The 57,671-nt window shown below is 37.7% G+C and carries 48 protein-coding genes, 1 tRNA gene, 1 pseudogene and 1 riboswitch; of the genes and pseudogenes, 16 read left to right on the top strand and 34 right to left on the bottom strand.

What is annotated here, in order from left to right; genetic code table 11:
- Window positions 1–321: 321 nt before the first annotated feature.
- Window positions 322–1,233 (bottom strand): DMT family transporter, encoded by a 912-nt coding sequence (locus J2Z40_RS15060; protein WP_066397087.1) that lies wholly within the window; start codon window positions 1,231–1,233, stop codon window positions 322–324.
- Between the two features lie 115 nt (window positions 1,234–1,348).
- Between J2Z40_RS15060 and J2Z40_RS15055 the strand changes: the two genes are divergently transcribed.
- Window positions 1,349–2,044 (top strand): MgtC/SapB family protein, encoded by a 696-nt coding sequence (locus tag J2Z40_RS15055; RefSeq protein WP_066397088.1) that lies wholly within the window; start codon window positions 1,349–1,351, stop codon window positions 2,042–2,044.
- 91 nt (window positions 2,045–2,135) lie between these two features.
- A tRNA-Ala gene (locus tag J2Z40_RS15050) sits at window positions 2,136–2,208 on the top strand.
- 169 nt (window positions 2,209–2,377) lie between these two features.
- On the opposite strand, the gene J2Z40_RS15045 is transcribed toward J2Z40_RS15050, so the two are convergent.
- The 11 genes from J2Z40_RS15045 to J2Z40_RS14995 form a co-directional block, all read right to left on the bottom strand.
- Window positions 2,378–4,054 carry a peptide ABC transporter substrate-binding protein gene (locus J2Z40_RS15045; protein WP_066397091.1) on the bottom strand — a complete coding sequence of 559 codons (1,677 nt, stop codon included), beginning with the start codon at window positions 4,052–4,054 and terminating at the stop codon, window positions 2,378–2,380.
- A gap of 29 nt (window positions 4,055–4,083) precedes the next feature.
- The gene (locus tag J2Z40_RS15040; protein ID WP_066397094.1) at window positions 4,084–5,151 is read right to left on the bottom strand and encodes a M24 family metallopeptidase; all 1,068 of its coding nucleotides are present in this window, start codon (window positions 5,149–5,151) and stop codon (window positions 4,084–4,086) included.
- A gap of 55 nt (window positions 5,152–5,206) precedes the next feature.
- Entirely contained in the window at window positions 5,207–5,473 is a 267-nt protein-coding gene (locus J2Z40_RS15035; RefSeq protein WP_342590342.1) for a DUF3899 domain-containing protein, read from the bottom strand.
- 125 nt (window positions 5,474–5,598) lie between these two features.
- Entirely contained in the window at window positions 5,599–7,596 is a 1,998-nt protein-coding gene (locus J2Z40_RS20045) for a dipeptide ABC transporter ATP-binding protein (RefSeq protein ID WP_066397100.1), read from the bottom strand.
- Between the two features lie 12 nt (window positions 7,597–7,608).
- On the bottom strand, window positions 7,609–8,622 hold the full coding sequence (gene opp3C / locus J2Z40_RS15025) for an oligopeptide ABC transporter permease (RefSeq protein ID WP_066399480.1): 1,014 nt from the start codon (window positions 8,620–8,622) through the stop codon (window positions 7,609–7,611).
- Window positions 8,622–9,548 (bottom strand): oligopeptide ABC transporter permease, encoded by a 927-nt coding sequence (gene opp3b / locus J2Z40_RS15020; RefSeq protein WP_066397103.1) that lies wholly within the window; start codon window positions 9,546–9,548, stop codon window positions 8,622–8,624. The genes opp3C and opp3b overlap by 1 nt, the downstream gene beginning before the upstream one ends.
- Window positions 9,549–9,854: 306 nt before the next feature.
- A complete protein-coding gene (locus tag J2Z40_RS15015) occupies window positions 9,855–11,339 on the bottom strand; it encodes an aldehyde dehydrogenase family protein (protein ID WP_066397105.1) in 1,485 nt (494 codons plus the stop codon).
- A gap of 37 nt (window positions 11,340–11,376) precedes the next feature.
- On the bottom strand, window positions 11,377–12,273 hold the full coding sequence (gene dapA / locus J2Z40_RS15010) for a 4-hydroxy-tetrahydrodipicolinate synthase (protein WP_066397108.1): 897 nt from the start codon (window positions 12,271–12,273) through the stop codon (window positions 11,377–11,379).
- Between the two features lie 225 nt (window positions 12,274–12,498).
- Window positions 12,499–13,440 carry a proline racemase family protein gene (locus J2Z40_RS15005; RefSeq protein ID WP_066397110.1) on the bottom strand — a complete coding sequence of 314 codons (942 nt, stop codon included), beginning with the start codon at window positions 13,438–13,440 and terminating at the stop codon, window positions 12,499–12,501.
- Entirely contained in the window at window positions 13,437–14,477 is a 1,041-nt protein-coding gene (locus J2Z40_RS15000; RefSeq protein ID WP_066397112.1) for a proline racemase family protein, read from the bottom strand. The genes J2Z40_RS15005 and J2Z40_RS15000 overlap by 4 nt, the downstream gene beginning before the upstream one ends.
- Window positions 14,474–15,649 (bottom strand): NAD(P)/FAD-dependent oxidoreductase, encoded by a 1,176-nt coding sequence (locus J2Z40_RS14995; RefSeq protein WP_066397114.1) that lies wholly within the window; start codon window positions 15,647–15,649, stop codon window positions 14,474–14,476. Before J2Z40_RS14995 ends, J2Z40_RS15000 begins: the two co-directional genes overlap by 4 nt.
- Before the next feature lie 201 nt (window positions 15,650–15,850).
- Here J2Z40_RS14995 and J2Z40_RS14990 point away from each other — a divergent pair, with 201 nt between their 5' ends.
- The 9 genes from J2Z40_RS14990 to J2Z40_RS14950 all read left to right on the top strand — a co-directional run bounded on the left by J2Z40_RS14990 (window position 15,851) and on the right by J2Z40_RS14950 (window position 24,588).
- Window positions 15,851–17,506: a sigma-54 interaction domain-containing protein gene (locus J2Z40_RS14990; protein ID WP_066397117.1), complete on the top strand. Its 1,656-nt coding sequence runs from the start codon at window positions 15,851–15,853 to the stop codon at window positions 17,504–17,506.
- Between the two features lie 196 nt (window positions 17,507–17,702).
- Window positions 17,703–17,978 (top strand): (2Fe-2S)-binding protein, encoded by a 276-nt coding sequence (locus J2Z40_RS14985; RefSeq protein WP_066397120.1) that lies wholly within the window; start codon window positions 17,703–17,705, stop codon window positions 17,976–17,978.
- The gene (locus J2Z40_RS14980; protein WP_066397123.1) at window positions 17,971–18,303 is read left to right on the top strand and encodes a (2Fe-2S)-binding protein; all 333 of its coding nucleotides are present in this window, start codon (window positions 17,971–17,973) and stop codon (window positions 18,301–18,303) included. Before J2Z40_RS14985 ends, J2Z40_RS14980 begins: the two co-directional genes overlap by 8 nt.
- Window positions 18,300–19,541 carry an NAD(P)/FAD-dependent oxidoreductase gene (locus J2Z40_RS14975; RefSeq protein ID WP_066397126.1) on the top strand — a complete coding sequence of 414 codons (1,242 nt, stop codon included), beginning with the start codon at window positions 18,300–18,302 and terminating at the stop codon, window positions 19,539–19,541. Before J2Z40_RS14980 ends, J2Z40_RS14975 begins: the two co-directional genes overlap by 4 nt.
- Before the next feature lie 393 nt (window positions 19,542–19,934).
- Window positions 19,935–21,077, top strand: a complete 1,143-nt coding sequence (locus tag J2Z40_RS14970; protein WP_066397128.1) for a branched-chain amino acid ABC transporter substrate-binding protein — start codon at window positions 19,935–19,937, stop codon at window positions 21,075–21,077.
- Between the two features lie 119 nt (window positions 21,078–21,196).
- Window positions 21,197–22,102 carry a branched-chain amino acid ABC transporter permease gene (locus J2Z40_RS14965; protein WP_066397130.1) on the top strand — a complete coding sequence of 302 codons (906 nt, stop codon included), beginning with the start codon at window positions 21,197–21,199 and terminating at the stop codon, window positions 22,100–22,102.
- Between the two features lie 2 nt (window positions 22,103–22,104).
- Window positions 22,105–23,076: a branched-chain amino acid ABC transporter permease gene (locus tag J2Z40_RS14960; protein WP_066397132.1), complete on the top strand. Its 972-nt coding sequence runs from the start codon at window positions 22,105–22,107 to the stop codon at window positions 23,074–23,076.
- Between the two features lie 28 nt (window positions 23,077–23,104).
- Window positions 23,105–23,875, top strand: a complete 771-nt coding sequence (locus J2Z40_RS14955; protein ID WP_066397135.1) for an ABC transporter ATP-binding protein — start codon at window positions 23,105–23,107, stop codon at window positions 23,873–23,875.
- Complete coding sequence (locus J2Z40_RS14950; protein WP_066397142.1) at window positions 23,872–24,588, top strand: ABC transporter ATP-binding protein; 717 nt, start codon at window positions 23,872–23,874, stop codon at window positions 24,586–24,588. The genes J2Z40_RS14955 and J2Z40_RS14950 overlap by 4 nt, the downstream gene beginning before the upstream one ends.
- 45 nt (window positions 24,589–24,633) lie before the next feature.
- On the opposite strand, the gene J2Z40_RS14945 is transcribed toward J2Z40_RS14950, so the two are convergent.
- The 11 genes and pseudogenes from J2Z40_RS14945 to J2Z40_RS14895 form a co-directional block, all read right to left on the bottom strand.
- Window positions 24,634–25,743: a M24 family metallopeptidase gene (locus J2Z40_RS14945; RefSeq protein ID WP_066397143.1), complete on the bottom strand. Its 1,110-nt coding sequence runs from the start codon at window positions 25,741–25,743 to the stop codon at window positions 24,634–24,636.
- A 371-nt stretch (window positions 25,744–26,114) separates the two neighbouring features.
- Window positions 26,115–26,760 (bottom strand): annotated as a pseudogene (locus tag J2Z40_RS14940) (transcriptional regulator).
- A gap of 303 nt (window positions 26,761–27,063) precedes the next feature.
- Window positions 27,064–27,597, bottom strand: coding sequence for a hypothetical protein (locus tag J2Z40_RS14935; protein ID WP_209795157.1), 534 nt, complete (start codon window positions 27,595–27,597; stop codon window positions 27,064–27,066).
- Window positions 27,598–28,075: 478 nt separating this feature from the next.
- Window positions 28,076–28,546 carry a UPF0158 family protein gene (locus J2Z40_RS14930; RefSeq protein WP_066397148.1) on the bottom strand — a complete coding sequence of 157 codons (471 nt, stop codon included), beginning with the start codon at window positions 28,544–28,546 and terminating at the stop codon, window positions 28,076–28,078.
- Window positions 28,547–29,108: 562 nt separating this feature from the next.
- Window positions 29,109–29,567 (bottom strand): Rpn family recombination-promoting nuclease/putative transposase, encoded by a 459-nt coding sequence (locus tag J2Z40_RS14925; protein ID WP_066397149.1) that lies wholly within the window; start codon window positions 29,565–29,567, stop codon window positions 29,109–29,111.
- Between the two features lie 368 nt (window positions 29,568–29,935).
- Window positions 29,936–31,129: a M20 metallopeptidase family protein gene (locus J2Z40_RS14920; RefSeq protein ID WP_066397152.1), complete on the bottom strand. Its 1,194-nt coding sequence runs from the start codon at window positions 31,127–31,129 to the stop codon at window positions 29,936–29,938.
- A gap of 106 nt (window positions 31,130–31,235) precedes the next feature.
- Window positions 31,236–33,257, bottom strand: coding sequence for a dipeptide ABC transporter ATP-binding protein (locus J2Z40_RS14915; RefSeq protein ID WP_162840500.1), 2,022 nt, complete (start codon window positions 33,255–33,257; stop codon window positions 31,236–31,238).
- A gap of 5 nt (window positions 33,258–33,262) precedes the next feature.
- A complete protein-coding gene (locus J2Z40_RS14910; protein ID WP_066397156.1) occupies window positions 33,263–34,312 on the bottom strand; it encodes an asparaginase in 1,050 nt (349 codons plus the stop codon).
- A gap of 24 nt (window positions 34,313–34,336) precedes the next feature.
- Window positions 34,337–35,278 (bottom strand): ABC transporter permease, encoded by a 942-nt coding sequence (locus tag J2Z40_RS14905; protein WP_066397158.1) that lies wholly within the window; start codon window positions 35,276–35,278, stop codon window positions 34,337–34,339.
- A gap of 5 nt (window positions 35,279–35,283) precedes the next feature.
- The gene (locus J2Z40_RS14900) at window positions 35,284–36,219 is read right to left on the bottom strand and encodes an ABC transporter permease (RefSeq protein WP_066397160.1); all 936 of its coding nucleotides are present in this window, start codon (window positions 36,217–36,219) and stop codon (window positions 35,284–35,286) included.
- Window positions 36,220–36,305: 86 nt separating this feature from the next.
- Window positions 36,306–37,964 (bottom strand): peptide ABC transporter substrate-binding protein, encoded by a 1,659-nt coding sequence (locus tag J2Z40_RS14895; RefSeq protein ID WP_066397162.1) that lies wholly within the window; start codon window positions 37,962–37,964, stop codon window positions 36,306–36,308.
- A 255-nt stretch (window positions 37,965–38,219) separates the two neighbouring features.
- Between J2Z40_RS14895 and pepV the strand changes: the two genes are divergently transcribed.
- Window positions 38,220–39,614: a dipeptidase PepV gene (pepV, locus tag J2Z40_RS14890; protein WP_066397166.1), complete on the top strand. Its 1,395-nt coding sequence runs from the start codon at window positions 38,220–38,222 to the stop codon at window positions 39,612–39,614.
- A 27-nt stretch (window positions 39,615–39,641) separates the two neighbouring features.
- On the opposite strand, the gene J2Z40_RS14885 is transcribed toward pepV, so the two are convergent.
- Entirely contained in the window at window positions 39,642–41,717 is a 2,076-nt protein-coding gene (locus tag J2Z40_RS14885) for a sigma-54 interaction domain-containing protein (protein WP_083953949.1), read from the bottom strand.
- A 500-nt stretch (window positions 41,718–42,217) separates the two neighbouring features.
- On the opposite strand from J2Z40_RS14885, the gene J2Z40_RS14880 reads away from it, so the two are divergent.
- Window positions 42,218–43,297, top strand: a complete 1,080-nt coding sequence (locus J2Z40_RS14880) for a GGDEF domain-containing protein (protein ID WP_245350118.1) — start codon at window positions 42,218–42,220, stop codon at window positions 43,295–43,297.
- Window positions 43,298–43,564: 267 nt separating this feature from the next.
- Here the strand turns inward: J2Z40_RS14880 and J2Z40_RS14875 are convergent, their stop codons facing one another.
- Window positions 43,565–44,041, bottom strand: coding sequence for a GyrI-like domain-containing protein (locus tag J2Z40_RS14875; protein WP_066397172.1), 477 nt, complete (start codon window positions 44,039–44,041; stop codon window positions 43,565–43,567).
- Between the two features lie 274 nt (window positions 44,042–44,315).
- Here J2Z40_RS14875 and J2Z40_RS14870 point away from each other — a divergent pair, with 274 nt between their 5' ends.
- Window positions 44,316–44,768: a GNAT family N-acetyltransferase gene (locus J2Z40_RS14870; RefSeq protein WP_066397174.1), complete on the top strand. Its 453-nt coding sequence runs from the start codon at window positions 44,316–44,318 to the stop codon at window positions 44,766–44,768.
- 217 nt (window positions 44,769–44,985) lie between these two features.
- Here J2Z40_RS14870 and J2Z40_RS14865 read toward each other — a convergent pair whose 3' ends face one another.
- The 8 genes from J2Z40_RS14865 to J2Z40_RS14830 all read right to left on the bottom strand — a co-directional run bounded on the left by J2Z40_RS14865 (window position 44,986) and on the right by J2Z40_RS14830 (window position 54,213).
- Window positions 44,986–47,400, bottom strand: a complete 2,415-nt coding sequence (locus tag J2Z40_RS14865; protein WP_066397175.1) for a heavy metal translocating P-type ATPase — start codon at window positions 47,398–47,400, stop codon at window positions 44,986–44,988.
- A 125-nt stretch (window positions 47,401–47,525) separates the two neighbouring features.
- The gene (gene copZ, locus J2Z40_RS14860) at window positions 47,526–47,732 is read right to left on the bottom strand and encodes a copper chaperone CopZ (RefSeq protein WP_066397178.1); all 207 of its coding nucleotides are present in this window, start codon (window positions 47,730–47,732) and stop codon (window positions 47,526–47,528) included.
- A gap of 13 nt (window positions 47,733–47,745) precedes the next feature.
- A complete protein-coding gene (locus J2Z40_RS14855; RefSeq protein ID WP_066397179.1) occupies window positions 47,746–48,093 on the bottom strand; it encodes a metal-sensitive transcriptional regulator in 348 nt (115 codons plus the stop codon).
- 208 nt (window positions 48,094–48,301) lie between these two features.
- Window positions 48,302–49,291: a 3-oxoacyl-[acyl-carrier-protein] synthase III C-terminal domain-containing protein gene (locus J2Z40_RS14850; RefSeq protein ID WP_066397181.1), complete on the bottom strand. Its 990-nt coding sequence runs from the start codon at window positions 49,289–49,291 to the stop codon at window positions 48,302–48,304.
- A gap of 74 nt (window positions 49,292–49,365) precedes the next feature.
- Entirely contained in the window at window positions 49,366–49,716 is a 351-nt protein-coding gene (locus tag J2Z40_RS14845) for a hypothetical protein (RefSeq protein WP_083953950.1), read from the bottom strand.
- A gap of 141 nt (window positions 49,717–49,857) precedes the next feature.
- A riboswitch (cyclic di-GMP riboswitch) is annotated at window positions 49,858–49,952 on the bottom strand.
- A gap of 102 nt (window positions 49,953–50,054) precedes the next feature.
- Window positions 50,055–52,037, bottom strand: coding sequence for a methyl-accepting chemotaxis protein (locus tag J2Z40_RS14840; protein WP_066397184.1), 1,983 nt, complete (start codon window positions 52,035–52,037; stop codon window positions 50,055–50,057).
- 354 nt (window positions 52,038–52,391) lie between these two features.
- Window positions 52,392–53,702, bottom strand: coding sequence for a DUF4179 domain-containing protein (locus tag J2Z40_RS14835; RefSeq protein ID WP_066397186.1), 1,311 nt, complete (start codon window positions 53,700–53,702; stop codon window positions 52,392–52,394).
- A complete protein-coding gene (locus J2Z40_RS14830; protein ID WP_083953952.1) occupies window positions 53,695–54,213 on the bottom strand; it encodes an RNA polymerase sigma factor in 519 nt (172 codons plus the stop codon). Before J2Z40_RS14830 ends, J2Z40_RS14835 begins: the two co-directional genes overlap by 8 nt.
- A gap of 284 nt (window positions 54,214–54,497) precedes the next feature.
- Between J2Z40_RS14830 and J2Z40_RS14825 the strand changes: the two genes are divergently transcribed.
- Both J2Z40_RS14825 and J2Z40_RS14820 read left to right on the top strand, forming a co-directional pair.
- The gene (locus tag J2Z40_RS14825) at window positions 54,498–54,662 is read left to right on the top strand and encodes an aspartyl-phosphate phosphatase Spo0E family protein (protein ID WP_083953953.1); all 165 of its coding nucleotides are present in this window, start codon (window positions 54,498–54,500) and stop codon (window positions 54,660–54,662) included.
- 150 nt (window positions 54,663–54,812) lie between these two features.
- Entirely contained in the window at window positions 54,813–55,808 is a 996-nt protein-coding gene (locus tag J2Z40_RS14820) for a potassium channel family protein (protein WP_066397190.1), read from the top strand.
- A gap of 231 nt (window positions 55,809–56,039) precedes the next feature.
- Here the strand turns inward: J2Z40_RS14820 and J2Z40_RS14815 are convergent, their stop codons facing one another.
- Window positions 56,040–57,389, bottom strand: a complete 1,350-nt coding sequence (locus J2Z40_RS14815) for a glucose-6-phosphate isomerase (protein WP_066397192.1) — start codon at window positions 57,387–57,389, stop codon at window positions 56,040–56,042.
- Between the last annotated feature and the right edge of the window lie 282 nt (window positions 57,390–57,671).

The following is a 57,671-nucleotide window of genomic DNA, read 5'->3' as shown; positions in this document are numbered from 1 at the left end:
AACTCTATCACATTCGAAAGGTGTGGGACTACTGGAAACAGGAGCGTTATTACTGTCTGTAATCATGGCAGTTTTTTTACTCTTATATTCATTTATAGAAGGGATTAAAATAACAAATTCAGAAGAGAAAGTATATGGAGGCACATTTCTATTAGCAGTAACTGCAGGCTTTATTTTCTTTGGCTTATCCCATGTATTTATCTAAAAAAAAGGAATCACTCATTTACAACTAGAGGATTCCTTTTTTATTAAACTATTTTAGCGAAAATTGTTGTGGATGAAAACACTGTGAGCAGTGCTTGATTTCCGCTCCATAATGAATTACTCTGACACGGTCTTTTTCCTCATTTCCTTCATTCTTACTCTTCGCTCATCTAGTAAAAATAAGGAGACTCCGCCAATTACAATCGCACCTCCAAGAGCTTGTGTCCAAACGACTGCCTCTTGTAATAAGTAATACGCTAGTATCGCTGCACCAACTGGTTCGAACAATATAGCCATTGAAATGGTTGATGTACTGAGCCATTTTAACGACCAATTAAATAATGTATGGCCAAGTAAATTTGGTATAATTGCTAGAAGAATAAAATAGACCCAATCATTAGTAGCATAAGGAACTAATGGTTCCTGTCTAATGAGCACATAGATTAATAGCGTAATTGTACTAATGCTATATACCACAAATGTATAAGTAACTAAGGACAATCTCTTTCTTACTGATTGGCCAAACATTAAATAGGCTGTAACTAAGGCACAAGCGATTAATGCTAAAAAGTCACCAAAAAGGGCAGAACCGCTAATTTTGAAATCTCCCCAGCTTATAATGACACTGCCAAAGACAGCAAGCAGCCCACTTAGGATCGCTTTCCAAGAAAACTTTTCTTTAAAGAAAAAATAAGTTCCCAGAAAAGCAAATAAAGGCTGTAAGGTCACCAACACAGTTGAGCTCGCAACAGAGGTGTAATTCAATGATTCAAACCAAAGAATAAAATGAAATGCTAGGAAAACCCCTGCGACGATTGAAAAGATCCAATCCCGTCTTGTAATAAGACGCAGCTCAGGAACATATTTTATTAAGAATACCGGCAACATAATTAGAACGGAAAAAAATAATCGGTAAAAGGCGATGACACCCGAGGGTGCACTTGATACTTTTACGAGGATCGCTGATGTTGATACCGATATGACACCTATAGCCAAAACAGCATAAGGATTTACTTTTGTGTCTGACATTTATCTGTTCTCCTTATCTATTTGTACTTTCATTCAAAATCTATTCTATTTTATTACTTTTTACTATGCTTTTATAGCCCCTATTCTAAAATACAATAAGGAGCAGGGATAAATCATGAGCAATATAGAAATAGAAATATTAATAAAGTTAGGCATATCCGCTTTTCTTGGCCTCGTCATCGGTATAGAACGAGAGCTAAAAAGAAAGCCTGTTGGTTTAAAAACAAGTCTCGTCATCTCTATTGTAAGTTGTCTATTAACGATCGTATCCATCGAATCTGCGTATATGTTCCCAGGAAAAGAAGGAGTCAATATTACAATGGATCCTTTGCGTTTAGCTGCGCAAATCGTTTCAGGAATTGGTTTTCTGGGGGCAGGGGTTATTTTAAGAAGGGGAAATGATAGCATCTCTGGTCTGACAACTGCAGCACTAATTTGGGGAGCAGCAGGAATTGGCATCGCTGTCGGTGCGGGTTTCTATATCGAAGCGATGGCTGGAGTTGCTCTATTAATTATTAGTGTCGAATTCATCCCATTCGTCATTGGACTTATCGGCCCAAGAAAATTAAGAGAAAAAGAAATTACTCTCCAGCTTAAAGTCACAAATAAAGAAAATATAGAAGAAATCCTATCAGCCATCAAAGATTTAAAGATTTCTATTAAACGGGTGCGCATTAAAGATTTAGAAGAGAAAAAACACCTTATTCAACTTGTCGTAACTGTTAACCAAAAGAAAAGCATTACAGATGTTTATTACAGCGTCTCTCAGCTTAATGGGGTTAAAAGCGTGGAGGTCGAAAGCCTTAGCTAGCTTCCTTTTCTATCGTTTCTTTTATAAAGTGAGATTTTAACTCTTGCCAAGCATCCCGGTTGCCGATATAATTTTCTTATATCCATTAACCGGGGCATTAGCTCAGCTGGGAGAGCGTTTGGCTGGCAGCCAAAAGGTCAGCGGTTCGATCCCGCTATGCTCCATAACAAAAAACCCTTGATATTCAAGGGTTTTTCTTCTTTTATCTCCATTCTTGTAAATCAATTAAGACTTATACATCGACTAATCAGTTAACCAATTAATAAGGAATTTAAAAAAGGATACAGGCTTCCTTACCATCTGGATAAAGAAGCCTGAACCAAATAATTCAAATTATTTCCCCTCAATAGATGTCCATTTATATGAAGCAAATACGCCGAATGGGTGAGCAACATAGCCTTTAACATAAGGCTTTTTAAGCTGAGCCAAACCTGATTGATACATAGGTGAAATGGCTGCATCCTCTTCGATTAAAATTTTCTCAGCCTCCTGCATATTTTCCCATCGCTTAGCCGTATCTGTTGGATTCGTTTTGGCTTCCATGACAAGATGGTCAAAATTTTCATCTCCATAATTTGACCAGTTATTTGGCCCATCTGATAAATAGAGATCAATAAAAGTAATTGGGTCTTGGAAGTCAGGTCCCCAGCCAGAATAAGTAAGGTCATATTGCATGGTTGATTCAAGCTCAAGCTTCTGCTTATTCGGTTGCTGATTGATTTTTATTGTCAGACCAGGTAAATTCGTTTCTAGCTGATTTTTGAAATACTCGCTCACTCGCTTTCTTTCCTCACTGTCATAGCTTAGAAACTCTAACTCTATGCTATCCACGCCAAGTTCCTCTAAACCCTTTTCCCAATACTCTTTTGCTTTTTCGACTCCCTCTTCATTAAACCCCTCGTATTTTGCACGGAAATCCTTCCCGCTTTCATCGAAGGCAAAATCCTTAGGAACTAGATAATAAGCTGGAACAGAACCATTATTTAATAGATTTTCAGCCGCTGCTTTTTTATCCCACCCCATGTCAATCGCTTTACGTATATTCACATTGCCTAAATATTGATTATTTTGGTTCATTCGGATAAAGAATACTTCTGGTTTTAGCAGTGTGCTGTAATCTGGTGTACTTGCATATTGGTCAATGAACTCTGAGGTGATTTCTGTTAAGTCTATTTTGCCAGTATCATATAAATTCACTTTTGTTGCTGCTTCCTTAACAACCTTTACATTGATTGTATCGAGTTTAACTGTATCGACATCCCAATAATTAGAATTTTTCTTATACACCCAGCCAACTTCATGCTCCCATGACTCCAGCTCAAAAGGTCCATTATAAATAAGGTTTTCTACTTCAAGTGCATATTTATCTCCTTGTGACTCAACAAATTCTTGATTTTGCGGAAAAAACACTGGATAAGTAATAAGGCTTAAGAAATATGGGACTGGATGGTCTAATTCCACTTGGAATGTATGATCATCTACTGCTTTAATGCCAAATTCATCTACCTTTCCATACAGACTATCTTCCGAATCCTGTATGGCTGCCGCATTTTTTATATCATTAAAAAGATACGAATAGGTTGATAGTGTCTCTGGATTTATTGCCTTTTTCCATGCGAATTCAAAGTCCTTTGCAGTAACCCCTGTGCCATTGCTCCATTTTGCATCTGTACGAAGATGGAACGTATACACCTTTCCATCTTCACTAACCTCATGACTTTCTGCCATGCCAGGAGTCGGTGCATGAGATGAATCAAGCCTATATAGCCCTTCAAAGATATTATTCATTGTTCGACTAGAAAGAGCATCAAATAATCCAAGTGTATCGAGAGTAGGCAGTTCTCCGCCCTCAACAAGATTAAGCACTTGTTCAGCTAACTCTTCACTAGAACCGCCTTCAGATTTTTCACCTGTTGATGACGACTGTTTACTTTCTCCCCCGTAACACCCTGCCAAAAAGGAACTTACTAACAGCATGAAAGCAATAATAATCGCGCCTTTTATTTTCAATTTCGTTTCCCCCTTACTAGTATTTTGAGTTATAAAATAATTAATTCCTTAGGCGAATGTGTAAGCACTTCATTCCCATCTTGAGTGATTAAGATATCGTCTTCTATTCTTACGCCACCAAGCTTTGGAATATAGATTCCTGGTTCTACAGTTAAAACCATGCCAGGCTGCAGACGAATTTCACAGTTCGCATTTTTAAACGGCTCCTCATGTATATCTAATCCAATTCCATGCCCAGAGCCATGCCCGTATTGTTTTCCATACCCCTTTTCAGTGATGTAATCCCTGCTAAATGCATCAGCCTCTTTTCCTAATATCCCAGGTTTAATACTAGAAAGTGCCTTAGAAAGCGCTTCAAAAACAATAGTGTAGATTCCCTTTAAATCATTATTCGGTTCCCCAACTGCAACCGTTCTTGTTATATCTGACCGATATCCTTGATAATAAGCACCGAAGTCGAGCGTGATCATCTCCCCTTTTTCGATTTTTTTATTGCTTGCTACCCCATGGGGAAAAGCTGAACGGAACCCTGATGCAACAATTATGTCAAACGCAGATGATGTAGCTCCTTGTTTTCTCATATAAAATTCCAATTCATTTGAAACTTCAATTTCTGTTACACCCGGTCTAATAAAATCTAATAGTTGAGTAAAGGCAGCATCTGCAATTTCTGCCGCCGTTTTTATCGCCGCTATTTCTTCTTTATCCTTTATCATTCGCAAGCTTTCAATTGCATTTGATAGTGGGATCATTTCGGCATTGATTCTCTCGTTATATTCAGTATAAGAATAGTAGTTTACATGATTTTGTTCGAAACCGAGTTTTGCAACCTTAAGTCTGTCTGTTTGCCGAACAATTTCCTCTAGTAAGTCAGCTTTTGTACTAACTTCAATGATTGAGAACGCCTTTGCTTGTTCGGTTGCTTGATCCACATATCGAAAATCTACAACTAGAAAAGCCTCTTCCTTGGTCACCAGCACGAGACCTGCCGTACCCGTAAAGCCTGTCATATATCTGCGGTTTTGATCATTCGTAATCAACATAGCGTCTATGCCAAGTTCAGCAAACATGTCTCTTAATTTATCAAGTCTTTTCACCGTTTCTCTCCTCCTAACATAGCCATTGTCATAGAATAACTCAGCCTATTTATTCTTAAATTACAGCTGCAAAAAGCGTGAAAATGAACAACATAGCTCCTGAAATAATCAGTGGATAAACATATAAATCTTTCAAACCAGTCTTATGAGTAGGATCATGTATTCTCTCTGTTTGTTCAGTAACATATTCTTCTAACTTAGATGTTCGTTTATAAAATTGCTTAAAGCTGTAAAGGATCCCGTCAAACAGTCCTCCTTTCAGTACAACTAGAATCCCACCGATCATTAATAACAGCAGCGCAATAAAAAAGAGAGAATTAATAAAGAACAGCCATTTTCCATGAGTTGAAAAAAAGGAGCTAATGGATGAGAATGATAGAGAGAGTACGATGAATAGACATATCTTTTTTATAATCGCTTCTCCCTCCTTTCATTTATTTGCTGCTATTAAATAACATCAAAGTAATTTTTGAAATCGTTATATTCCTGTTCCGTACATGACACCCAATGTTCTGGCTTCACTTCCCTTAGAACAGGTTCTTCTCCCTCATCATTCCAAATCAGCTTTTCATCAAATTTTATTCTCTTCCTTGTCTTCTCTGTTTCTGGATCAGGTAATGGAATGGCTGAGAGCAATGACTTTGTATATGGATGCAATGGATTTTGGTAAAGCTCATTACTTTCAGCTAATTCTACTATTCTCCCTTTATACATCACCCCGATTCGATCACTTATGTACTTCACCATAGAAAGATCGTGAGCAATAAATAGATAGGTTAAACCCTTTTCCTTTTGCAGCCTTTTTAATAAATTGACAACCTGAGCTTGGATGGACACATCAAGGGCAGAAATAGGCTCATCCGCAATGATAAATTCCGGATCTACTGCCAATGCTCTCGCTATTCCAATCCTCTGACGCTGTCCTCCGCTAAATTCATGTGGATAGCGATTCGCATGCTCACGGTTTAACCCGACCGTTTCTAATAGGTCATACACCTTTTCTAATCTTTCTTTTCTATTTATGGAAAGTCCATGTATATCCATTCCTTCTGCAATAATATCCGCCACTGTTTGCCTTGGGTTCAATGAGGAGTATGGGTCCTGAAAAATCATTTGAATTTTTTGATTCAGCTTTTGTGTATCTAAAGAAGACTTTTTATTGTGAATATTGACATTGTTATATAGAATCTCCCCATCTGTGGCATGATACAGCCGGATAATCGTTCGGCCTGTCGTTGACTTTCCACAACCAGATTCCCCTACAAGCCCAAACGTTTCTCCTTTATAAATATCAAAGTCAATCCCATCCACAGCCTTTATCAAATTTGTACCTGAAGTAAAATATTGTTTTAAATTTTTGATTTCCAGAAGCTTTTCTCTTTGTTCCTTCCTTTTAGCCAAATGTTCATTTTGCTTTCCTCTAGGTGCAGTTTGTCGATGTTTTTTTAGAACATCTGGTAGCATAATCTTTGGTGACTTTTCATGCAGCAGCCATGTAGATGCATAGTGGGTATCAGATACCTTAAACATCGGCGGCTCCATTTGATAGTCAATTTTCATCGCATAGCGGTTTCGGTCTGCGAAAGCATCCCCGAGTGGCGGATTTAATAAATCAGGAGGTGAACCGGGAATCGTGATTAGCTCTCCAGCATCTTCATTTAGGTTTGGCATTGCCCCTAATAATCCCCATGTGTAAGGATGTTCAGGATGATAAAAAATTTCATCTACTTTTCCAATTTCAACGATTTTCCCTGCGTACATTACAGCAACCCGATCTGCAATATTGGCGACAACACCTAGATCATGGGTAATGAAAATAATGGACGTACCCATCTTTTTCTGTAAATCCTTTAAAAGCTCTAATATTTGCGCTTGAATGGTTACATCAAGGGCGGTTGTCGGTTCATCTGCAATAAGAATTTTCGGATTACATGAGATAGCCATCGCAATTACTACACGTTGCCGCATGCCACCAGAGAATTGATGCGGGTAAGAAGAAAACCTGTTTTCAGCCTGAGGAATCCCTACCATTTCTAACAGTTCAATTCCTTTTCTCCTTGCTTCTGTTTTTGATACATTTTGATGTTTAATAATACTTTCCATTATTTGCTTTCCGATGGTCATCGTTGGGTTAAGTGATGTCATAGGATCTTGGAAAATCATTGAGATTTCTGACCCACGAATTTTTTGCATTTGTTTTTCGGAATAATGGACGAGATCTTTCCCTTCAAACAAGATTTCCCCGTTGACTATTCTTCCTGGAGGATTCGGAATCAACTTCATTAGACTTTTAGACGTAACAGATTTTCCAGAACCTGACTCACCCACAATAGCAAGCGTTTCTCCTTTATTAAGGTGAAATGAAACGCCTCTAACCGCCTTTACTTCCCCTGCATACGTATCAAAGGATACTTGTAAATTATTTACTTCTAGTATTTTTTCCACATTTTTATCCTCCTATTTGCGCATTTTAGGGTCTAAGGCGTCTCGAAGTCCGTCTCCAATTAAATTAAAGCTAATCATAACCATACTGATAATAATGGAAGAAAATGCAAGCATATGCGGATAGATTCGCAATAATTTATAGCCATCATTTATAAGTGTCCCTAATGATGCAATTGGTGGCTGGAGCCCTAAGCCGATAAAGCTTAAAAATGCCTCTGTAAAAATCGCAGTTGGGATTGTAAACATGGTTGTAATAATTATTGGTCCCATTGAATTTGGAATTAAATGTTTCCAAATTAAACGTCGATCCTTAGCACCTAATGTTCTTGATGCCAATACATATTCCTGTTCCTTAAGCTTAAGTATTTGGCCGCGAACAATTCTTGCCATTCCAACCCAACCTGTAATGACCATTGCTAAAGTAATCGAAATAATCCCAGGCTGTAGAACTAAAATGAGGAGAATAATTACGATTAAGCTCGGAATGCCAACTAAGATCTCCACAATTCTTTGCATGATATTATCGACCTTGCCACCGTAATAGGCAGAGATCCCTCCATATGCAACACCAATAATTAAATCAATAATCGCTGCTAGAAAAGCAATATATAATGAAATACGTGTTCCTTCCCAAACACGCGTCCATAGATCCCGGCCTAAATTGTCGGTGCCAAACCAAAAATTTTCAGAAATTCCGTTTTCTTCATAACGGTCAACACCTTGAATATCCATTCCGTTTAGGCCAAGCCACGAAACATGTTCGAGAACCGGGATTTTTGGTGGTAGATTTGCCCTCGTTAAATCTTGCTCATCATACCCATGCTGATTTACATAAGGGCCAAATATAGCTAAAGCTAGAATTATTGCAATCAAGATTAATCCTACAAATGCAGCTTTATTCTTTCGAAAGCGTTTCCATACTTCTTGCCAATAGGTTATATTCGGACGTAAGATAACTTCTCTGGATTTCTCTGATTCTGCTGGTTGGAACAAATCATCGGTGATCTCTTTATTATTTGGAATCATCATTTTGTCCCCCCAGATAATCTTATTCTTGGATCAATGACTCCATATAAAATATCAACGATTAACACAACACCGATAAATAAAATGCTATAAAATAAAGTAACTCCCATGATGACAGGAAAATCATTCGTCATGATCGATTTGACAAATTGCTCACCAAGCCCGGGTACACTGAATATTTTTTCTATTACTAAGGTGCCTGTCAAAAGGGAAACAGTCATAGGACCAAGGATTGTGATAATCGGAATGGCAGCATTTCGAAGCCCATGCTTCATGACAATTGCAAATTGGTTCAATCCTTTAGCCTTTGCAGTTACAATATAATCCTGCCCCAGCACCTCAAGCATCTCCGTTCGCATGAATCTTGCGATCGTAGCAATAACAAAAACAGACAATGCAATTGTTGGCAATATGGAATATTCAAAGCCTTCCCAAAATGCGACTGGAAGCCATTGCAGCTTTACCCCTACCCAATATTGCAATAACCCAGCAAATACAAAATTGGGAACAGATAATCCAATTACAGCAATAAGCATTGCCATATAATCAATTGCCGTATTATGTTTAATAGCAGCAATAATTCCTAGAATGATTCCAATTATGCAGCCGAATAAAAGAGACTGCGCCCCTAAAACAGCTGAAGCCCCAATCCGCTCACCAATAATATCTGTCACTGCACGGCCATCATATTGGAAAGAAACGCCGAAATCTCCTTTAAAAATATTTGTCATATACTTAACATATTGAATGGGAGCAGGCTCGTCCAAGCCGTATCTTTCATACAATCTTTCCTTTTGCGACTCGGAAAGCCTTTCATCATTAAATGGTGAACCCGGTAAGGTTTGCATTAAAAAGAAAGTAAATGTGGCAATAACCAAGAATGTGATGAGCATATAGCCAATTCTTCCAAAAATATAGCGGCCCATTTTCACACCTCCATTTATATGTAAAATATAAAGCAATTGATCAATTTGATTACCATCCCTTAGAAATAACTAGATTCTAGAAATAATAGAGTTCATAAAGTCGCTACACAATTTCCCCTCCAATTCCACTGGATATAACGGAATATTCCGAAAACAAATATTGCTATAATGCTTAAATGAAAAATGGGCAAATGAAATCTATTCCGCTCTTATTCACGTTACACTGAACAAAACGGACAGCCTTTAACATTCATGCTGTCCGTTTGTCCCAAGTTAAAGAATTAATTACAAAGTTTAATAGATAAGTTATTTCAATTTCACCCAAACACACTTCACTTCGGTATAATTATCTAATGCGTAAGAACCCATTTCACGTCCGATGCCTGATTGCTTATAGCCCCCAAATGGTGCTGCCGCATCTTCTAAATTGTAGTCATTGATCCAAACCGTACCTGCTTTTAATTGATTGGCTACTCTATGTGCCGTTTTTACATTTTCTGTCCACACTCCGGCTGCGAGTCCATATGGCGTGTTGTTTGCTCTCTCGATTACTTCTTCCACTGTATCGAATCGGAGGACAGCAACAACGGGACCAAAAATTTCTTCCTTTGCAATCGTCATTTCATCTGTCACATCAGCAAAAATGGTTGGCTTTACGAAATAGCCTTTATCAAACGCTTTTTCTCCACCTGCTGCTACTCTTGCACCTTCCGCTTTTCCCTTTTCAATATATCCAAGTACACGCTCCAGCTGCTTTTCAGAAACGAGCGGACCCATTTCAGCCCCCTTTTCCATTCCTGCACCTAGCTTGACGTTTTCAGCCATTTTGGCAAGTTCGTCGACAACCTTGTCATAATGCTTACGATGAACAAATACACGAGAGCCAGCACTGCAGTTCTGGCCATGATTATACATGATGCCATTAAAAGCTCCTGGAATAGCTTCGGATAAGTCAGCATCCTCAAGGATAATATTCGGTGATTTCCCACCCAGCTCCAACGTCACATGCTTAACCGTTTCAGCCGCTTGGCGCATAATGTATTTACCCGTTACGGTTGATCCTGTAAATGCTACCTTATCTACATCCGGATGATTAACGATTGCAGCACCTGAAGTTTGGCCAAATCCAGGAACAAAGTTAACGACACCATCAGGGAATCCTGCCTCTTTAAAAAGCTGGGCAGAATACATAAGGGATAATGGGGTTTGCTCCGCTGGTTTTAGTACAATCGTACAACCAGTTGCTAGGGCTGCCCCCATTTTCCATGCTGCCATTACTAACGGATAGTTCCAAGGAATAATTTGACCGACAACCCCAATTGGCTCATGCCTCGTATAGTTCAGATAATCCTTTGAGATCGGGAAGGTTTGACCTAGAATCTTTGTTGCCCAGCCAGCATAATAACGATAATGTTCTACTGCTGCAGGGATATCATCCTCCAGAGCGATTTGATAGGGTTTTCCGTTATCCAATGCTTCTAACTGTGCCAATTCTTCTCTATTTTCTTCTAGTAAATCAGCAAACTTATAAATGAGGCGTGCTCGCTCAGCTGCACTTAAATCTGGCCAGGGCCCTTTTTCAAATGCTTGACGAGCTGCCTTCACCGCTAAGTCAACGTCCTCTTCATCTGCTTCACTTACGACAGCTAGCACTTCTTCTGTTGCAGGGTTATACGTTTCAAACTTTTTCCCACTGACAGAAGGCACGTATTTCCCATTGATAAATAGTTCAATCTTCCCTTCAAGGAACGCTTTTACCTTTGGTTTTAATTCTATTTGTGTTGTTAACAATGATATTCCTCCTTCATTTTCATTCATTTATTGTTTCTTATACGTGCGTACCGATAGATAGATTTGCTAGAATTTCTTTTAAATGCTGGTCTTCTTCTGGTGACAATCCTAAACGCGGGAAACGCGCTGGACCACCAGCTTGACCTGTAAGCTCCATAGCTCGTTTTACAATTTGCACATATTTTCCTGATCCTTCAAGGAAGGAACAAAGCGGAAGAATACGATCGTTGATTGCCCAAGCCTCCTCCAGCTCGCCGTTTTGGAAATGCTGATACATATCTGTTACAAGCTTCGGCACAATATTTCCTGCTACCGAAATCCAGCCTGTTGCACCAACTAAATACGATTCCATCACAAGCTCTTCTGCCCCACAGAAAACTTCAAAATCTCCTTTTCCTTTTCTAGCAAGATCTCTTACCTTCGCAATTTCTCCGCTTGATTCCTTAATATGTGTGACTCTCTCACAATCCTTTCCGATCTGGAGCATTAATTCCGTACTCATGTTCACGCCAGATGTAAATGGATTATTATAAAGCATGATTGGCAGATTCACCGCTTTTGAGATTTCTTTATAGTGGAAATAGATTTCATTTTCCTTTGGCTTACAATAATAAGAGTTAATAATTAATGCACAGTCCGCTCCATGTGCCTCAGCCTGCTTTGTGTATTCAATTGTTTCTTTCGTTGTTTCGGCAGCAGTACCAACAACGACTGGAATCCGGCCATTTACTTCCTTCAATATGGTTTCAACCATTTGGAACTTTTCTTCTTTTGATAGACTGACAAATTCACCTGTACTGCCGTTGATTACGATTCCTGCAACCCCTTGATTGACGAAATAATTGACGTTATTTTTGACTCCGCCCCAATCAATCTCCTGTGCCTCTGTCATCGGTGTAATTAATACGGGATATGCACCTCTAATTGCTGTCATTATAATTTTCCTCCTTTTTTTACGTATATTTAGCAATAAACTATACTTTATCAGCTCATTCAGATGATTTTTCAGCTACTTTCGATGGTTATCGGTCACTTTTGGGAGTTACCCGTCACTTTCAATGATTTACCGGCCAATTTCGGAAGTTATCCGTCACTTTCGATCGTTTACCGGCCACTTTCGATAATTACAGGTCAATCTATAAACACTAGCATAGAAGGTTCATTTTAATAAAAAGCCTGCAGCCAGCGGATCTGTCGGATCTAGCACATATGTCTGCATCCCCGTAATAAATCCGCGGGCTGTGAATGCAAACTGATAGCCTTCCTCTGATTGGTTAGCTAATTGAACGGTTATGAAGCTATTAAAAATGCTTTCATTTTTAAACGGTTGTTTCATAGTGAATTCGCCCTTAAAAAGGAGGCTTGCATAGCATGCTGCAGCTGTGCCGAACCCTGGCGAACGGACAATAAAATGATCTTTTCGAAAGGTAACCGTTTTGATACGGCCATTTGGCAATAATGAATCATCGAGCAGAATCGCTCCTTTAATCAATTGGTTTGAACTTAGAGATTTGTTTACTTCCTGCCCCCATCTCTGTACCTCAGTTAAATCTTCCATTTGCAGCTCGAAAGGAACATCACTTTTTTTGAAAATAGCATATAATTGATCTGCTTGAACAAGAGAATAATGTGTATCTTTATAAGGAATATTCATTTGAACAATTTGACATGGCTTGCTTTCTAGTTTTACTGAAATAACCTCATCATTTTCTACTACTGCTCGAACAGAAATGATGCCGCTAGCTGTTTCCAGTTTGTATTCATTGGATTCTTTTAAAGGCAACTGGCCACACTCCAGCAAAGCAGTAATTACTGCTACTACTCCCCCGTACTGTAAAGGAACCATTCCTTCATGGTTGAAAAATACGACCGCTGCATCTGCCTTACGACTAAACGAAGGAACGACTAAACAGCCATTTAAGCCAGCAAATCCACGGGGTTCATTTAGTAAAAGAGCAATCTCATCTGCATATACATGAGGAAATTGCTCATTTAACTGCTCCAAGCTCTGATAATGAATAAAAGGGGCATCTTTAATAATGCGAAATGCCTCTCCAGCCACGTGAACATCAGTTGCTGTATACGCCTTCTGAATTTTCATTTCACGTCCTCCATTTCATGTTCCTCCATTGGGGGAATGAGGAGAAATCCTTCCTTAAGCGGATCTTCTTCGTTATAAAAGAATTTATGCATGCCCATGATCCATGCAGATCCTGCAATTCTCGTTACAACGGCTGATACACCATTAACATCTGTCGTCTCAAGCACATGTCCACGAAATAAAGAACCTACAATGCTCTCATGTATGAATTCTTCATCAATCCCAATTTCTTGATTAGAATAAAGCACCGCTAATTTTGCAGATGTACCCGTTCCACACGGTGAACGGTCAATTCCACCAGGGGGAACTACGACCGTATTCTTCACATGTGCCTTTTCATTGGTTGGATCTGCAAAAAATTCAACATGAGTTAATCCCTTAATAAAGGGATGTTCTGGATGAACAATCTCTGTTTCATCATTAATTGCCTTTCTAATTTTAATTGCTTTTTCAATAATCACCGATGCGTTGTCAGGTACTAATTCCAATCCAACTGATTTTGCGTCGATTATGGCGTAGAAGTTGCCTCCATAGGCAATATCAGCATCCACTTGTCCAATTCCTTCCACATCTACAGACACTCTTTTTAATTGAAAAGCGGGGATATTGCAAAAAGACACTTCGATTGCTTTGCCATTTTCAACCGTTATTTTCACTTCTACTAAACCAGCAGGTGTATCTAAATTAAGCGAAGTAATTGGCTCTTTCACAGGAATTAATCCTGATTCTACTAAAGCCGTACACACACCAATCGTGTCATGCCCACACATTGGCAAATATCCACCCGTTTCAATATAGATCACACCAATATCAGCATTAGGATGACAGGGATCAGTCAATAGTGCCCCCGACATGACATCATGCCCCCTTGGTTCATTCATTAAAAACTTGCGAATCCAATCATACTCCTTCTTCATATGGAGCATTTTTTCGGACATCGTTCCCCCTTTTAACGCAGGGAGTCCGCTAATGACTGTCCTTGTTGGATTGCCACCTGTATGTGTATCGATCGTTGTAAAGACTCGATCTGCTTTCATCTCGCCAACATCCTTTCTGTAAAACGGGTAAAGCTTAGCGGCTCGACAGGAATACAAGTTTCCTTCTCATTAATCATCTCTTCGATTACTTTCCCTGTCACAGCAGCAAGGCTAATGCCATCCCCCTCATGACCAGCTGCAATATAATAGTTAGGAATATGATCCACCTTTGATACAATAGGCAAATGATCTTCTGTCCACGGACGCAAGCCTGCATAGGATCGAATCACCATCATATCGGCCATTTTCGGATAAAAACGGATCGCTCGATTGGCAATGCATTTTAAAACCTTGTTGTTCACTTTTGTATTGAATCCAACAAACTCCCTGCTGCTGCCAATTAAAAAGTTTTGGCTTTCCGTTGGTTCAAAAACGAGTGCCACTCCATACTTTTCCGTTAAAGGATCCACACGGCGCTGCCCGCCAAATTTAGAAATTAAGTAGCCAAACTCCATCACCTTTCTTGAACCGACATGCTGCTGTCTAGATGCTACAATAATATGGCCTTTTCTAGGTTGAATCGGAATGGACAGGTCAACCATTTCTCCTAATCTAGGTGCCCATACTCCCGCAGCATTAATCACTTTATTCGCAGTAAAGACGCCATTCGATGTCTCGACAATAAATGTGCCATCTCCTTCAACCTTCATTTCCTTAACTTCCGTTTTTTTATAAGCCTTTGCACCAAACTTCTTTGCCTCCTCTAACAGGGAAAAAGCAAGGAGATACGGATTAACCGTTGAATCTGTCGCACATTCTAAACCACCTAATAAATCATCCGCAAAGAATGGCGATTCCTGACGTATATCCTGTCTGTCCAGCATTCGAAACGGCAAACCAGCAGCCTTTTGACGATCCACCCATTTTTGCGCTGCCTCCATTTCTTCCTCTGACTCGCAGACAAGAATACTTCCTGGGGCACGATATTCAAATGTATGTGGAATTTCCTTACTTAAATCCGCAATCAATTGCTGACTAACTAATGACATTTGACTGTCAAACCCGGGATCTTTATCGATAGCCAATATGTTCCCGTCGCATCTTGATGATGTTCCGCTTACAAATTCCCCCTTCTCGAGAATCGTTACCTCTTTTCCAGATTTAGAAGTATAGTAGGCAATTGAACAACCAATAATTCCGCCACCGATGACTAATACATCGCTATGTATCAAAAAAAGTCCCTCCTTATAGATCACCTACTTTTATTAATGCAAATTATGTGCCAAAAAAATGGTTACTCAATCGATTGATTATTTTTCTGTTCTATCATTTATTTGTTTACCACCTGTCTAAAAATTAAGAATCTTTTATAATCCAGTGTATAATAATCTATACAGTGTCTATATTTTTTTACACATGGAGGAGGGAGTCCCTTGTTCGATCTGCCATTGATCAAGGATTTAATTGAAAACGAGCTAGTCAATACAGCCATTACAGAGCAAATTGTGCAAAAGGATGGGAAATATCATTTAAAATCATCCAATTCTCCTATTTTGGTCATTACAATTAATGATTCTTTTGATTGTTTACTAGAAGCCTTTCACTATCAGCCGGTAACGATTGTCATTGATTCAGATGGCTGCCCGATCGGAAGTCTTTCTGCATCACAGGTAATCCGCTTTTTAAGTGATTCATATAAAAAATTACAGGCATTTTATGAAACAGTCATTCAAACAACAGACGCATCCGTAACAGTCATTGATAAAAAGGAGCATGTCCGTACATGGACAGATGGAGCAGAGAAACTCTTTTCCGTTAAACAAGAGGAAATAATCGACCGTCCGATCACAGACTTTTTCAAACGTGAAGATCTTGAGATTCTGCAAACATTACATAAAGGGAAGAGTATTACACGTCACCATCATCAGCCTCGTTCTGATTTATTTGTCCTTATTAACTCCAATCCCGTCTATTTTAACGAACAAATTATTGGTGCAGTCGTATCAGAAACAGATGTGACTAACCAAGTCGTTCTAAATGAAAAATTATTTAATATGTCAACTGAAGTACATCGATTAGAGCAGGAGGTTGCCAAGTACAAAGATCATGTTGACCCATTTAATCTAATAAAAGGAACAAGCGCGAAATTACAAAAAACCATCCAGTTAGCTAAAAAGGTCTGCACGGTTAAATCCACGGTATTAATACTTGGGGAAAGTGGGGTAGGGAAGGAAGTATTTGCAAAAGCCATACATGAAGCTAGTGAAGGAACAAAGGCACCTTTTATTTCAATAAATTGTGGAGCGATCCCGTCCTCCTTATTTGAGAGTGAATTATTTGGCTATGAACGGGGTGCCTTTTCTGGTGCCGATCCTAGAGGGAAAAAGGGGAAAATCGAACTGGCAAAGGGCGGAACCCTTTTCCTTGATGAAATTGGTGAAATGCCTCTCGATATGCAAGTGAAACTGCTAAGGGTTTTGCAGGAGCACAGGTTTTACCGAGTTGGTGGAGAAAAGGAAATAGAAACGAACTTCCGTGTAATTGCTGCTACGAATCAAGATTTACATGAACAGATGAACGAAGGGCAATTTCGTGAAGATTTATATTACCGTTTAAATGTAGTTAATATCCATATCCCTCCATTAAGAGAAAGACGCGAAGATATTTTTGAAATGACCCATTCCTTCTTAAATGACTTTTCATTGCGTTATCAAAGACCCATTCATCAGTTCTCACAAGAAGTCATGCAGGAAATGCTGCGTTATAACTGGCCTGGGAATGTTCGGGAGCTTCGCAATGTAGTTGAGCGTCTCGTCGTCTTCGCAACAGATGGCGTGATTAGAGGTGAATACTTGCCATTCAATCCCCATTCGGCAGATGTTGTTCAAGATGCGTTCGAAATGCCTAGCCCTACTAAAGTACAAGACGATCCTCTTCTATCATTAAAGGATGAAATGGATCAGCATGAAAAAAAGGTGCTGAAGCGAGCATTAAATTTGGCTAATGGCAATAAACTTGATTGTGCGAAAAAGCTAGGTATAACAAGGGCTACCCTCTATAACCGTCTAAAGAGGCTTGGTTTATCATAGGATACTCCCTTTCATTTGGTACGATTTTTGCATAGTACTTTAATAGCAATATGTGGGCTGAAGCTGGATTTTATAAAAGTGAACTTCAATCAGTTGGGGGTTTTCTTCATCCCCTCCTTAAACTTTTTTCAAAAGACTTCTTGAATTAGTTTCTTACAGCCCGTGAATCTGCGATAAAAATGAAGGAGGATTCCAAATGAACAACATTGAATCAGTGATTATCTGCCGTTGTGAAGAGGTTACATATGGCCAACTTCTATCTACTGCGGAAAAACACCAATGCACAGCACGGGAATTAAAGTTAAGAACGCGAGCAGGTATGGGCTTTTGCGGTGGGCGAACTTGCAGAGTGACGGTGGATCGAATCGTTGAAAGTGCAATTCCAAACATAAGTCAAGCAGAAATCCCATTAAAATACCAGCCACCAATCCGACCAGTATCATTTGGAACAGTAGGTGATAACATTGAATAGAATTATCAATCATCCAATATTAGGAAAGTCAGAAGATAGAAAGCGCATATCTTTTACATTCAACGATAAAACATATGAGGCATATGAAAATGAAACCATCGCTGCAGCCTTATTAGCAAATGGTGTCAGAACACTGCGGGTTCATGAGGAAAGTGGAACACCAAGAGGTTTCTATTGTAATATCGGCCATTGTATGGAGTGCCGTGTGACCGTCAATAATCAGGTCAATATCCGTGCATGCCTAACGGTCGTAGAAAATAACATGATAGTTGAGAGCGGAAAACAACATCCGAATATCGTTAAAAGGATGGTGGAGCAGCAATGACTGATGTAATTGTGATTGGTGCAGGGCCAGCTGGATTGGCAGGTGCTATTGCTTGTGCTCAATCTGGGCTTAAAACGGTCGTTATTGATGAATTTATTAAACCAGGCGGGAGACTACTTGGACAGCTCCATGAAAAACCATCAGGTGAATGGTGGAATGGCATAAAAGAATCAGATCGTCTAACAAAAGAGGCACAAGATCTTTCTGTCAATATTCGCTGTGGTGTTTCTGTATATAATTTAGAGAAAGAGGCTAATAAATGGAGTGTACATACGAATAAAGGCACATTGTCGGCATCATTTGTTTTAATTGCTACAGGGGCGGCAGAATACCCCATCCCCCTTCCCGGTTGGACACTCCCAGGGGTCATGTCCATTGGGGCAGCACAAGTCATGACCAATGTCCACCGTGTGCAAGTTGGCAAGAAGGGAATCATTATTGGAGCTAATATTCTAGCCTTTGCAATCTTAAATGAACTACAACTAGCGGGGATTCACGTAGAACGGATTGTTCTACCTGAGAAAGGACCACTAAGTGGAAAAGCTGGTGTGCCTAATGAGGTACTAAAATCTCTTACAGATGCATCCAAATTGGCTCCATCTTCATTTTTGCGCCTTGGTGGCCGTTTAATGAAAAGTGATGGCCTTCGAAAAATGGCAATCAAATTTTTCCCGAAAAATGGGGTAAAAATGAATGGTACCCCACTGCTCCTTCGAAAAGCAGCAGTGGAAATTATCGGGGATCAACAGGTTGAAGGCGTACGTGTAGCTGATATTGATGCGGAGGGAAAAATTATTCTTGGATCAGAGAAGATCTATGAAGCTGATTTCGTTTGTATTGCTGGAGGATTATACCCGCTTGCCGAGCTCGCAGCTGTTGCCGGCTGTCCATTTCAATACATACCTGAACTTGGCGGACATGTTCCACATCATTCGGAAATTATGGAGACACCACTTGATGGACTATTTGTCGCTGGAAATATTACTGGCATTGAGAGTGGCAAAGTTGCGATGGCACAAGGAACGACGGCAGGCTACTCCATCGCAAAGCGTGCTGGAAAAGGTGGAATAATTGATGATCTTCTACAGCAAGCTGTACAAAATGTCCGTACAGTCCGCGAACAAGCTGCCATTCAATTTCATCCTGAAATTAATGATGGCAGAAAAAAAATATATGAACAATGGGAGGAACTTTATACTAAAAAGCAGAATGAATATGATGATGTCAAGATTGGCTAGATTTATTACAAACTAGCCAAATACGAAATTCAATGGTCTTCGCTCTATTCATTGGTGAAGACCACTACACCTAAATTCACTTTCCTCATACAAATCCATCCTTGTAAAAAACAAAATTCAATTCTAGCATTTTAACCATGATCAGTCATACGAATGGAAAACTTAAGTACAAAAGGATTTACTGCTTCTTAAGTGTAGAAGGAACGCCTTGTCTCATCCATTGCGTCCGTTATTTTCTGAAAATTTTATAATATCGGAATAATCAATCTTAATAATTATCTGCCAATCAATCCCTATTGTACATTGAAAGGAGGTGATCGATTCGTAGCAGTATATAACAAAGGTCGAACGAACGCTTTGTCTTAGAAAAATCATTATTAGGGGGGATTTCATTTGAAAAGATATTCAATTGTAACAATCGGTTTCATCCTATTCCTATCGCTTCTTCTAAGTGCTTGCTCAAGTGACAGCAGTTCTGGTGGGAAAAATAGTGGCAGTGAGATTTTAGTCGGCGTCTTATTACCTGTCACTGGAAATAACGCCACAGATGGGAAAGACATGTTAAATGCAATGGAGATGGCCGTCGAGAAAATCAATAATGATGGCGGTGTATTAGATAAAAAGCTAAAGCTTGAAGTCGCCGACGATGCTTGTGACCCACAAACAGCTACAGCTGCAGCAAATAAGCTTGTTTCTAAAAAGGTTGTTGCTGTTGTTGGCGGGTACTGCTCAGGTTCCACCCTCCCTGCATCAGGGGTGTTCCATAATGCAAACATTCCGATGATCGTTGCTGCAGCCAATTCATCCGAATTGCCTGAGCAAGGTTATGATAGTTTATTTTTGATTAATGGACTTGTCCCTGACCAAGCAAAAACAGGCGCAGACTATTTCAATGATAAAGGGGCAAAAAACATTGTTCTTATTCACGATAACTCTGCTTACGCAAAAAATTTAGCCGATTTCGCACAGAAATCAGTCGAAGAAAATGGCGGCAAAGTCATTGGCTTTGAAGCAATTAACCCTGAAGAAAAGGATTTTGGATCATTAATGACCAAGCTTAAATCCCTTAATCCAGATGGAACGTATTTCACTGGTTATTATGCAGCAGGCGGATTAATGCTGAAGCAATTTAAAGAAAAAGGAGTGCCAGGCTTCTTCATGGTTGGAGATGGAAGCTATTCTCCTGATATTATCTCGATCGCTGGTGCCGAAAATGCAAATGACTTATTAGTAACAGCCACACCTACTGCTAACTTTATCCCTGGCGCAGAGGCATTTGTCGAAGAATATAAGAGCAAATACGATTTATCTCCTGGACCATTCTCTGCTCTATCAAACAATGGGGTAAACCTATTAGCAGATGCTTTAAAAAGAGCTGAATCAACAGAATTTGAAGCATTGAAAAAGGCATTGAAGGACACTAAGGGCTTTGAAGGAATTGGCCAGGTCATCGAGTTTAGCGAGCAAAATACGTTAAGTCAATCAAACTTCCATATCATGAAGGTCGTAAATGGCGAATTCACTTTAGAAAAATAGGATTCAAGCAGTTTTTTGCGGCCGCTTAAATAGCTTTTTAAGCGGCCACATCGCTGCTCGCGCATCGTTAACCTCCCCAATATCTGACAGCAAGCATACTAAGGAGAGTGATAATTAATATGGAAATCTTTTTTCAAGTACTTATCGATGGGCTGGTAATTGGGGCTTTTTACAGTTTAATCGCATTGGGCTACACAATGGTCTATGGAATTATTAAACTACTAAACTTTGCACATGGGGACTTATACATGATTGGTGCTTTCGTCGGGTTTACCCTCCTTTCTTTATTTACTGGTGATGGGGGTGTCAATACAGGCATATTGGGTCTTGGCGTTGTTTTTATCGGTACGATGATTATTGTCGGCTTTCTTGGAATGGGAATCGAAAGAATTGCCTATCGACCTTTGCTGCTCGCTCCAAGGCTTTCTATTCTCATTACCGCTATCGGTGTCTCTCTTTCACTGGAGTATTCTTCCATGATTGGATGGGGTGCATCCTATAAAGTGTACCCTATTAAGCTGCCAAATGACGGTATACAACTATTGGGCACCCAAATCTCTTTTGCACAAATGGGAATGATCGTTCTTTCCGCCTTATTAATGCTTGGACTTCGGTTATTTATTGATAAAACCATTTATGGAAAAGCCATGCGTGCAATTGCACTTGACCAAACAGCCTGCAGCTTAATGGGAGTCAATGTACACCGCATCATTGCCCTCACTTTCTTCATTGGTGCATTTTTAGCAGCAGGGGCAGGCATTATGTCAGGCATTTATTATGGAACCATCAATTTTTTAATGGGTTTTACCATTGGGTTAAAAGCATTTACAGCAGCAGTTCTTGGCGGAATTGGAAACATTACTGGTGCGATGCTCGGCGGACTCGTTCTAGGCATCCTAGAAGCTTTCGGTACTTTCTATATGGGGGGCTCCTGGAAGGATGTGCTCGCATTCGGCATTCTCATTCTATTTTTAGTATTTAAACCTACAGGGATCCTTGGAGCCAAAGAAATGGAGAGGATGTAAATATGAAAAAGTATAAGAAGCCTTCCCTTTTTCTACTTGTCATTTGTATGTTCATCCTGCCCTTTCTTTTAAATAGTTATTGGTTGGATGTGTTAACACTCGTTCTATTTTACGTTGTACTCACGCAAGGCTTAAACATAGTCGTTGGTTATACTGGTTTGCTTGATTTAGGCTATGCAGCATTTTTTGCTGTTGGTGCATACACGACAGCCATATTAATGACAACCTTTCACTGGTCATTCTGGTTAACTCTTCCTGTCGCTTTTCTATTTGCAGCAATCGCAGGGGTTATCATCGGTACACCTACCCTCCGCTTAAGAAGTGATTATTTAGCCATTGTTACACTAGGCTTTGGTGAAATCGTAAAAATATTGGCGACGAATTTGGAAATCACCGGTTCCGCTTCTGGTATTTATGGGATACCGAGACCAGCGATTGGCAGCTATATAATGGCCTCACAGAAGGATTTCTACTTTTTAATTTTGATTGTTGCTATTATCTCCATTATAGCGGTTTATCGATTAGGCCATTCTCGGATTGGAAGGGCATGGGTGTATATTCGTGAGGATGAAGATGCGGCTGAAGCAATGGGCATTAATCGAATCAAGCTTAAGCTGCTCTCCTATGCGACAGGTGCTGTCATCGGCAGCTTTGCAGGATCCATCTTTGCTGTCAAGATGAGTGCAATTGCGCCATTAAGCTTTAGCTTCCTTCAGTCCGTTATGATTCTTCTTGCTGTTGTACTAGGGGGACTTGGCAGTATTCCAGGGGTCGTTATAGGGGCAGCCCTTGTCATTATTCTCCCTGAACTATTACGAGGGGTAGAGGATTGGCGCTATTTAATATTCGGTGTATCTTTAGTCATTATGATGATTTTCCGTCCTCAAGGCATTTGGCCAACGAAAAATAACACAGAAGATGTGGACGATATCGAAACAGAGGATCCCAATCAATCCATTTCTATATCCAAGTAATTTTACGTTCGAAAGAGAGGGGACAGGTATGTCTTTGTTAACAGTCAATCAGTTGAAACTACAGTTTGGCGGATTAATTGCTGTCAATGATTTATCTTTTACGGTTGAGAAAAACTCTATTTCTAGCATCATCGGTCCAAACGGTGCTGGAAAAACGTCTGTATTTAACATGATTACAGGATTTTACCGGCCTACAAGCGGAGCGATTGAATTAGACGGCATTAGTTTAGTCAACCGGAAACCTAGTCAGATCACGACACTCGGAATGGCACGTACCTTTCAAAACCTTCGCTTATTTCCAAATCTAACTGTATTAGATAATGTCAAATCAGGTATGCATTGCCGAACGAAGCAAACGGTATGGGGTGCTTTGCTTCGAACAAAAAGTCAAAGGGAAGAAGAAAGATTAATAGAGGAAGTTGCACTGGAATGCATTGATTTTGTCGGCATTCGAAAGTATACAAAAAGGGCAGCGAAAAATCTGCCTTATGGTGCACAACGTTACTTAGAAATTGCTCGCGCACTCGCAACTAGACCGAAACTTTTGCTTTTGGACGAACCAGCTGCCGGGTTAAATTATGAAGAAAAGCAATATTTAATTCAGCTGATTAGGCGGATTCGCGATGAATACAATATTACTGTATTAATGATTGAACATGATATGGGCCTAATCAAACAAATCTCTGAACAAATTACTGTTATTGATTATGGCTGTAAAATAGCAGAAGGCAGCCCTGAAGAAGTGCTTAATAATGAAAAAGTCATTGAAGCCTACCTAGGGAAGGAGGATGTCATTTGAAGCCATTGTTAAAATTAACTGATGTCAATTCCTATTACGGAAAAATCCATGCTTTAAATAATATTAATATTGAAATCTATGAAGGGGAAATCGTTGCGCTATTAGGCAGTAACGGCGCAGGAAAAAGCACGACCTTAAAAACAATTTCAAGCATTATCCGGCCGAAGTCAGGACAGATTGAATGGAATGGCAAAAACATTGTTGGCGTGCCTCCACATAAAATAGTCGAATCTGGCATTATCCATATCCCAGAGGGAAGAAGAATCTTTAGCGGACTAACGATTATTGAGAATTTAGAATTAGGGGCATTTACATTTAGAAAAGATAAGAAGTGGATAAAAGAAGGTATCGAACGTTCTTTTGATCTTTTTCCACGCTTAAAAGAGCGATCCAAACAACTGGCTGGCACTTTAAGCGGCGGAGAGCAGCAAATGCTTGCCATTAGCCGCGGACTGATGGGCAATCCAAAGCTTCTCATGCTTGATGAGCCTTCTATGGGGCTTGCCCCAATAATCGTCCAGGAGATCATGCGGATTATCAAGGAAATTAATGAACAAGGCACAACCATTCTATTAATTGAGCAAAATGCCAAAGCTGCCCTTCGCTTAGCAAATAGAGGCTATTTAATCGAGATTGGCAATATTGTCATGCATGATTCTGCTGAAGTTTTGCGTGAGGATGATAAAATTATTAAGGCTTATTTAGGGGCTTAATTAGAGAAAAACAGCATCATCGATATGCTGTTTTTCTCTGTTTCATTAATTCCCAATGCGCATTAATTCTGTTGGAAAGGAAGTTAGAACCTTCCCTTTTCCGTTTTCATCTATATAGACATTTTCTTCAATGCGCACTCCACCATATCCCGGGATATAAATGCCAGGTTCCACCGTAAATAACAAGCCACTTTCTACTAAAGCGTGATTATTTTCATGTATAGAGGGTTCTTCATGCACATCCATCCCGAGGCCATGACCTACACGGTTATTGAAGTATTGTCCATAGCCAGCATCTTTAATGACATTTCGGGCGGCAATATCAATTTCTCCAATGGGAATGCCTGCTTTTGACGCTTCTACTCCTGCTTGAGTCGAGTGACGGACGGTATTGTAAATCTCTCTTTGCTTAGCCGTCTCTTCCCCTATAACAAACGTACGAGTAATATCTGAACAATAGCCATTAACGATGACACCCATATCAATTAATAAAAAGTCTCCTTTATTAATCGTCTTACTCCCCGGTTGTCCATGCGGTAAGGCAGCATTAGCACCTGAAAGTACGATAGATGAAAACGATGGACCATCTGCACCAAACTTCCTCATTAAATATTCTAGTTCTGCTGTAAGTTCTTGCTCAGTCATCCCTTCTTTCACTTTTTTTATTCCCTCTGCCATAACTTTTTCAATGATATGGATCGCATGCTGAACTTTATTGCACTCCTCTTGCGACTTTTTCATTCGCTGTCTTGAAATAAACTCACCAATGTTTTGATAACTGAATTGTCCGAAAAACCCATTTAGCTGCTCCTGTTGGAATAAAGAGATTACCTTTGTCTCAAGTCCGAATAAATTAAAACCTTCACCGATTGAAGCTTTTAATACTTGATATGGATTCACCTCGTCTGAAACCGGAACAATTTGTTTAATATACGAATCTCCCTCCGCCATTTCCAAATCTAGCAAAGGAACGAATAAGTATTTTGTTTGTTTTTTGAGATCAATCACTAATGCCATAAACCGCTCATGTGGATCAGAATAAAAACCCGTATAGTAGAAAACATTTTTAGGATCTTTAATGATAGCCAACTCTACTTGTAGAGTTTCCAAATAATTTGTTAATGTATCTAATCTGTTTTGATATTGTTCATTCATATAAAATCCACCCTTTAGCGTTTATTTGTTCCTTGGCTTTTCAATTTCCCTCCTTACTTAATTTAATTATGCAATATTTATGCCAGGAATAGATTATCTTTAGTATGAAGCTAGGCTTTCGCTATTATTTTTATGGTTTCTAAATGATTGGGGGTCCTTAATTCCGATAAGACGGACTGTAGATCCGTTATATTTGTAAATAAGGATGGTTTTTAGTAGATAACGGACTATGGTTCCGTTATTAGTCAATATGAGGGATAATTCTTATGAATTTTTAGCAAATAACGGATTGAGTGTCCTTTAATACGATCAAATGGATGAATTTTATAGTAATAACGGAATCTCTGTCCACTAAACTGAGAGATTATAATTTATTTAATCTTATAGGATCTTGCTCTCTCTTTCCCACTCACAACTGTGATAATTTGAAAATCGACTAATTTATGCAAAATGCGTCGAGTATGACGATCACTTATCCTGAGATGGTTGGCAAACTCGGAGAGGAGTTATTGGACGCATCAATCTGCGTGCAAACCGCACTGCCTCTGCTTCAAGCCAAGACAATTGTGACTCTACATCAGTTGAGATGAACTTTCCAATAAACGAAAGAATAAGCTGTTGACATCTTTGAGGTTCATCTTTAATTGATAAATATGCTATAGGTAAAAACGTCCAACCATCAAGCGCTAATAAAGAATGCCTCCAGCATAAATCCTTAAATCGCCTTACGTCAAGATCCCTTGCATGGGGACCAAAGCCTTGAATTTCAATACCTCCTTTCGCTCTCCCGGGCATATAAGCAAGATCTAAGTAACGATACCCATTATTAAAATCACGCACTTCCCATTCAGGATACAAATGATCGAAATTCCCAACAGTCCGGAACCATACCAATCGTAGAAATTCTATAGTTCCATGACCTAAGCCCTTTTCAAGAATTTCTCGTCTTCTGTGATTTTTCTCTTTGGCTATATTATCCTCCATCCACTCTTCAAATGTTTGTTCAAAACGGAACATCGACACATAAATGCTCCTTTCCAATTTATTTTTGTAAAAAAGCCACCTCAATACAAACACCCTAATGATGATATATGGTGTTGAAATGATTAAGCGGCTTTATTGACTATTTTTGTTTTTGAGTTCGAATAGACTCTATTTGAAATGGTAATTTTGAGAGGTGAGGCATAGAGGGTGTGTGGAAGTAATTTCCAGCCTGAAAGTTGGAGATATTTTAGTAATCAGTTCACAAGTCAATATGATAATTAAGTCTTTATTTTACACTCTTGGAGCAATGAATCTAACAAACGGAACTTAACTCACTTATGAACGATGCTTTAATGTGTAAACATCCTCCTCTAATTTGATCAACTTATCAGTTATGAACCCCAACTTCGTCTCAGGTATTTTCATTTCTTTCATATTTTTATCAACTTCTTCAAACTTTTTATCTTGATCAAGAAAACCACCACGTACAGCAGAAAATGTTTCACTGATATTCTTTTCTACATTATCCAATCTTTTATTTACTTCTGTAAAACCTTGATTCATTTCACTTCTTACTTCTGTTAAACCTTGACTCATCTCATTACTTACTTCTGTTAAACCTTGACTCATCTCATTTCTCACTTCTGTTAAACCTTGGTTCATTTCATTTCTTACTTCCGTTAAACCTTGGTTCATTTCATTTCTTACTTCCGTTAAACCTTGGTTCATTTCATTTCTTACTTCCGTTAAACCTTGATTCATTTCATTTCTTACTTCCGTTAAACCTTGGTTCATTTCAGTCATTTCTTGTTTCATTTCTGTCATTTCTTGTTTCATTGCTATAAGCATATCCATAATTTCCTTTTCCAATTTATTCACCTCAATTAGTTAGTATTTATTAAACAGAATTTTAATTAAAGATTTTAAATAAAAAGGGTGCATCTAGATCTACTTTGAATTTAGAGTTTATTCTATAGGGGTTTAGCTAAGAAGTGTTGGTAAATATTACAATTACGATCTCGCGGATGGAACTTTTTGTAAGGGGATTGATACTATTAAAGATTTTCTTAACTTCATTCTTTTACTTGTATTATCATACCCCTTTCTAAATTTATAAGATTATTATAACACACAACAAATGTACGTTCTATTATATATTCCTCTATTAATCCACCGGTCCGAAACTTTCGTTGGCCATATTTATTAAAGAAAATAGGATTAGGCACTACTACAATGGAGATGGCTAATCCTGAATATTTATTTTTACCATCTCATCAACTTAAAGTGTAAGAGATATTCTACTTCTTTATATAGTCGTTCGACCCCGCGCAATTTATTATATTAAAATTTACTCAACCCATTTTATCCCATGTTCCTTACACCATTCAATAGCTAGTTCTTTGTAACACTCATTACGGTAAGTGTACCATTCTTCTTCAATTCCTAGCTGCAAAATATGATCTTTAAATCTTCTAAACGCACCCTTTCCTTGAATAGCGGTTATTAGAATATCTTTATTTCGCCCATCGCGAAGACTATAACAAAAATCCTCTAGCATATCATACTCATTTATTTCATATGTTGTTGGAAGTTGCTCGTAATTATCAAAGTTGTTAATTATATCGACAGCATCCTCTAGTTCCTCCTGTTGCCATTCAGGCAAATGTTCAATGGAGTCTTCTTCCTCAGCCGTTCGAAGATTTTCTTCTGATACTGAAATGATTTTACCCGTCATTCGATTTAAATAGGTATTTATCCCTTCAAACTGCATATCCATTTCATCAATTAAATATTGAAGTTGTACTGTCAAAATTAACATTCTCCCTTCTAATGAATAAATATAATTAAAACAGCCTCATCTGCTCCGTCACCGATTCCTCATTGCCAGTTACATACCCCATCGCTTTATATCCTGCAAATCGGTTTTTGCCATTCCAATTCACATGCAGGTTTTTACTCATTACTCCCACTTGACATTTTAGTAACTATTTTATTAAAGTCAGTAGTGCTTTGATTATGCATTATCTTCATCAATAACTGTTTTAGGTATTGGTTTTCCCTTTGTAATCGTTCATATTCTTTCATTCATATCCCTCGAATAAATTTATGTATAATAGTATTATATCCACATTGATTAAGAGAATATCAAGAGTAAGGGGGAATAGCTAATAGGGAAAAGGAAAAATAAACAGCAAAAAAAGGAGAATTTCGGAAGTGCAAAGTTTTATTGCACTAAATGTGATTACACATTTGAAATTGACTGGGAAACAATTTGGGACATCCAATAGTGCACTTTTCACCAGCACTCTTTCTCTTATGGTATAGCCCATTTTACTTAATAAAGCAGCAGTAACGGGATTATTTGAATAAATATAGTCCCTTCAATTCACCTTTCGTAATTCAAGCTTAAAAAATGAAAGGATAACATGAAAAAACATGAAGCTCATTGTAAAATTATTACGCTCAAATCGATTATCGTCATAGCTAAATACGGCAATAGGCACGATTGGTTTTCTATACTTATTATAAAGCAGACTAAAATAATGATACATTCTCTCATTAAAATCTGATTGTCCATAGCTCTGAGGTTCAACCTGTATGATAATGAGTGATTCCTCCCCCTTCAATTTTGCTTCAATCACTATGTCTGCTTTTCTACTCTCTCCTTCAATAAGATCGGTAAACATTTCTTCAGATAACGGCTTGATTGAAGAAAAATCAATATGATGATGTACTTCTGGAAAAAAGGCTTCTAAAAACTCTGAAAAAAAAGTGTGGATTAACTGCTTGAACAATTGGTCGTGGTGAATATACTGATTGGGGATTTCACGGGCTAACATACTAATGACATCTTAACACACCCTTTTTAACGAATTAGAGGATAAACCGCGGATGTATGTCTACTAATAATATAACAGTAAAACAAACAATTGTTCCTGTTTTTATAAGGGATTTTTAGTTAGATTGTGTGTAGTAGGATAGGAACCAGCACATTGAAATAAGGCAGACCGACATACACATACCTAATTGTGAGCAAATACTCTTAAATGTTTTTAATAAAAGTAAAAAATGCTGTAAATATTTCACAGCATTTGAAGTAATATCAATTTATAATTTTTCAATTTTATTCTCTTGTATCTCGACCATTAGCCTCTTCACAGAGAGCCCCTAGTAACTAGATTAATATAAATTCTATAATTCAGCTGCTTTAAAAATCCAATCCCCTTTGCAATCTACTTAATATTACAAACGTAAATATTTGAACTCCTACCGGGATGATTGAATCATCAAATTCAAATTTCGGATGATGTAAATCAAAGGCCAGTTTCCCTTCCTTAGCTATCCCAAGCCGAAAATAAGTGCTTGGGACCTTTTCAGCGAAGGCCCCAAAATCATCTGCACCCATAGAAGTTTCTACTAGTTCAACAACGTTTTCAGACCCGAGAATTTCACTTGCCGCTCCCTGCAGCGTTTTCGTTACCCACTCGTTATTTATCACTGCTGGATGCCCATCTTTATACTGAACAACAACTTTACCCCCAAAGCACTTTGCAATACCTTCGCTTAGATTAATTAATTGATTTTTTATCCGTTGTCTCGTGTCAACAGTAACCGCTCTTGTCGTTCCCTCTAACATTACTCGGCTAGCAACGACATTACTTGCTGTTCCCCCCTCAATTTTCCCTACATGAATAACGAGAGGTTCTACTGGATTACTAAACTTTGTGACTAAAGCAGGGAGTGATTGAATAATCTGTGATCCGATTGTTATTGCATCAATCGCCTTGTGAGGCCGTGCACTATGGCCGCCCTTTCCTTCAATTTCAATGACAAAACTATCGCATGATGCTGTAATTGCTCCATATTTCACACCGACTGTCCCATGTGGCAAATGTGGCCATAAATGCAAAGCTAGCATACAATCTACAGCGGGATTATTCAGTATTCCTAACTCAATTAACTTTTCTGCAGCACCATCCGCTTCCTCACCAGGCTGGAAAATACAGCGGACACGCCCGGACAATTTGCTCTTATATTTAAAAAGCTGATAAATCGTTCCAAGGAGAATGGTAGTATGGCCATCATGCCCACATGCATGCATCACTCCTTGATGAGTAGATGCAAACGGAAGATTCGTTTGTTCTAGAATCGGAAGGGCATCGATATCCGCTCTAATTCCAATATGAGGACCCTCTCCCTTTTCACCGATAATGTCTACAAAAATCCCTGTATCGCCAATTTGATTATATGGAATCCCCCATTCTTCTAAAACATTTCCAATATAATTACACGTCCGGTATTCCTGAAACGAGAGTTCTGGATATTTATGAAGATGCTGACGAATTTCTATCAATTTATTTAAAAGCTCTTGTTTTAATTTAATTTCATCAATATTAACCATCTTTACCCATTCTCCTTACAGAACCAAAAATAGCTTCGCAAATTTCTGATACACTGTTCGCAACTAAAATTCCAAAAAACTCACCAAAACGCCGCTACATTTCTATTTAACTATTAATAATATGACAGGCTACCCAATGATTCGGTTTTGCTTCCTTCCATTCCGGAGCCATTTTGGCACAGGTTTCAATGGCATGTGGACAACGTGTTCGAAAACGGCATCCACTTGGCGGGTTACTCGGACTTGGTAAATCTCCTTCTAATATAATACGTTCTCTGGACTTTTCCCTCATAGGATCTGGGACAGGCACGGCAGACAATAACGCTTGGGTATATGGATGTAATGGTTCATTATATAAATCATCAGAACTTGCTAATTCCACCATACTGCCTAGATACATAACGCCCACACGGTCGCTAATATGCTTGATCATTGACAAATCATGAGCAATAAATAAATAAGTAAGGCCACGTTCTTTCTGCAACTTTTTCATCAGATTGACTACTTGTGCCTGAATGGATACGTCTAATGCACTAATTGGTTCATCAGCAATAATAAATTCAGGTTCTACCGCTAAAGCACGTGCAATACCGATTCTTTGCCGTTGACCACCAGAAAATTCATGCGGGTATCGGTTTGCGTGATCTCGATTTAATCCGACTGTCTCCAAGAGCTCATATACCCTTTGCCTTCTGTCCTCTTTGGTTTTTGCTAAACCATGAATATCAATGCCTTCTGCAATAATATCTGCCACCGTTTTCCTTGGATTTAACGAAGCATACGGATCTTGAAAGATCATTTGAACCTTTCTGTTAAACTGCTTCAATTCAGAGGAATTCTTCTTTCCATGTACTGCTTCTTTCTGAAATAATACTTCACCTTCAGTAGCTTCATATAATTTCATTAACGTTCTTCCAGTAGTAGATTTCCCACAACCAGATTCGCCAACCAACCCTAACGTTTCCCCTTTATAAATATCAAATGTTAGATTGTCCACGGCTCTTAACAGTTCATTTTTACCAATATTAAAATACTTCTTTAGGTTTTTTACTTCTATTAAAGGTTCATTTGGAACCGTTATTTCTATTGCATCCTTTTGTACCGGTTTTGTCACTGTTAGTCTCTTTTTATCTAACTTTAATGGTCTTTCAATTTTAGGTGCCTTCCCGTGAAGGAGCCAAGTGGCAGCATAATGTGTTTCAGTAAGCTTGAACATCGGAGGTTCACGTAAATAATCAACTTTTAAAGCAAACTCATTTCTCTCTGCAAAAGGATCTCCCTTTGGGGGATTAATTAAATCAGGTGGTGAACCGGGAATAGCAATTAAGTCCTCTTTTGTTTCCATGTTTGGCATGGAGCCTAGAAGCCCCCAAGTATAAGGATGCTGTGGGTTATAAAATACTTCTTCAACAGTACCTGTTTCTACAATTTTCCCTGCATACATCACAGCTACTCTATCGGCGATATTTGCAACAACGCCAAGGTCATGAGTAATTATGATAATAGAAGTACCCATTTTTTTCTGGATATCCTTCATTAAATCTAAGATTTGGGCTTGAATCGTTACGTCTAAAGCAGTTGTAGGCTCATCTGCAATGAGTACCTTTGGATTACAAGCAAGTGCAATTGCAATGACTACCCGCTGCCTCATTCCACCAGAAAATTGATGTGGAAATTGTTTAACCCTTGTCTCAGCATTTGGTATTCCTACTAGCTTCAAAAGCTCAATAGCCTTTTGCAGCGCCTGTGTCTTATTTAACTTTTGATGAATTAATAAACTTTCTATAATTTGATTTCCAATTGTCATCGTAGGGTTTAACGCGGTCATTGGGTCCTGAAAAATCATCGAGATTTCAGAACCCCTTATCTTTTCCATTTCCCTTTCAGGCAAATTAGCTAAATCTCTTCCCTCAAAAAGAATTTCTCCATCCTCTATTTGGGCAGAGTTACTAGGGAGTAGCCTCATAATACTTTTGGAGGTTACCGATTTTCCAGAGCCGGATTCCCCCACAATTGCTAATGTTTCCCCTTTTTTTAAATATAGGTTAACTCCCCTCACAGCCTGAACTTTTCCTGCATATGTACTAAAGGAAACATGGAGATTGTTTACTTTTAGTAATGTTTCCACATCCATCACTTCCTTTGCTCTGAACTAGAGATTATGTCAGACGCCCTTGACACTTCCTTAAGTTGGAATCCCGCTTCAATTCGGCCGATCCTATCCTTTCTTGCGTTTAGTACAGGAGCATTTGCGTATTGATACAGCTCCTTATATTTTTTCTCATCACAAATTCCTAGTTGTTTAAGCACTTCCATGGATGCAACACTTGTTGCTCGGCCATTTCCATCCTCAACTTTAATAGCAATTCCTAGGCCTGTCTCCACATCACCAATACATTGAACACCCTCGGCTCCTGCCTTTGCTACTAATCTACCGTTAAATACTTTCATTAGATCTGTATCAAAGCGATTCGTTCCGCCAACCATTTCAGGATGCTTTGTCATTGCTTGACGAATTCTTTCTAGATGACGCGCTCGATCTGTAGACTCCCATGATTGAGGATTTGCTAGTCGAGCAAAGCCCACGGCAGTATTTTTCAAAGGAAGCTGATGAACAGGTACACCACATCCATCTACACTTATTTTGATTTTATCTTTTGGAAAATCACAGATATACTCAATCACATCCAAAATTCGCTGTTGGTGCGGATGGGAAATTTCCCTATACGTATTTACTTCTTCATTCATATGAACGACTGCAGTCAACATTCCAGAATGCTTTCCCGAGCAATTACTAAAAACAGAAGTAAGTTCGCCGCCATTCCTAATATGTTCATTATAACTATCGATATCTCTTGGGATATGTGTGCCACATTGAAGAGCACTTTCATTTAGCTGAATTCTCTCTAAAATATTTGCAACACGATTTCTATGAAAAGGTTCTCCGTTATGTGAAGCACAGATTAATGAAAGATCTTTTGCCTCAAAATCATAAGCTTCCGCTGCTCCTGTTTCGACAACAGCAACAGCTTGAAAAGGTTTCATCGATGATCTCGGAAATGTAAATCTATTCGGATCACCATATGAATAAAGCAGCTCTCCGTTTACATTGACAACAGCGACATGTATGTTATGAGTACTTTCTAAATATTCTCCACGATAAACTTTAATAGGTTTCTCCATGACAATCCCTCACTGACTAAGAAGTTATTTTCTCATTTTTGGATCTAATGCATCTCGTAGACCATCTGCTAAAATATTAAAGCTAACCATAATTCCAACAATAACGATCGCAGGATAGAGAAGTAAGTAAAAATGGTTTCTCATACCTTGGAAGCCATCATTGATTAGTACCCCTAAAGAGGCAAGTGGTTCCTGTAATCCAAGACCAATAAAGCTTAGAAATGCTTCTGTAAAAATCGCTGAAGGAATCGTAAACATCATATTGATAACGATTAACCCCATCGTGTTCGGAATAAGGTGATGAAGAATCAATCGTTTATTCGTTGAACCGAGGGATCTTGACGCTAAAACAAACTCCTGTTCCTTTAATTTAAAAATTTGCGCCCTCACCAGCCTGGCCATATTTACCCAACCAGTAATTACCATAGCTATGGTAATTGTCAAAATACCCGGCTTCATAAGCATGATTAATAGAATAATAATAATTAAATTTGGAATTCCAACTAAAATCTCAATAACCCGTTGCATAGCATTATCTACTTTTCCGCCTATTAATGCTGAAACAGCCCCATATGTAACGCCTATTAAGAGGTCAAGGAAAGCGGCGAGAACGGCAATGTATAAAGAAATTCGCGTCCCTTCCCAAATTCGCGTCCATTGATCCCGTCCAAATTTATCGGTACCTAACCAATGCTCACTACTTGGCGGCTGGTAAGCAGCTGAATAGTCTGTTTCATAGTATTTATATTCATTCATATAAGGTCCAAAAATAGCTAAGATTAAAATGAGTACCAAAATAATTAAACTTACTATTGCCCCTTTGTTTTTTCTAAGTCTAATCCAGCTATCCTTAAACGCAGAGAGTGGAGGGCGCTGAATCTTCTCGCTATCCTCTGCTCTCCTACCAGCTATTTCAAACAAATCATCTGTTAGTTCCCCATTTAATAACTGTTCATTATTTTTCATATCACTCACTCCTTTGCCCCACTAATACGAATTCTTGGATCAATGACACCGTATAAGAGGTCGATAATGAGCATTGTTAGTACAAAAAAAGCACTATAGAAAAGGGTTAATCCCATAATCGTTGTATAATCATTTACTTTAATTGAATCTACAAATAGACTTCCAATTCCAGGAACTCCAAAAATATTTTCAATGACAAGTGAACCAGTCAACAGACTAACAACAATTGGTCCCAGAATGGTAATAACAGGTATTAGCGCATTACGAATCGCATGCTTGTAAATGATTTTAAACGGTGGAACTCCTTTTGCTTTCGCAGTAAGCATGTAATCCTGTTGCAATACCTCTAGCATTTCATTCCTAGTGAATCTGGCTATTAATGCAATAACCATTAGGGATAATGCAATTGTTGGCATAATCGAACTGGAATAAGACTCCCAAAAGGCAACAGGAAGAATCCCCAACTTCAAACCAACATAATACTGAAGGAGGGCAGCAAACACGAAGTTTGGGATCGATACACCAAGTACAGCTACGATCATTGCTGAAAAATCCCACATCGTATTATGTCGGAAAGCAGCCACAATACCTAGAATGATTCCAATTGTGAATCCTAACAAAACCGCTTGAACCCCAAGTAGAGCGGATGGTCCAATTCGATTTTTAATGAGTGTACTTACATCTTGTCCTTTAAAATAAAAAGATTCTCCCAAATCTCCCTGGACTAGATTTTTCATGTAAAGGACATACTGTTGGGATAAAGGCTTATCTAATCCGTATCTTGCATAAAACTCCATTCTTTGTTCTTCTGATAAATTCGATAGCTTCTCTTCATCAAATGGCGAACCTGGTAATTGTTTCATTAAAAAGAATGTCGCCGTGGCGATAATAAACAAAGTTATCAATATATTAATTACTCTTATAATAAAATACTTTTTCAATAGTCATACCTCCACTTTTTGCGTGGTTAGAGCCTATATTTGTAAGAGAAGGAGAGAAATAGATTCTCTCCTTCTCTTTTCTAATCCTATTCAACAGTTGCCCATTTTAAATCTGGTGAAGCCCCATAAGGGTGTGTCACAATTCCTTTTACATTTGATTTCTGTAAGTATGATAATCCATCATAATATAACGGCCCTACAATACCGTCCTCTAGCAGAATCTTTTCTGCTTCAAGTAATTTTTCAATACGGACATTTTCATCCGCTTCTGATTTTGCAGCATTAACTAATTCATCATACTTTTCATTAAAATAATTACCACGGAAGTGTGGATTAGAAGGGGCATTCCATAAATCCAAGTATGTGATAGAATCGTTAAAATCTGCTCCCCACCTATTAACACCCATTTGATAATCGCCAGCTCTCATTGTATCGAGTCGACCACTATATGGTTGTGTCACAAGGTTAACATCAATCCCTAGATTCTTTTTATATTCACTTTGCAAGAATGTGCCTGTATCCTTTGATACCGTATCGTCTGCTGTTAACAAATCAATGCTAGGCGTTTTACCTAGTTCTTCTACACCTTTTACCCAAAGCTCTTTTGCTTTTTCAATATCTGGTTTAATGACATCACCTTGAAGCTCTCTAAATGATTTACCATCAACACCTGCCATCTTAGTAGCAACAAGTCCGTACGCTGGTTCAGAACCATTATTTAAAATGACATCCGTTAATACTTGTGGGTCATAAGCCAATTGAAGCGCTTTTCGAATATTTTCATTATCGAAAGGCTCTTTCCCAAGATTGAACTGAATAAAGTACGTTCTAAACTCTGTTTCTGTATTAAATTCTGAGCTATCTTTATACGAATTAACATCTGCTGAAGCAAGGTATACCTTATCAAGCTCACCAGCTTCATACAAATTTAGCGCTGTGCTTTGTTCTTTAATAACCTTCATATTAACTTTTTGAACGGCAACTTTATCTTTATCCCAGTATTCGGGGTTTTTTTCCATTGTAACTCCCTGTGCCTGGTCATATGCTGTCAATACATATGGGCCGTTATATAAAATTCCTTCATATGTTAGTCCAAAATCATTCCCTTTTTCAGTAGTAAACGCTTCATTTAAAGGAAAATATGTTACAAAAGCGGTTAATCCTACGAAGAATGGAGTTGGCTGAATAAGCTCAACAACTAGTGTTTTCTCATTCTTTACTTCTATTGCTACTGAATCAGCATCTGATTCTCCAGCGGCATAAGCTGCTCCACCTTTAATATAGTCAGTTAAAATGGATGCATAGGATCCCGCAGTATCAGGGTGCATTGCTCTTAACCAAGAATATTTAAAATCATTAGCAGTTACTGGGTCACCATTGCTCCATTTAATCCCATCTTTTAATGTAAATGTATAAGTTAATCCATCTTCTGATCTTTCATAGCTTTCTGCCATCGCGGGTTGAGGCTCATTATTTTCATCTAATCGGTATAGCCCTTCCATTACATTGTTTAAAATAGCAAAGGAAATAGCATCCGTTGTTTTGACTTGATTTAAGTCGGGGATATCATTATCTAAACTTAAATTAAGAACACTACCACTTTTCCCATCAGTACTTTCAACTGGTTTTTCCCCTTCTTCTTTTTTCACTGTCTCTTTTGAACCGCCACTGAAATTACAGCCGGCTAAAAGTACCATCAAACTAAGTAACAAGAAAGACATCATTTTTGGCCATGTTTTTTTCAAATTTTTAACCCCCCTAATTTTTTTACATTTTTATTAATTGCAAGAAGTATGCCAACTCATAAAAATCATGTATTTATGAAAAAATATGAATTTTCAATAAACATTAAATGTTAATTTATTAGCCAATTATGTAAAAAAGGCTACCATTTTATCTGAAATGGGTAACCAATTAGGAGAATATCTAATCATTTTTAATACGATACATTTGGTATGATCCTTGCATGAGTTATATTGAACCAACAAGGAGGGGTCCATTTGAATTGGAAAGAGGAAGTACAAGAAAGGAAAGATCAATTATTATCAGATTTATCTCAACTATTATCTATTAAAAGCATTAAGGATCCATCTACTGCTTCTAACGATGCGCCAATGGGTAAAAATATTAAAGAAGCTTTAGACTTTATGCTTCAAACAGCCGAGGAAGATGGATTTAGAACAAATAATATTGAAGGATATATTGGCTACGCAGAAATAGGTCCAGCAGATGCATCTGAATATATATCTATTTTGTGCCATCTTGATGTCGTTCCAGCTACAGGAGAATGGGAATCTGATCCTTTTAGTCCGGAAATAAGAGAAGGAAAGCTCTTTTCTCGTGGAGCGATCGATGATAAAGGACCCACAATGGCCGCTTATTATGCTCTGAAAATAATCAAAGAGAACGACTTACCATTAAAGCATCGCATCCGAATTATTTTTGGAACGGATGAGGAAAGCGGCATGTCCTGTATGAAAAAATATGTACAAGTGGAGCCTAAACCATTAACTGGCTTTGCACCGGATGCAGAGTTTCCAATTATTCATGCTGAAAAAGGGCAGATAAACGTTGTTTTGAAATTAAATAACGTTAAGAAAAAGAACCGATATGAGTTGTTATCCTTCTACTCCGGAGAAAAAGGGAATATGGTACCAGATCACGCTGAAGCAGTCCTACAAAGGAATGAACTATCACTTATAAAAGAAAAGTTTTCCTCTTTCTGCAACAAGGAAAATCTCAAGTACTCAGTTAATTTAGAAAAAAATTCCATTCGTTTAACAATAAAAGGGAAGTCTGCACATGGAATGGAGCCTGAGAAGGGAATTAATGCCGGTACAAAACTCGCAAAATATTTAGCTTCTGAAATTCGTAGCGAACCTTATATACAATTTATTTCAGAGCGCTTAGATGATGATCCAAATGGAATTGAGTTAGGTATTTCGTTTTCTGATGACATCACAGGTCCCCTAACAGTTAATCCGGGAGTTTTCCGATACCATTCGAATGAAAAAGCTTATTTGACTTTAAATATTCGCTGTCCTGTTGAAACACCTTATTTACGAACAATTGAAAAGTTAAATGAAGTGATAAAGGATTATGGTTTTGAAGTCGAAGAAGTCAGAGAGAAGAAGCCACACCACGTAGACAAAGAACAACCTATAATAAAAATTCTTCAGCAAGCATATGAACATGAAACTGGAGAAAACGCAGCATTATTAACAACTGGAGGGGCTACCTATGCCCGATTTATTGAGAACGGTGTAGCTTATGGAGCTGTTTTTCCCGGAAAAGAGAATACGGCCCATCAAAAAAATGAATATATTATTTTAGAAGATTTATATAAAGCTACCGCTATTTATGCACGGGCCATTTATAATCTTGCAAATTTATAAAATAACAAAAAAGCAAGTGTATAAAATTTAACACTTGCTTTTTTCATATAAATCAAGAAAACTCTTTCCTTTGTCCGTTATACGGCTACCACTTCTTCCTCTTTCTATCAGAATTAATTCATGATCACTTAAGATTTTTTGCCGATAACGAAGTTGGTGATCCGAAAGTAAGAAACCTTCATAGTTTAAATGAATTAACATAGCAGAACGGCCAGCAGATATAACCTCATTACGATTTAAGTATTCAAGCATTGACAACGCTTCCTCGATAAACCCCTTTTCTATTAAATCATTCTTTATCTTTTCCAGTTCTTCCTCTTTATTTTCTACTATTCGGTAATTTAATAAATCCGCTCCAATTGGAAGTTCTTCTTTATATACTTTCTCACCACTTATATGCGCAACATACTCAACAATATTGCGTAATTCTCTAACGTTCCCTGGCCAATGATAGCTTTCACAAACTCTTAACGCCTCTTGTGTAAAAACAAAAGGTCGCCTTCCTAGCTTCTCTTGAAATTCCTTAGAAAATAGATTGATTAATAAAGGTATATCCTTTTTTCGTTCCCTAAGAGGCAATAGTCTTAGCGGAAGCACATTGAGACGGTAGTACAAATCCTCTCGAAAGTTTCCTTCCTCTATTAACTTTTTGAGATCTTTATTCGTTGCTGCTATGACCCTTACGTCTAAAGGAATAATCTTGTCCCCTCCGACTCTCATAATTTGTCTCTCTTGCAGGACGCGTAGAAGTCGATTTTGAATAACAGGTGAAGCATCTCCAATCTCATCTAGAAAAATGCTTCCCAAATGGCTCTGCTCAAACATTCCTATATGTCCACCTTTTCTGGCTCCGGTAAATGAACCAGATTCATAGCCAAACAATTCACTCTCCATTAAGCTCTCGGATATAGCAGCAAAATTAACTCCAATAAAAGGCTCATACTTTCTTGGAGAAGCATGGTGAATGGCTTGTGCTAGCACTTCCTTCCCAGTACCTGTTTCACCAAGTATTAAAATCGTCGAATCACTTTTTGCTAACCGATTAGCAATTTTCATCATTTCTATCATAGGTGTACTAACTGTTTTCATATCATCAAATCGATATCTCGCCATTAAGTTTTTTTGCTTTGCCTTAAACCGATAATCATGTTCAATTTTTTGATAATCTTCTGCTCGCCGGAATATTACGAGTGTGGACTGTACTTGATTATCAACAATTATTCTCTTTTTCCTCATATAGAAGGTAGTACCTTCTATATCAATAAAATTCTCTTGGCCTACTGCTAAGTTTCTCAATGCTCGATAATAAGATGGAGGAATGACTTCAATGGTTAGCTTTGTTTGATTGACAGCAAGATTTAAATATTCTGCAGCAGTCCGATTATATAATTCAATTTCATTGTCATTATTATATACAATCACGCCATCATCTATATTTTGAACTATGCTCTCTAAACTTTTATGAAGAAGTGTAGATCTAAAAATTTCGTCGCTTAATTCTTTTGAGAGCTCTACTAACGATTGCACAAATCTAGCTGACAAATGGACCTTTGATGAAAACGGGGATATATGAAAGAAATTAAATAGTTCAACTAAAGTGGAGATGTCTATCAGCCGACTCCCTATATTAAATATATTGGTAATCGTTTTCGGTACAATTTGGGGCTCTCCAGGAGTAATAGCCATTGTAATTTCCTTATCAACTGGTTCGTCAGGATAAAAGGGGAAAAGGTCTAGTTCAATGCCTATCTCTTTTAATATTCCAATCGTTTCCTCTGCAGATTGCTTTAAGTCGCTAACTAAATAAGCCTTTGTTCCTTTTGGAATTTCTAGCAAGTCTCTTATCTTAGCATAGTTAATGGTTCTTCTCGTTATTAGATATGGTGTTTTATCATCTAAATAAGGTTTGACCATTTTATAAACAATATTACTTGATATTAATAGTAGCGAGTATCTTTTAATAATTGAGTAATCTAAGTTTTCTATAGTACAAGCATCAATGTCAAAAATTTCCTGTAAACCAATTTCATTCAATTGCTCAAAAAATGTATCTAATGTATTTTCCATATATGTAACAATGAGAAGGCTTTCTTTAACTGACAAGTAATCACCTACTTTTCATATTATTATTGATTTTACCATATATAGTTTTGATTATTCCCATTATTCTATTTTTCAGTTAAGGTTTTAAGAGATTGCTTTGGACTACTTGATTCAGCCCTACTGCTCGTTATCGATACTTACAATTGATGCTCTAATACGGTGACACCCAAATGGATCAGGAAGCTGATTATAAACAGTTTCAATTCTTTTAAAATTAAAAAGACCTCCCTCAAATATTTAGGAATTAAACAAGAGGCAACATTTATTGTATCAAACTGTTATTGATAGGATTGCTGTAATTCCCACCAATTCAATAGTTTAATAAATTTCCCCTTTCATCTTCCTTATCTTCAAGATAAAATAGGGTGTGGTTTATATACATATATGGTAACCTGTGTGATGCTGCAATTTAATTCAATAGATTAAAAAATTTTTGGACAAGGGCAAAATTGCCGTTAAATCTAATAAATCAACATGAAATATACATTTTGGTGGTAAATATGATAATAAAAGATCTTTTTTCTAATTTAACAATTCTTGTTTCACTATTATTCTTCTATGCGCAAGTAACAAAAAATTACCATATGAATAATAACTCCTCTGTTAAAGTAAAAATCATTGCTGGTATTTTAGGTGGAATCGTGTGCAATATTTTGATGCACTATAGTTTACAAATTGAAAGTACAATAATGGACTTAAGGCACGTTCCTACGATTTTGTTGGCTTACTATGGAGGTCCAATTCCTGCACTTATTTCAATGATTCTAACCATTATTGGCAGGTTTTTTATTTCTATGAATTTGGCCTCTTATTTAGCTATCGTTATCAGTGTATCTGGGACATTATTTGCCATTTATTTTTCTAAAAGCCGCTATTCAAAGGTAATAAAAATAGCCTCCATTACAACATTTAACAATCTAATATTTTCAATAATATTTTGTTTTCTTGTTCATGACACCCTATTAATAGTAAAAGCAATCCCTTTATATTGGGTGATTTCCTATTTTTCTACGTATTTGGCATTTTTTGTTTTAGGCTATATTCGCCAAAGTCAAAGGCTATTTAATAAATATCAAGAGGAATCGAGAACAGATGCTTTAACCGGTTTAAATAATATAAGAAAATTTGATGAAGTGTATAACCAATTAATAAGTAATTTAAATACGGATAAAATGAAGTTATCAGTCCTTTATATTGATATTGACTTTTTTAAGGGAGTTAACGATACATACGGTCATTCAGAAGGAGATCTTGTGTTAAAAGAGTTAGGATACATCCTTATTAAAAACACGAGACCTTTTGATATAGTTAGTCGTAACGGGGGGGAAGAATTTACTGTTTTACTAGTAGATTGCCAAGTAAACGAAGCCGCTGTTATAGCCGAGAATATAAGGAAAAATGTTGAAGATATTCCTTTTAAATTGAGTACAGGTAAAGAACTTAAACTTACTATTTCTATTGGGGTAGCCAGTTATGGAGATACGACTAAAGAACCCAAAATGCTGATAAAGGATGCTGATAAAGCATTGTATGAAGCTAAACATACAGGGAGAAACAAAGTTTGCGTTGCTAGTCTGTAGTGATTACGGGGATTTACTTCAAAAATAGAAGTAAAGCCTTAGTTATTTTTAAGAACCTTATTTCCAACGAGGCTTCTTTAAATTGAACCAATTCCACTATTTGATAAGGTTTACAGTAATCATCGCCTTGCTTATTTAAAGTCAAAGGCACTTTCTGTTGACCTGATTTATTATTGCCTAGTGACGCTATTAGGTTCTAGAGAGTATACAGTTTTAACATCCCTTTTTCCGAAAAGAGCAACTGCCCCTGCACATATATCGCTTGATTTACTCGATTGTATCGAACAATTCTACATCTATTTTTTCGCTATCCTTCCAATCATGAAACTTTTCAATATGCCAAGTATTTTTTAGTCGTACATAGTTGTTATCTTCAATCCACTTGTGTAAATCATCATATGCTTCCATTATTTTAGAATTGGAACCTTTATGTCTCACCACAGCATATTTTTGAGATGGAATGGTTAGAGTCACCATATCAGTTGGAATATCCTCGTACGCTAATACTTCAACACAAACCCAGTAACCATCTTCACCAACCGTTTCGTTTTCCACGACAAATGCACCAAATTGTTCATTTGGGTTAACAACCTGTTTAATTTCGCTTACACGCTCACTTAATTTTAATGAAGCTTTCGGAATTTCAACTAAATATTGATCACCAGCACACAAAACTCGAAATCCTACTAACATTAATTCATCCATCTTTTTAATTGTTTTATTTTTCATGATTATTTCTGACATCCAAATACCCCCTCGTAACACAATAGTTTACATTTCTAGCAATCCACCATAAATACCTTCTCTTTTTACAATTAACTAGATAAGACTTCCACAATGATAGTCAATATATGTTGAATGAGTTGAGTAGAATTTCCTAATAGAATCGATAGTACTCCAACTAATTCCTCTCCCTTTCAAGCATATATAATCTCTAAGGACTGTTAAATTACCTATTGCAGGATTTCGGTAGAAATAAATCGAATCACTATAATCATTAAAAGATTGGAGGATAATGATGATTGAAGTTAGAAGAATTAACCCAGAAATGACCTATCCCCTTAGACATTCTGTTTTACGCCCTTATCAGCAAGTAGAAGACTGCATGTACGATACGGATCATCAAGATGGGGCATTTCATGTAGGGGCATTTTATCAGGAGCAATTAATTAGTGTTGCCTCTTTTTGCATTGAAAGAAATCCAGATTTCCCTGCCGAAGAACAATATCGATTGCGAGGAATGGCGACTCTTCCTTTGTTTCGTAAGCTTGGGGCTGGCAGGGAAATCGTTACCTATGCGGAAAAAATAATCGCTGAAATTGGGACACGCATTCTATGGTGTAAAGCTAGAACAACCGTTCAAGATTACTATACTAAAATTGGCTTTTATCCTCATGGGGAGGTTTTTGATTACCCGCCTATTGGGCCACATATTATTATGTTTAAAAATACTAAAAAAAATAGGCTGTGAGATTCCCACTTAGAACCTATCCGTGCAAATCTCACTTTCAACTTTTTTTGTTTTTATTACACATATGTGTGATAAATACCCCATTTCTATATTTTTTTAATAATTATTTCCTATGGGGAAAATACTCAAAACAAAAAACCTAAGAATCTATGAAATAAGATCCTTAGGTTTCATTTAACTTTTTTATCATTAAAAAGAGTGATATCCTTGTTACTTTTTATAATTTCACCCTTTGCAGACGAAGGGCATTAAGTACGACGGAAACGGAACTAAAAGCCATTGCTGCTCCTGCAAGCCAAGGGGCAAGAAAACCAAATGCAGCTATTGGAATCCCAATTGTATTATAGCCAAATGCCCAGAATAGATTTTGTCTGATATTGCGAATCGTTTTCTTACTCATGAAAATCGCATCTGCAATACTATTCAGATCACCGCGAATTAACGTGATATCCGCTGCTTCCATCGCTACATCTGTCCCTGTTCCAATCGCCATACCAATATCCGCTACAGCTAGTGCCGGTGCATCATTAATTCCATCTCCAACCATTGCCACTTTCTTGCCCTGATGTTGAAGCTTCTTTACTTCATCCGCTTTTCCTTCAGGCAACACCTCTGCAATGACATGTTCTACACCAGCAAGCTTAGCAATTGCTTGAGCCGTTTGCTCATTGTCACCAGTCATCATAATGACGTCTAAGCCCAATTCTTTTAAGCGCTGAATTGCTTGTGATGATGTATCCTTTATCGTATCAGCTACGGCAACAATCCCTGCATATACACCATCAATTGCTACGAGCATGGCTGTTTTCCCTTGCTTTTCTAGCTGAAGCATATCAGGTAGGATATGATTGATTTCAATCGTATATTTCATCATTAATCGTCTTGTCCCAATCAGAACTTCCCTTCCATCTACACATGCTTTGACCCCATAGCCTGGGATAGCCTCAAATGCAGAAGGGGTATGAAGGGGGATCTGCTTATCTTTAATTCCCTCCACAATCGCCTGTGCAAGTGGATGCTCGGACTGCCTTTCAGCTGAACCGACTAACGATAGAAAATCTGCTTCGGCTTGGTCACTAATGACATCTGTTAATACTGGCGTTCCGTTCGTAATCGTCCCTGTCTTATCTAGAATGACTGTGTCAACTCGATGGGTCATTTCAAGATGTTCTCCACCTTTAAAAAGTACCCCATATTCTGCTGCTCGACCGGATCCAGCCATAATAGATGTCGGAGTAGCTAGTCCAAGTGCACATGGGCAAGCAATCACAAGGACGGCAATTAATTTTTCAAGTGCTTCTGCAAAATCACCAGGGGCAACAAGGAAATACCAAATAAGAAATGTAAGCATAGCAATGCTGACAACGATAGGTACAAAGATGCCAGAAATCAAGTCAGCCAGGCGTTGAATGGGCGCTTTTGATCCTTGTGCTTCTTCTACAACTTTAATAATTTGTGCAAGTGCTGTTTCTTTCCCAACCTTCGTTGCTTTCATTTTTAAAAATCCATTTTTATTCACTGTCGAGCCAATGACTATATCTCCTATTGTTTTATCTACTGGCACACTTTCTCCTGTAATCATAGATTCGTCTAGTGCAGACTGCCCATCCAAAATCTCTCCATCTACAGGAATTTTCTCACCTGGTTTTACTAGAATCGTATCACCAGTCATTACTTCTTCAAGTGGGATTTCCATTTCTTGATCAGCTCGTATAACCGTTGCTGTTTTTGCCTGAAGACCCATCAGTTTCTTGATAGCTTCAGAAGAACGGCCTTTTGCTTTCGCTTCAAAAAGCTTGCCAAGAAGAATTAATGTAATAAGGACGGCACTCGTTTCAAAATAAAGATCAACCATATGTGCATGACTTCCAATGGATTGAATGGATAAATACAAACTGTAAAAATAAGCAGCAGACGTTCCTAATGCAACTAATACATCCATATTGGCACTCTTATTTCGCAACGCTTTATATGCACCTACATAAAACTGCCTCCCAATGACAATTTGGACAGGTGTTGCGAGTACCAATTGGAACCATGGGTTCATGAATACATCAGGTACATAAAGGAAGGAAGTAAAACGAAAATGCCCAGCCATTGCCCAAAGAAGTGGAAGAGATAAAATGAGCGAGAAAATAAATTTCACTTGCTGCTTCTTTATTTCTTTTAAGCGATAGTCACTCGTTTCTTGATCATTCTCTTCTGTTTTTATTGTGGCGCCATAGCCAAGCTTTTCAACTCTTTGCATGATCTCAATTGGCGATATGACAGACGGATTGTATTCAATATTTGCCTTTTCAAGCGCTAGATTGACATTTGCATGAATCACTCCATCCATTTTATTTAAGCCTTTCTCGATTCGGGCTGAACAGGCTGCACATGTCATTCCTGTAATATCTAATTCACTTTTTTCCGTGACCACATCATAGCCTAGTGCTTTAATTTTATTTTGTATGTCAATTGGACTCATTGTTGTAGCATCAAACTTTACTGTTGCCTTTTCAAGCGCCAAATTAACGTTGGCCTCTTCCACTCCATCCATTTTCTTCAAACCCTTTTCGATTCGAGCGGAACAGGCTGCACATGTCATTCCCGTAATTTGAAAATGACTTTCAAGTACTTTTTCACCCATATTTCAGTCCCCCTATACCTATAGTGGGTATGTTTTTATTAAAAGAGAACGTGCTATCTCTAGCACGATCATCTAGTAGCACCCATTTATAGACGGTTTCGCACCAACTATAAACAAAGCACTATTTATTTTACATCATATCCTTGATCATCAATTGCCTCTTTAATCTGTTCCACAGTCACTTCATCTGTACGGTACTCAACATCTACAGTTCCAGTTTCAAGATGAACTTGTACTTTTGAAACACCTGCTAATTCTCCAACGCTTCCTTCTACTGCTTTTACACAATGACCGCAAGTCATTCCTGCCACATTTAAAGTTACTTTTACCATACTAAACATCCCCCTATTTTTTCATTAATTTTTGGATGGTAATGAGAACCTCGTCTAATACTTCCAGATCCCCTTCATTTAGGCGATCAACGACACATCCCTTTAAATGGCCCTCAAGAAGAATTTTCGCTACACTATTTAATGCAGATTGAGTAGCCGAAATTTGTGTAATCACATCATCACAATAAGTATCTCTTTCAATTAACCCCTTTATTCCACGGATTTGCCCTTCAATTCGGTTCAAGCGTGTCACAAGGTTTTTCTTCACTTTATCAGAGTGATGGCTTTTTCGATCACTCATACTCGCACAACAATGCTCTTCTTCAGGCAGCACTCCATTTTTATCTAGATCGGATCCCATTTGGTTCCCTCCTTATTATTGATAATATCATACCCCTGTATCGTATGTGAAGAGGAGAGATTATAGATATTTTGTGAACATTTTAATAAGAATAGCATAAGTCTAGTATTCCTTAAATGGACCCCGCTTATTATGCAGGCGCATATAAACGAGGTCCCTTTTTCCTTATATAGCTAGAGTACAAAAAAAGCTTACAACCCTAATCAGCTTAATATGTAAATAACATACATGCTAGCTGAAAGCCGCCACCAATCGTCCAAAATAATACGGTATCCCCTCGTTTAATTCGCCCAGTCTGAATTCCTTCATGCAGAGCAATAAAAGGACTGCTTGTACCTGTGTAACCAAACTGATCACCTATATACATGATTTTATGATCTTCTATATCGAAGTGGGATTGAACTCTCTTAATATTTGCGATTGAAAATTGAGATAGGCAGAACGCATCTATATCCTTTATGCTTAGATGATTTCTATCCAAAATTTTCTCCATCATTTCATAAGTAGGTGCTAATGCCATATCTCCATCAAATGGAATCCAATCAATGCTCTGATCCTTCGCTTCTCCACGAATAGTTTTTGTTAAGCCATGACGAGGAAAGAATGTATTCGCATGTGTCACTGAATTGGTATGATAGATGGAATCAATAAAACCTGTATCTTCTGTTGTTTTCTCTAAAATAATCGCACAAGATGCATCACCTAAATTCCCATAAGTGATGGCCTGTTCAGGATTTCCCATCAGTGTATTAAAGTCTGAACCTACAACTAATGCTGTATGAACATGTTCATTTTGCAGCAAATACCTTGATGTTTGATCGATTGCCACCATCATCCCTGCACAGTTAGCATTCGAATCCATCACCATTGTATGATGCCCGGCCTTAAGTGCATGATGCAATTGAATAGCATTTGTTGTTGCTAAATATTCAGGGGTTTGTGATGAGAAAACAATCATATCCAATACATCCCCTGTCATACTCGCCTTCTCTAGTACATGCTTGGATGCTTTAAGTGCCATTGTGAAACTATTCTCATCGTCTTGATCAATGACATACCGTTTATCTCTTCCTAATACATCTTCTAGGAATTCCTTCACATCATTCCCCTGTTTTTTATGCTCTTCAATATAAAATTCATTCGTTACTATGTTTTCTGGATGATATATAGCAATCTCTTTTATTTTGATTGATGTCATGTATTTACTCCTCCTGATTTTCCACATAGTAAATAAGACAAGATCGGTTTCCCATCTTGTCTTATCTATTTTACTTATATTTCAACAATTTCAGCATTAGTGAAGTTTGCATTTTTAAGGATGCGGTTTAATTGCATTTTAAGAATCGCGCTTTTCTTAATTTTAATATTTAACTTATTAAAGCCTGAACTTTGATAAAGTCGAATGGAATTTTCCATGCTTGGAATCATCTCTTGTGTCAATACATCCATGTCTGTTGAATCAACATTCAATACAAATTCTTCCGCTTTTACACTTTTCGCCTTCGTTGTATAATCTTGAACAAATTCTTGAACCTGCTCTGGTGTAAATGTTCCAACAATCACCATATCCATGCTCTTTGCACCATGATTAACTTTAATTGAAAATGAACCTGCTTTTGCCAACTTTACATCTCTCCTCTTTCACTTTACATTTTTCTACCATTGTCCAGAGAGGTGCCTTCTTAAAGGGTTATTATTTATTTGCCAGAAATGAAAAAGGCTATCCTAAATTAAATAGAATAGCCAAATTAACTAAATTTATCATTTGGCAACCAGGCGATCATAGTTAATGCCACTACATTAACCTTAGACCCTAGGCTTTGCGTCCTACCCTTTCAGATAGTTTGCCTTTTACTCTCATTTTATAGGACTATAATAATATTACCATTTTATTATATAGGAAGTTATGAATAAACCCAATGAATATCCTATTAAAAATACGTTTTTAATTAAAAAGTAGATTAATGTTCATATTTGAACACAGCAATTGAATCCCGTAATTCTCCAGCCATTATAGAAAGGGAACGTGAGGAAGCAGCAATTTCCTCCATAGAAGCCAGTTGCTCTTCTGTTACTGCTGCTACATCCTCTGAATTTGAGGCATTTCCTTTTGCTAATAATGTTAGATCTTTAGCTGTCAGCTGGATCTCTTGAATCGCAGTAGTCATTTGTTGTGATGCAACAGATACCTCTTCCATTTGTGGTGTCATTTCTTTAGTTTGAAGAAGAATTTGGTCAAATTTCTCAATCGCCTCATTCGAAATCTTCACACCACTTTGTACATCTCCCATTACTTGATTCATAATTTCAACAGATTTTTCTGTATCCATTTGAATGCCATAGACAATCACTTGAATCTCTTTTGCTGATATTTGTGATTGTTCGGCAAGCTTTCGAACTTCATCTGCAACAACGGCAAACCCTTTGCCCTGCTCACCAGCCCTAGCTGCTTCGATTGCTGCATTCAAGGCAAGGAGATTCGTTTGATCCGCAATCTTGGTAATCGCAGCCAAAATCGTACCTACCTCTTTCGAACGTTCAAATAATGATTGAATCATCTGATTTGATTCGAAAACTGATTTTTGAATCGATTTCATTTGATTTACAGTATTAGTAACAGCATGGCCACCTACTTCTGCCTGAGTCATTGTCCCATGAGCAAGCTCCGAAACCTTCTTCGAATTTTCTGCAATCCGTGCAGCACCTTCAGATACCTCAGTTAAGACTTCTACATTTTTTCGGTTTCCATTTGTTTGTTTCTCGGCATTACTTGCTATCTCTTGAATGGCTGAAGCTACATGCTCTGTTGCACTCGTTGTATGCTCTGCACTTGCCGTTAATTCCTCTGCTGATGATGACACATACTCAGCATTTTCATTCACTTGCTGAACAAGCCTTCTCAAACTTTCCTGCATCTCATTAAAAGCGATTCCTAATTGACCGATTTCATCATTTGACAATATTTCAATCTGTTCAGTTAAATCCCCTTTACTTATAGTTATTGCTTTATCTTTCAACTGTTTAAGCGGACGAACAATTGACTTTATAATAAAGAAAACAAGAATTCCACCAATCAACATAGCAATTATTATTACTACGATTGTTTTATAGTAAATTGGCTTCATTGCGTCAATTATTTCTGATGAAACAACATTTCCTTCAATTTTCCAACCCGTTAATTCATTCGTTAGAAAACTCTTTTTTCGTTTCTCACCATTTAGTATATACTCAAAACGTCCCTTTTCTTTTTCATAGACCTGATCATAGAATGGCTCTACTACATCACTTCCAGATACTTCATCAGGGTGATGAATATACTTACGATTATCAGCTAAAAGAGCAGCATAACCAGCTTCTCCAATTTTCACTTGATTGACTAGCTCTTGTAAATAGTCTAAATAGAGATTAACAGCAACAACACCTGTCCCATCTTCTATTACCCTCGAAATAGTTATAACCATCTGATCTGTACCAGCTGAGATGTATGGATCAGATATAATTGTGTCCCCTTTATGAGACATTGCATCCTTATACCAATCTCTATTTCTTGGATCATAATCAGCAGCCATTTGCACTTTCGGTTCTTGAACAAATAGACCTGTCTCTGTTCCAACATAAACACTTTGCGCTTCTGGATGTAATAAAGCATACTGATTTAATTTCGTTCGTAATATTGGACTCTCATCCCCATTATACAATTGGGAAGATATTTCTTTATATAGATAATCTATATCATGAACTTTAGGCTGAATTGTGCTATTAATGGTTTTGTTTAAAAAAGCGATGTTCTCATCGATGCCAGTCAATATCTCTTCTTCCACGGTATTCTTAGCTGTTGTACTAGCTAATAGGCCAATTACCAGACCGGGAATAATTAGAATAACAGCAAATGCGATAGATAATTTTGTATTAATATTTTTCAATAAATAGGAGATTTTCCTCATATGCCTTCCTTTCTACCATTACAGATTGTAATCGTCTCTTTAATTACTACTCTTAAGTACTTTTTAAACACCTTAATAGTATAAAGCAATCATAAGGTGATACTATTCAAAGTTCAACATAATTCTACAAAATTCGCTAAGCATTTTTTACCTTATTAATATTTTTCTAAATTGTATACTTATATGGTTTTTACTATAAAGACAGGAACCCTCATAAAAGTGCTCATCCTTCATTTATTGCAAAACATATCATTCGTATCATCTATTCGAACAACTAACCTTTCAATAAAAAAACCCACTCTTCATTAAACTAGAATGGGCTTAGTAGATGCTGCTGTATTAAATTTATACTCTTTATTTGATTTTAATCTTTATATCCTGTCTAATCTCGGCAGGATAGTCTAACAATTCGAGTTTAATTGGTCCGGATATATTTTCATTTGTTGGGAATGGGACCGTGTACCAGATGGAATGACCGTCTAGAGTTGCTCCAACATACCCTTTATGATCAATCTTATTTCCAGCACTATCTGAAGCATAAAGTATAATTTGATGGTCCATAAAGTCACGATTGGCTTCAAGTTGAATAGCAAGTCGATTACTTCCCCTTTCAACTTTTTTCAGCAACTCATCCTTTGGTGCTTTCAAAATCTGATTCGTTTTAGGATCTATTTCCACCCAAAGCTCATCCTTTTCAAGGGCTCGTATTGAATCAAAGCGCAAATATAGCTTTTTAGGGGCGGAAAAGTAATGGCTTTCCAGATAGATAATCCTTTCATTCTCACTAATCCAAGTATCATCAACTTTATTCGAATTCCAAGATTCTCCCTTTCCATCCTCCAATCTAAGCCCCTCTATTCCAAATATTTTTTTACTATTTTTAGGATCATATTCTACATGTATGGCTGTATGAGTGGGGTAGGATACAACCTTTTTAACAGTCAGCTTTTGATCTTCTACTTCTATTTTTTGATTAAGTGTATACACCTGTTTAGATGCAAGCTTTTCTTTATCCAGGGTGATTGGGATGTTCCACTTATCTTCAAAAACTTTCCCAGAGTTTAATCCCATTTCAAAGGAGATGATTAGTTTATCAGGAAGTACATTATCTTCTGCCAATGAAAATCTAACCTCTGATAAAGCACCTTTATCACTGTAAGATCCCTTATTAATTTTAAAGGGCAGAGACTTGCCATCCTGATCCATTAAATAGATTTCTTTTAAACCGAATTTTTCATCTTTTGAAGAATACTTAAAGAATACAATCAAATTACTTTCATCATGAATGACGGAATCTATTGTTACCTTGAATCCTTCATGTTCATCGGAAAGATTAACCTTTTGAATATGATCATTCTCCATTGCCGCTAATAATCCCTTATCATTCCTAATCAGCTCCACAACCTTTTCCAAACCTGGAATATTCATTGCGTAAGCAGCAACTGTATCGGAAATTTTCACTGAAGAGATGAATACAAGCATTAGAATACTAGCTGATAACAAGATTTTAACTGGAAGAAGTCTCTTCCTCTTTGCTTTCATTCCATTTGCCCGTTTTATTCCTTCAAGGATGGCATGATTTGACTGCTCATCTGAAATGGTTAATTGACTATAAGCAGTTTTTGTTTTCTCCAATTCCTCTTCCTCTCTCGTAAAATCAAGCATGAAGCCCACCCCTTTCATCTAATTGATCCCGAAGTGCTTGCAATCCTTTATATAGCCATGTTTTAATCGTACTCTCTGGACTTTCGAGAATTTCAGCAATATCCTTAATTTTCAAGTCATGATAATACTTGAGGATAATGACTTCTCGGCAGCGGGAATCAATTCTTTGCAAGGCTTCCTCAATTTCTAATGAACGATTATAATCCACTGTTTCGACTAGTTGATCAATTACACTTGAATCTGCATTTCTTTTCCTTTTTCTGCTTTGATCATGGCAATAATTAATCATAATACGGATCAGCCAAGTAGAGAAATATGTAGCATGCTTAACTTTTTTAATAGAGCAATAGGCTCTAACAGTCACTTCTTGTAGCGCTTCTAATGCTTCTCCCTCATTCCGCAAATACGAAATCGCTATTCTTAACAAACGTTCTTTATGTAATTGCATCAGCTCATAAAAAGATGCATCATCCCCCTTTTTTGCTTTTTTAATTAATTTCTCAACATCCAAGGAGACTCCCCCTTCCTTCTTACTAATCATTAGACTTGCAAGTGTAACAAAAAGTCTTAATTTATTTTGAGAATAAGTTCAATGTATTCTTTAATAGGTCGTTTTTAATCAATTAACCTAAAATCTAGAAAAATATGTATAATCTTTATCCTAAAGACCGTCCCTTACATAAGAACAAATAAATATTTGTCTCTTTTTTAGAACTTTTGTCGAATCTATTTCGAAATATGAAATAACTCCTATAATAGTAGATAAGTGATCATATCTAATAGGAGAATGGACAAATGAACAAGACTACACTTGAACAATTAGTACTACGTCGCATTAATAAAATGAGGAGGGAGATGATCCAAACGGCTCATCGAACAGGCATCGATAGCATCGAAACATTACACTGTAGTCAAAAATTGGACAAGTTGATTTATCTACATCTTGTGCATTTCTCTTAATACATAGAATAGCTTATCGCCTCATCCGTTCATCAAGAACGGATGAGGCCTTTCTATTTTCTCACATGTTTTTCTTTATCTATTATGAAATGCTCTAGTTTCGTCAATAATTATGGGAGACATTACGCTTAAAATTACAGGAGTGTTCACATGCCATACCATTTCTTCAACAGCTTCTTTCGACTGCCACTGTTTATAAGAGTGCTTATTATTGCCCTAATTGTGATTATCCTATTTGGCTCATTTATCCATGTGATTGAACCTAAACAATTCCCAACCTTATTCGATGGAATCTGGTGGGCCATTATTACGGCATCCACTGTTGGTTATGGAGATTTTGTTCCAACAACGATAAGTGGGAGAATTACTGGAATTGCCCTTATTTTTGTCGGTGCTGGTTTTTTAGCTACCTATTTCGTTGGTTTGGCAACAGCTGCTGTAACGAAACAAAATGAATTATTAGAAGGGAAAAGCATGTTTAAAGGAAAAGATCATCTCATTGTGATCGGATGGAACGAACGAACACGAGAAATTCTTCATACACTTTACTCGAATAATAAGAATATCACCATTGCATTAATAGACGAAACACTAGAAAAAAACCCACTGCCACACATGAATGTGCATTTCATTCAAGGCCGTTCTAATTTAGACAAGGTTCTTATGAAAGCTAATATTTTCGATGCAAAAAAAGTCATCATTACGGCAGATCCAAATAAAGGTGAGTTGCAAGCGGATATGAGTTCAATCATTACCCTATTAGCTGTAAAAGGACTAAATCGTGAAGTACAGTGCATTGTTGAGATTTTAACATCGGAACAAGTGGCAAATGCAAAAAGGGCAGGAGCAGATGAAATTGTGCAAACAAATATCCTTACAAGCTTTGTGATAATTAATAGCATTTCATCCCAGCAACTTGTCACATCCTTTTTAGATTTATTGAACCAGCTTGATCGACGGAACCTAAGCTTTAAGCCTTCTGTGCCAGAAATAATCGACATGACATTTATAGACTTAAGCTCGATGCTATTGAAAGAAGGAATCCTTCTACTGGGCATAAAAAGGGGGGAGGAAACATGGTTAAATCCACCACATCCATTCACCATTACCGATCAGGATCAGCTTATTGTCATTATGAATGAATAACTTGGAACTTTGGCATCCATAGGTGCGTGTTCAAAAAGGAGGACAAAAAGAGCCGAGAAGTTGAAGGATGTGCAGCTTAGAGCATCGGAGCGTATATCTTTGGTACGTGAGGAGCGGATAAGCAAACTGAGCAGAAATTAAGGCAGCTTTTTTCCCGGACTTTTTGAACAACCTCTATAAATAATTTACAAATAAATAAGAGTGTCATCTATTCCGATGACACTCTCTCCATTATTTAATCCGCTTCTCTAACTCCGCCTTCTTTTCTTCAAAGCCTTCTTTTCCTAAAAGGGCAAACATATTCACCTTATAAGCCTCTACTCCAGGCTGGTCAAATGGATTGACACCGAGCAAGTAACCGCTCATTGCACAGGCTTTCTCAAAGAAATAAACAAGATAGCCAAATGTAAAGGCATCTAACTTAGGAATTGTCACAATTAAATTCGGCACACCCCCATCTGTATGGGCAAGCATCGTCCCTTCAAATGCTTTCTGATTAACAAAATCCACACTTTTCCCAGCAAGATAATTTAAGCCATCTAAATCATTCTCTGCTTTTTCAATGAATACATCATGACGCGGCTTATCTACTTTAAGAATTGTTTCAAATAGGTCACGTCTGCCTTCTTGAACATACTGTCCAAGAGAATGTAGATCGGTTGAGAAGTTTGCTGAGGATGGGTAGATTCCTTTCTGGTCCTTCCCTTCACTTTCTCCAAATAACTGTTTCCACCATTCTGCAAAATATTGAAGTCCTGGCTCATAGTTTACGAGCATTTCAATCGTTTTTCCTTTGTTGTACAAAATATTTCGGACAGCTGCATATTGGTAAGCTGCATTTTCAACAACTTCTGAACTGCTGCACTCCTCAACTGCAAGTGCTGCTCCGTTCATCATTTGCTTAATATCAACCCCACTAACGGCAATCGGCAATAGGCCTACAGCAGTTAACACAGAATAGCGCCCGCCAATATCATCTGGAATGATGAAAGTTTCATAGCTTTCTTCTGTTGCTACTGTTTTTAATGCCCCACGCTCTTGGTCTGTTGTTGCATAGATTCGATTGCGCGCCTCTGCTTTTCCATACCTTTTTTCTAACATCTCTCGAAAAACCCGAAAAGCAATTGCTGGTTCTGTCGTTGTCCCTGATTTCGAGATGACATTAATCGAAAAGTCCTTCCCATCTAGGAGATCCATTACATCCTTCATATAGGTTGAACTAAGGTGATTGCCGACAAATATCACTTGCGGAGTCGTGCGCTTTTCCTTCGGTAGGAGATTATAAAAATGATGATTAAGCATTTCAATTGCTGCACGTGCACCCAAGTAGGAGCCGCCAATGCCAATTACAAGCAAAATATCAGAATCCTGTTTGATTTTTTTCGCTGATTTTTGGATTCGAGCAAATTCTTCTTTATCATATGAGATAGGTAAATCCATCCACCCTAAAAACTGATTGCCTGCACCTGTTTGCTCATGGAGTGAGTGATGTGCAACTTTTACAGCATCTTGCAAATAGGTGATTTCATGTTCTCCGAAAAATCCAAGGGCATTTGTGTAGTCAAAATGAATATAGGTCATTTATGTACCTCCATTTGCTATGATTTCTTTTTACAAGGCTCTGTTATAATTAGATATTGATTACCGTGTTTGAAAAATAAACGGAGAAATTCCGGTTAAATTGGGAAATACCTATATTTCCTTAAAAATAAGGGAAGTTTTTCCGCTTATATGATCCAAATCGATGATTTTTGTTAAATTTAGAGAAGTTAAGCGGAATTTCTCCGCTTATTTCTGCTTATTTTGATTCTTTTTATGGAATAGGCGGAATTTTTCCGCTTATTTGATCCAAAACAATGATTT

Origin of the sequence: Cytobacillus eiseniae (assembly GCF_017874625.1) — a bacterium.
Lineage (GTDB): Bacteria > Bacillota > Bacilli > Bacillales > Cytobacillaceae > Cytobacillus > Cytobacillus eiseniae.
The sequence above is the reverse complement of the archived record's forward strand: the minus strand, read 5'-3'. Positions and strand labels throughout refer to the sequence as shown.

Excerpts from the sequence above, each read along its gene's own strand:
- J2Z40_RS15060 (WP_066397087.1), bottom strand. The coding sequence starts at position 1,233 with ATGTCAGACACAAAAGTAAATCCTTATGCTGTTTTGGCTATAGGTGTC.
- J2Z40_RS15055 (WP_066397088.1), top strand. The coding sequence starts at position 1,349 with ATGAGCAATATAGAAATAGAAATATTAATAAAGTTAGGCATATCCGCT.
- opp3C (WP_066399480.1), bottom strand. The coding sequence starts at position 8,622 with ATGATTCCAAATAATAAAGAGATCACCGATGATTTGTTCCAACCAGCA.
- opp3b (WP_066397103.1), bottom strand. The coding sequence starts at position 9,548 with ATGGGCCGCTATATTTTTGGAAGAATTGGCTATATGCTCATCACATTC.
- dapA (WP_066397108.1), bottom strand. The coding sequence starts at position 12,273 with ATGACAGCAATTAGAGGTGCATATCCCGTATTAATTACACCGATGACA.
- J2Z40_RS15005 (WP_066397110.1), bottom strand. The coding sequence starts at position 13,440 with ATGAAAATTCAGAAGGCGTATACAGCAACTGATGTTCACGTGGCTGGA.
- J2Z40_RS15000 (WP_066397112.1), bottom strand. The coding sequence starts at position 14,477 with ATGAAAGCAGATCGAGTCTTTACAACGATCGATACACATACAGGTGGC.
- J2Z40_RS14985 (WP_066397120.1), top strand. The coding sequence starts at position 17,703 with ATGAACAACATTGAATCAGTGATTATCTGCCGTTGTGAAGAGGTTACA.
- J2Z40_RS14975 (WP_066397126.1), top strand. The coding sequence starts at position 18,300 with ATGACTGATGTAATTGTGATTGGTGCAGGGCCAGCTGGATTGGCAGGT.
- J2Z40_RS14965 (WP_066397130.1), top strand. The coding sequence starts at position 21,197 with ATGGAAATCTTTTTTCAAGTACTTATCGATGGGCTGGTAATTGGGGCT.
- J2Z40_RS14960 (WP_066397132.1), top strand. The coding sequence starts at position 22,105 with ATGAAAAAGTATAAGAAGCCTTCCCTTTTTCTACTTGTCATTTGTATG.
- J2Z40_RS14955 (WP_066397135.1), top strand. The coding sequence starts at position 23,105 with ATGTCTTTGTTAACAGTCAATCAGTTGAAACTACAGTTTGGCGGATTA.
- J2Z40_RS14945 (WP_066397143.1), bottom strand. The coding sequence starts at position 25,743 with ATGAATGAACAATATCAAAACAGATTAGATACATTAACAAATTATTTG.
- J2Z40_RS14930 (WP_066397148.1), bottom strand. The coding sequence starts at position 28,546 with ATGTTAATTTTGACAGTACAACTTCAATATTTAATTGATGAAATGGAT.
- J2Z40_RS14925 (WP_066397149.1), bottom strand. The coding sequence starts at position 29,567 with ATGTTAGCCCGTGAAATCCCCAATCAGTATATTCACCACGACCAATTG.
- J2Z40_RS14920 (WP_066397152.1), bottom strand. The coding sequence starts at position 31,129 with ATGGTTAATATTGATGAAATTAAATTAAAACAAGAGCTTTTAAATAAA.
- J2Z40_RS14910 (WP_066397156.1), bottom strand. The coding sequence starts at position 34,312 with ATGGAGAAACCTATTAAAGTTTATCGTGGAGAATATTTAGAAAGTACT.
- J2Z40_RS14905 (WP_066397158.1), bottom strand. The coding sequence starts at position 35,278 with ATGAAAAATAATGAACAGTTATTAAATGGGGAACTAACAGATGATTTG.
- J2Z40_RS14880 (WP_245350118.1), top strand. The coding sequence starts at position 42,218 with ATGATAATAAAAGATCTTTTTTCTAATTTAACAATTCTTGTTTCACTA.
- J2Z40_RS14875 (WP_066397172.1), bottom strand. The coding sequence starts at position 44,041 with ATGTCAGAAATAATCATGAAAAATAAAACAATTAAAAAGATGGATGAA.
- J2Z40_RS14870 (WP_066397174.1), top strand. The coding sequence starts at position 44,316 with ATGATTGAAGTTAGAAGAATTAACCCAGAAATGACCTATCCCCTTAGA.
- J2Z40_RS14865 (WP_066397175.1), bottom strand. The coding sequence starts at position 47,400 with ATGGGTGAAAAAGTACTTGAAAGTCATTTTCAAATTACGGGAATGACA.
- copZ (WP_066397178.1), bottom strand. The coding sequence starts at position 47,732 with ATGGTAAAAGTAACTTTAAATGTGGCAGGAATGACTTGCGGTCATTGT.
- J2Z40_RS14855 (WP_066397179.1), bottom strand. The coding sequence starts at position 48,093 with ATGGGATCCGATCTAGATAAAAATGGAGTGCTGCCTGAAGAAGAGCAT.
- J2Z40_RS14850 (WP_066397181.1), bottom strand. The coding sequence starts at position 49,291 with ATGACATCAATCAAAATAAAAGAGATTGCTATATATCATCCAGAAAAC.
- J2Z40_RS14840 (WP_066397184.1), bottom strand. The coding sequence starts at position 52,037 with ATGAGGAAAATCTCCTATTTATTGAAAAATATTAATACAAAATTATCT.
- J2Z40_RS14835 (WP_066397186.1), bottom strand. The coding sequence starts at position 53,702 with ATGCTTGATTTTACGAGAGAGGAAGAGGAATTGGAGAAAACAAAAACT.
- J2Z40_RS14825 (WP_083953953.1), top strand. The coding sequence starts at position 54,498 with ATGAACAAGACTACACTTGAACAATTAGTACTACGTCGCATTAATAAA.
- J2Z40_RS14820 (WP_066397190.1), top strand. The coding sequence starts at position 54,813 with ATGCCATACCATTTCTTCAACAGCTTCTTTCGACTGCCACTGTTTATA.
- J2Z40_RS14815 (WP_066397192.1), bottom strand. The coding sequence starts at position 57,389 with ATGACCTATATTCATTTTGACTACACAAATGCCCTTGGATTTTTCGGA.